The sequence below is a fragment of the Candidatus Syntrophosphaera thermopropionivorans genome (assembly GCF_004353895.1).
Lineage (GTDB): Bacteria > Cloacimonadota > Cloacimonadia > Cloacimonadales > Cloacimonadaceae > Syntrophosphaera > Syntrophosphaera thermopropionivorans.
Genome location: NZ_SMOG01000007.1, coordinates 1 through 57671, shown reverse-complemented (window position 1 = coordinate 57671; position 57671 = coordinate 1). Strand labels below are relative to the sequence as shown.

56 protein-coding genes, 1 tRNA gene and 1 riboswitch (1 of these 58 running past the window's edge) are annotated in these 57671 nt (G+C 37.0%); of the genes, 27 read left to right on the top strand and 30 right to left on the bottom strand.

What is annotated here, in order from left to right; genetic code table 11:
* The 10 genes from E0946_RS03665 to E0946_RS03620 all read left to right on the top strand — a co-directional run.
* Positions 1-1304, top strand: partial view of a S8 family serine peptidase gene (locus tag E0946_RS03665; protein ID WP_165942073.1) — the 3' end only. 1978 nt of this gene lie to the left of the window's left edge; 1304 of the gene's 3282 nt are visible here — the last part of the coding sequence; its start codon lies off the left edge, out of view; the stop codon is at positions 1302-1304.
* A 192-nt stretch (positions 1305-1496) separates the two neighbouring features.
* Entirely contained in the window at positions 1497-1790 is a 294-nt protein-coding gene (locus E0946_RS03660; protein ID WP_165942072.1) for a radical SAM family protein, read from the top strand.
* Between the two features lie 424 nt (positions 1791-2214).
* Positions 2215-3780 carry a choice-of-anchor Q domain-containing protein gene (locus E0946_RS03655; RefSeq protein ID WP_133201113.1) on the top strand — a complete coding sequence of 522 codons (1566 nt, stop codon included), beginning with the start codon at positions 2215-2217 and terminating at the stop codon, positions 3778-3780.
* Between the two features lie 301 nt (positions 3781-4081).
* The gene (locus E0946_RS03650; protein WP_133201112.1) at positions 4082-4849 is read left to right on the top strand and encodes an NAD+ synthase; all 768 of its coding nucleotides are present in this window, start codon (positions 4082-4084) and stop codon (positions 4847-4849) included.
* A 3-nt stretch (positions 4850-4852) separates the two neighbouring features.
* Positions 4853-6034 (top strand): tetratricopeptide repeat protein, encoded by a 1182-nt coding sequence (locus E0946_RS03645; RefSeq protein WP_133201111.1) that lies wholly within the window; start codon positions 4853-4855, stop codon positions 6032-6034.
* Complete coding sequence (gene ribD / locus E0946_RS03640) at positions 5994-7124, top strand: bifunctional diaminohydroxyphosphoribosylaminopyrimidine deaminase/5-amino-6-(5-phosphoribosylamino)uracil reductase RibD (RefSeq protein ID WP_133201110.1); 1131 nt, start codon at positions 5994-5996, stop codon at positions 7122-7124. Before E0946_RS03645 ends, ribD begins: the two co-directional genes overlap by 41 nt.
* A gap of 70 nt (positions 7125-7194) precedes the next feature.
* Positions 7195-7590 carry a cupin domain-containing protein gene (locus tag E0946_RS03635; RefSeq protein WP_133201109.1) on the top strand — a complete coding sequence of 132 codons (396 nt, stop codon included), beginning with the start codon at positions 7195-7197 and terminating at the stop codon, positions 7588-7590.
* Positions 7591-7598: 8 nt separating this feature from the next.
* Entirely contained in the window at positions 7599-8660 is a 1062-nt protein-coding gene (locus E0946_RS03630; RefSeq protein WP_133201108.1) for a M42 family metallopeptidase, read from the top strand.
* A gap of 30 nt (positions 8661-8690) precedes the next feature.
* The gene (locus E0946_RS03625; protein WP_133201107.1) at positions 8691-8888 is read left to right on the top strand and encodes a hypothetical protein; all 198 of its coding nucleotides are present in this window, start codon (positions 8691-8693) and stop codon (positions 8886-8888) included.
* A 1-nt stretch (position 8889) separates the two neighbouring features.
* Positions 8890-9684 carry a ZIP family metal transporter gene (locus E0946_RS03620; protein ID WP_133201106.1) on the top strand — a complete coding sequence of 265 codons (795 nt, stop codon included), beginning with the start codon at positions 8890-8892 and terminating at the stop codon, positions 9682-9684.
* Between the two features lie 12 nt (positions 9685-9696).
* Here E0946_RS03620 and E0946_RS03615 read toward each other — a convergent pair whose 3' ends face one another.
* The 6 genes from E0946_RS03615 to E0946_RS03590 all read right to left on the bottom strand — a co-directional run bounded on the left by E0946_RS03615 (position 9697) and on the right by E0946_RS03590 (position 16176).
* Positions 9697-10614 (bottom strand): GSU2086 family protein, encoded by a 918-nt coding sequence (locus E0946_RS03615; RefSeq protein WP_133201105.1) that lies wholly within the window; start codon positions 10612-10614, stop codon positions 9697-9699.
* A complete protein-coding gene (locus E0946_RS03610) occupies positions 10601-11167 on the bottom strand; it encodes an epoxyqueuosine reductase QueH (RefSeq protein ID WP_133201104.1) in 567 nt (188 codons plus the stop codon). The genes E0946_RS03615 and E0946_RS03610 overlap by 14 nt, the downstream gene beginning before the upstream one ends.
* A 23-nt stretch (positions 11168-11190) precedes the next feature.
* On the bottom strand, positions 11191-12336 hold the full coding sequence (locus E0946_RS03605) for an acyl-CoA dehydrogenase family protein (RefSeq protein WP_133201103.1): 1146 nt from the start codon (positions 12334-12336) through the stop codon (positions 11191-11193).
* 78 nt (positions 12337-12414) lie between these two features.
* Positions 12415-13656 (bottom strand): T9SS type A sorting domain-containing protein, encoded by a 1242-nt coding sequence (locus tag E0946_RS03600; protein ID WP_133201102.1) that lies wholly within the window; start codon positions 13654-13656, stop codon positions 12415-12417.
* Positions 13657-13726: 70 nt separating this feature from the next.
* Positions 13727-13906: riboswitch (cobalamin riboswitch) on the bottom strand.
* Between the two features lie 72 nt (positions 13907-13978).
* Positions 13979-14737: a DNA repair protein RecO gene (gene recO / locus E0946_RS03595; protein WP_165942071.1), complete on the bottom strand. Its 759-nt coding sequence runs from the start codon at positions 14735-14737 to the stop codon at positions 13979-13981.
* A complete protein-coding gene (locus tag E0946_RS03590; protein ID WP_165942070.1) occupies positions 14734-16176 on the bottom strand; it encodes an NFACT RNA binding domain-containing protein in 1443 nt (480 codons plus the stop codon). Before E0946_RS03590 ends, recO begins: the two co-directional genes overlap by 4 nt.
* Before the next feature lie 70 nt (positions 16177-16246).
* Between E0946_RS03590 and E0946_RS03585 the strand changes: the two genes are divergently transcribed.
* A complete protein-coding gene (locus tag E0946_RS03585) occupies positions 16247-17122 on the top strand; it encodes a Cbp1 family collagen-binding glycoprotein adhesin (RefSeq protein ID WP_133201099.1) in 876 nt (291 codons plus the stop codon).
* A gap of 52 nt (positions 17123-17174) precedes the next feature.
* Here the strand turns inward: E0946_RS03585 and E0946_RS07390 are convergent, their stop codons facing one another.
* From E0946_RS07390 to ribH, 17 genes are all read right to left on the bottom strand, one after another.
* Positions 17175-18101, bottom strand: a complete 927-nt coding sequence (locus E0946_RS07390) for an ECF transporter S component (RefSeq protein WP_243713741.1) — start codon at positions 18099-18101, stop codon at positions 17175-17177.
* A gap of 157 nt (positions 18102-18258) precedes the next feature.
* On the bottom strand, positions 18259-18774 hold the full coding sequence (locus E0946_RS03575; protein ID WP_133201098.1) for a hypothetical protein: 516 nt from the start codon (positions 18772-18774) through the stop codon (positions 18259-18261).
* Positions 18761-19129 carry a hypothetical protein gene (locus E0946_RS03570; RefSeq protein WP_133201097.1) on the bottom strand — a complete coding sequence of 123 codons (369 nt, stop codon included), beginning with the start codon at positions 19127-19129 and terminating at the stop codon, positions 18761-18763. Before E0946_RS03570 ends, E0946_RS03575 begins: the two co-directional genes overlap by 14 nt.
* 7 nt (positions 19130-19136) lie before the next feature.
* Positions 19137-19226 (bottom strand) — tRNA-Ser (locus E0946_RS03565).
* A complete protein-coding gene (gene tadA / locus E0946_RS03560) occupies positions 19227-19691 on the bottom strand; it encodes a tRNA adenosine(34) deaminase TadA (RefSeq protein ID WP_133201096.1) in 465 nt (154 codons plus the stop codon). It lies immediately after the preceding tRNA gene.
* Positions 19692-19695: 4 nt separating this feature from the next.
* Positions 19696-21489, bottom strand: coding sequence for a hypothetical protein (locus E0946_RS03555; protein WP_133201095.1), 1794 nt, complete (start codon positions 21487-21489; stop codon positions 19696-19698).
* Positions 21452-22225, bottom strand: coding sequence for a 16S rRNA (adenine(1518)-N(6)/adenine(1519)-N(6))-dimethyltransferase RsmA (gene rsmA, locus E0946_RS03550; protein WP_133201094.1), 774 nt, complete (start codon positions 22223-22225; stop codon positions 21452-21454). Before rsmA ends, E0946_RS03555 begins: the two co-directional genes overlap by 38 nt.
* 65 nt (positions 22226-22290) lie before the next feature.
* Positions 22291-22467, bottom strand: a complete 177-nt coding sequence (locus E0946_RS07230; protein ID WP_165942069.1) for a hypothetical protein — start codon at positions 22465-22467, stop codon at positions 22291-22293.
* Positions 22468-22618: 151 nt separating this feature from the next.
* Entirely contained in the window at positions 22619-23068 is a 450-nt protein-coding gene (locus E0946_RS03545) for a pyridoxamine 5'-phosphate oxidase family protein (protein ID WP_133201093.1), read from the bottom strand.
* A 9-nt stretch (positions 23069-23077) separates the two neighbouring features.
* The gene (locus E0946_RS03540) at positions 23078-23932 is read right to left on the bottom strand and encodes a peptidylprolyl isomerase (protein ID WP_133201092.1); all 855 of its coding nucleotides are present in this window, start codon (positions 23930-23932) and stop codon (positions 23078-23080) included.
* Complete coding sequence (locus E0946_RS03535; RefSeq protein WP_133201091.1) at positions 23929-24669, bottom strand: UDP-2,3-diacylglucosamine diphosphatase; 741 nt, start codon at positions 24667-24669, stop codon at positions 23929-23931. Before E0946_RS03535 ends, E0946_RS03540 begins: the two co-directional genes overlap by 4 nt.
* A gap of 1 nt (position 24670) precedes the next feature.
* Positions 24671-25342, bottom strand: a complete 672-nt coding sequence (locus E0946_RS03530) for a DUF4159 domain-containing protein (protein ID WP_133201090.1) — start codon at positions 25340-25342, stop codon at positions 24671-24673.
* A complete protein-coding gene (locus E0946_RS03525; RefSeq protein ID WP_133201089.1) occupies positions 25342-26718 on the bottom strand; it encodes a PQQ-binding-like beta-propeller repeat protein in 1377 nt (458 codons plus the stop codon). Before E0946_RS03525 ends, E0946_RS03530 begins: the two co-directional genes overlap by 1 nt.
* A 1-nt stretch (position 26719) precedes the next feature.
* Positions 26720-27802 carry a radical SAM protein gene (locus tag E0946_RS03520; RefSeq protein WP_243713740.1) on the bottom strand — a complete coding sequence of 361 codons (1083 nt, stop codon included), beginning with the start codon at positions 27800-27802 and terminating at the stop codon, positions 26720-26722.
* 16 nt (positions 27803-27818) lie between these two features.
* Complete coding sequence (locus E0946_RS03515) at positions 27819-28718, bottom strand: glycosyltransferase family 2 protein (RefSeq protein WP_133201088.1); 900 nt, start codon at positions 28716-28718, stop codon at positions 27819-27821.
* A gap of 5 nt (positions 28719-28723) precedes the next feature.
* On the bottom strand, positions 28724-29194 hold the full coding sequence (gene nusB / locus E0946_RS03510) for a transcription antitermination factor NusB (RefSeq protein WP_133201087.1): 471 nt from the start codon (positions 29192-29194) through the stop codon (positions 28724-28726).
* The gene (gene ribH, locus E0946_RS03505; protein WP_133201086.1) at positions 29178-29657 is read right to left on the bottom strand and encodes a 6,7-dimethyl-8-ribityllumazine synthase; all 480 of its coding nucleotides are present in this window, start codon (positions 29655-29657) and stop codon (positions 29178-29180) included. The genes nusB and ribH overlap by 17 nt, the downstream gene beginning before the upstream one ends.
* Positions 29658-30096: 439 nt before the next feature.
* Between ribH and E0946_RS03500 the strand changes: the two genes are divergently transcribed.
* The 15 genes from E0946_RS03500 (at position 30097) to E0946_RS03430 (ending at position 49124) form a co-directional block, all read left to right on the top strand.
* Positions 30097-30570 (top strand): PTS sugar transporter subunit IIA, encoded by a 474-nt coding sequence (locus tag E0946_RS03500; RefSeq protein ID WP_133201085.1) that lies wholly within the window; start codon positions 30097-30099, stop codon positions 30568-30570.
* A complete protein-coding gene (locus E0946_RS03495) occupies positions 30521-31483 on the top strand; it encodes a PorV/PorQ family protein (RefSeq protein WP_165942068.1) in 963 nt (320 codons plus the stop codon). Before E0946_RS03500 ends, E0946_RS03495 begins: the two co-directional genes overlap by 50 nt.
* Positions 31484-31514: 31 nt before the next feature.
* Positions 31515-33614 (top strand): glycine--tRNA ligase subunit beta, encoded by a 2100-nt coding sequence (gene glyS / locus E0946_RS03490; protein ID WP_133201083.1) that lies wholly within the window; start codon positions 31515-31517, stop codon positions 33612-33614.
* Positions 33615-33676: 62 nt separating this feature from the next.
* Positions 33677-34879: a pyridoxal phosphate-dependent aminotransferase gene (locus E0946_RS03485; RefSeq protein ID WP_133201082.1), complete on the top strand. Its 1203-nt coding sequence runs from the start codon at positions 33677-33679 to the stop codon at positions 34877-34879.
* Positions 34880-34900: 21 nt separating this feature from the next.
* Positions 34901-35125, top strand: coding sequence for a hypothetical protein (locus E0946_RS03480; protein WP_133201081.1), 225 nt, complete (start codon positions 34901-34903; stop codon positions 35123-35125).
* Entirely contained in the window at positions 35122-36012 is an 891-nt protein-coding gene (locus E0946_RS03475) for a PfkB family carbohydrate kinase (protein ID WP_133201080.1), read from the top strand. Before E0946_RS03480 ends, E0946_RS03475 begins: the two co-directional genes overlap by 4 nt.
* 6 nt (positions 36013-36018) lie before the next feature.
* Entirely contained in the window at positions 36019-37053 is a 1035-nt protein-coding gene (purM, locus tag E0946_RS03470; protein WP_133201079.1) for a phosphoribosylformylglycinamidine cyclo-ligase, read from the top strand.
* A 215-nt stretch (positions 37054-37268) separates the two neighbouring features.
* Positions 37269-40319 (top strand): TonB-dependent receptor, encoded by a 3051-nt coding sequence (locus E0946_RS03465; RefSeq protein WP_133201078.1) that lies wholly within the window; start codon positions 37269-37271, stop codon positions 40317-40319.
* 27 nt (positions 40320-40346) lie between these two features.
* The gene (locus E0946_RS03460; RefSeq protein WP_243713739.1) at positions 40347-41165 is read left to right on the top strand and encodes a MotA/TolQ/ExbB proton channel family protein; all 819 of its coding nucleotides are present in this window, start codon (positions 40347-40349) and stop codon (positions 41163-41165) included.
* 12 nt (positions 41166-41177) lie between these two features.
* Positions 41178-41651: an ExbD/TolR family protein gene (locus tag E0946_RS03455; protein WP_133201077.1), complete on the top strand. Its 474-nt coding sequence runs from the start codon at positions 41178-41180 to the stop codon at positions 41649-41651.
* 9 nt (positions 41652-41660) lie between these two features.
* Positions 41661-42086: an ExbD/TolR family protein gene (locus E0946_RS03450; RefSeq protein ID WP_133201076.1), complete on the top strand. Its 426-nt coding sequence runs from the start codon at positions 41661-41663 to the stop codon at positions 42084-42086.
* 12 nt (positions 42087-42098) lie between these two features.
* The gene (locus tag E0946_RS03445; RefSeq protein WP_133201075.1) at positions 42099-42752 is read left to right on the top strand and encodes an energy transducer TonB; all 654 of its coding nucleotides are present in this window, start codon (positions 42099-42101) and stop codon (positions 42750-42752) included.
* A 20-nt stretch (positions 42753-42772) separates the two neighbouring features.
* Positions 42773-45838, top strand: a complete 3066-nt coding sequence (locus tag E0946_RS03440) for a hypothetical protein (RefSeq protein ID WP_133201074.1) — start codon at positions 42773-42775, stop codon at positions 45836-45838.
* Positions 45839-45847: 9 nt separating this feature from the next.
* Positions 45848-46921 (top strand): PorV/PorQ family protein, encoded by a 1074-nt coding sequence (locus E0946_RS03435; RefSeq protein ID WP_133201118.1) that lies wholly within the window; start codon positions 45848-45850, stop codon positions 46919-46921.
* 28 nt (positions 46922-46949) lie between these two features.
* Positions 46950-49124, top strand: a complete 2175-nt coding sequence (locus E0946_RS03430) for a T9SS type A sorting domain-containing protein (RefSeq protein ID WP_133201073.1) — start codon at positions 46950-46952, stop codon at positions 49122-49124.
* Between the two features lie 316 nt (positions 49125-49440).
* On the opposite strand, the gene E0946_RS03425 is transcribed toward E0946_RS03430, so the two are convergent.
* The 4 genes from E0946_RS03425 to E0946_RS03415 form a co-directional block, all read right to left on the bottom strand.
* A complete protein-coding gene (locus E0946_RS03425; RefSeq protein WP_133201072.1) occupies positions 49441-50361 on the bottom strand; it encodes a FecCD family ABC transporter permease in 921 nt (306 codons plus the stop codon).
* Complete coding sequence (locus tag E0946_RS03420; RefSeq protein ID WP_243713738.1) at positions 50358-51215, bottom strand: ABC transporter substrate-binding protein; 858 nt, start codon at positions 51213-51215, stop codon at positions 50358-50360. The genes E0946_RS03425 and E0946_RS03420 overlap by 4 nt, the downstream gene beginning before the upstream one ends.
* Before the next feature lie 466 nt (positions 51216-51681).
* Positions 51682-51858 carry a hypothetical protein gene (locus E0946_RS07225; protein WP_165942067.1) on the bottom strand — a complete coding sequence of 59 codons (177 nt, stop codon included), beginning with the start codon at positions 51856-51858 and terminating at the stop codon, positions 51682-51684.
* A 64-nt stretch (positions 51859-51922) separates the two neighbouring features.
* On the bottom strand, positions 51923-52375 hold the full coding sequence (locus E0946_RS03415; RefSeq protein WP_133201071.1) for a hypothetical protein: 453 nt from the start codon (positions 52373-52375) through the stop codon (positions 51923-51925).
* Positions 52376-52854: 479 nt separating this feature from the next.
* Here E0946_RS03415 and E0946_RS03410 point away from each other — a divergent pair, with 479 nt between their 5' ends.
* The gene (locus E0946_RS03410; RefSeq protein WP_133201070.1) at positions 52855-53496 is read left to right on the top strand and encodes a hypothetical protein; all 642 of its coding nucleotides are present in this window, start codon (positions 52855-52857) and stop codon (positions 53494-53496) included.
* A gap of 1606 nt (positions 53497-55102) precedes the next feature.
* Here E0946_RS03410 and E0946_RS03405 read toward each other — a convergent pair.
* The 3 genes from E0946_RS03405 to E0946_RS03400 all read right to left on the bottom strand — a co-directional run.
* Positions 55103-55459 (bottom strand): hypothetical protein, encoded by a 357-nt coding sequence (locus tag E0946_RS03405; protein WP_133201069.1) that lies wholly within the window; start codon positions 55457-55459, stop codon positions 55103-55105.
* A 197-nt stretch (positions 55460-55656) separates the two neighbouring features.
* The gene (locus E0946_RS07325) at positions 55657-55827 is read right to left on the bottom strand and encodes a hypothetical protein (protein WP_207930819.1); all 171 of its coding nucleotides are present in this window, start codon (positions 55825-55827) and stop codon (positions 55657-55659) included.
* Positions 55821-57671: BT4734/BF3469 family protein (locus tag E0946_RS03400; protein ID WP_133201068.1), on the bottom strand; the 1851-nt coding region annotated here is incomplete at its 5' end. The genes E0946_RS03400 and E0946_RS07325, both read right to left, overlap by 7 nt.

Below are 57671 nucleotides of genomic sequence, written 5' to 3'. Positions count from 1 at the left end.
TGGCAATGGGAGATGTGAATTATGATGGTGCTTTAGAATTTGCAGCCTGTTTGCAAAATAATGACATCGTGCTTTTCAATCAGCACGGAACCATTCTCTGGTCGGTTCCCTCAGGTGGAATTCTTCGTAATGGACCTGTTATCGCTTCCCTTGCTATGGATGATTCTCAGCAAATAATTGCTCTCACCCAGACTGGAAATATTGTTGTTCTCAATCCGGATGGCACTGCTTATCCTAATTTCCCAGTTTCAGCGCAGGGTATTTGTCTTGGAATTCCTGCTATTGGTGATTTAAATGGAGATGGACATCATGAAATAATTGTCGCAACTATGACTGGCAATTTAAATGCAATCAATAGCACTAATGCTCAAAATATACCCGGCTTCCCGGTTTCTATGCAAGGAGGTTCTCAAAATCCTATAACCATCGCTAATCTGGATGATGATAATTATCCTGAAATCATAGTTACAACTACCGCTACTGGTAATGTTCTGGCTTATAATCACGATGGAACCTTGCTTTTCCAAAAAAATTTAGGGGGACAAATCAAGACTGGTGCTGTGGTAGCTGATGTGGATAATAACGGAACAAAAGAAATAATTGTGATTACTGCCTCAGGCAATATTAATGTAATCACTCCTTCTGGAGCAGATTATCCCAATACACCTCTTTCTATCAATCAATCTGTAGAATGCACTCCCGTTGTAGCTCGGTTTGATGGTGATAACTATGCTGGAATTATTTTTGGAGATTCCGATGGCTATTTGCATAGCGTTAGAGTTGATGGCACTGAATCTCCTAATTTCCCTATTCCGATTGGTGGTAATATAAAAGTATCTGCTGCTTTGACTGATATAGATAGAGATGGAGATATTGATATCGTGATTCCAAACGATGAATCTATCTATGTAATAGATGTGAAGCGTCCCGCTCAATCTTATGAATGGTATTGCTATCTGGGAACCTGGAATCGCAGTGGAAATATTTATCAAGCCACTCCTAATAATGATTATACTGTTCCTCAATTAGTTACTACTTTGTATGGCAATTATCCTAATCCATTTAATCCTGAAACCACAATTAGATTTGAATTAGCTACCCCTGGTCTGGTGACTCTGGATATCTACAATCAAAAAGGACAACTGGTTAAAAATCTTGTAAATACTGAATACCCTGCAGGTTTTCATCAGATTGCCTGGAATGGGACAGACCAGAAGGGTTCACCTGTCAGCAGTGGTATCTATTACTATCATATGCGTTCTGGAAAATTCTCAGCCACACGCAAAATGATATTGATGAAGTAAAAAAATAAATTTTAAAAATAATAATGGAGTCTTCATTTTAATTACATTATAAAAAGGCTTCGGTAAATTTCATAGAGTAGAAATCAAATATAGATTATAGAAAATAAAAAAGAATACGAATTTAACAAGTTTCAGGATTTCGCCTGGAGGGCTTCGTATTCTTATTATTATATATATTTTAAAGTTTATGCCTTGAAAAAGGGCATCCCATTAAAGAAACTAATTCAATTAAAATATCCATTTAAATTACCTGATCTACCAAAACCACCTATACTTTCTGTGAATTTTACCGATGCCTGTGATTTACAATGTGTCTACTGTAATAACCCTCTTTTCCCCTATCCAAGAACTATGATGAGTGATGAAGTATTCAATTGCCTTTTAAAGAATTTAAAAAAAGCTAAAATAAATAGAGTACGCATAGGTGGTGGTGAACTTACTTTACATCCTAAGTGCGCTCTAATGCTAAAACAACTTTCTGGTTAGTAAAGGGAAAAGGTATCTCAAACCCGTAGATAATAAATAAGAACAGAAGAAAACTTATAAAGAATAAGATTAAAGTCTATATAATTGGTAGTTATTGTGACAGATAGAGCGAGTGCAACCTTTATGAAAACCTATATAGAAAACATAATCATTAGCGATAAGGAAGATGTCAGGAGATATCGTATAAGAATGGTTCAAGATGCGCTAAAGTATGGGATAAAGCCTTGTACCCTAACCTATTAAACCTCAGTTAAGAAAGTTCGTAAATAGATGAAGCGATACCAGGAGAATAAGGAGGCTGGTTTGTCAGATTTTCTGGGGATACTTTTTGCCTTTACCACACACTCAAACTATAAAATTTAATTGACAAAAATATAATTATCTTTTTAAAGGATTGCAATATTTTGGAAAAAGGAACAAAAATATGCGGTGTCTGTGCAGTGTTTTGTTGATACTTTTTTCTTGTTTTTTATCTGCAGCTACAGTTATTTCGGGAGGGAATGTCAGTGGTGTATGGAGTGTTGCAGGTTCACCTTATCTGATTAATGGCAATATAATCATTCCTGAGGGAGAAAGTTTAACACTTAATCCCGGAGTAGAATTACAATTTCAGGGATATTATACTTTAAAAATCCAGGGTAGATTACAGGCTATAGGCACTTTCTCAGATAGTATTAAATTCAGCACCACATCAAATACACAAAAGTGGCGTGGAATTCTTATGCAAGACATAGCTTCCAGCAATGATTCTACTATATTTCGTTATTGTTCTTTAAGCAGGGGAGATGCGAGGCAGGATAGTCAGGACAAAAATGGAGGCATAATCCGGGTTTTGAATAGTTCCAGATTACTTATAGAAAATTGCTGTTTCAGTTATGCCACAGCTGATAGTGGTGGTGCTTTATATGCCAAGAATAGTAGTTTTAAAGTAAAAAATTGTTTTTTCTATAATTGTTCAGCCAATTATGATGGAGGAGCTATTTTTACTTCTTTGCCAGATTTGAACCATCAGACTTCTCTCTATATAGAACATTGCACCTTTAAATCTAACAGTGCAGGAAAAATGGGAGGCGGTATAACTCTTTGTGGAGGAAGTCATTATATCATTTGCAGTAAATTTTCCAATAATTATGCTCAAAATGGCGGAGGTGGAATTGCTCTTAAAAATAATTGTCATTATCTTTGCTTAAATAATCTTATTGTCAATAATGGAACTTCTCATCAAGGTGGTGGATTTTTTGCTTCATCTTATGCTTCTGGGAATTCTATTATAAATAATACCATCTGTAATAATTCTGCTACCATAAATTATCCCAATGGAGGTCCTGGAGGTTTGTATATTAGAGGCTATGCAGATTGCTATAATAATATTATCTGGGGAAACAGCAGTTCTCAGGGACAAATTGGCATTAGAACCGACGGACCCAGTCAATTCTTTGACTATAATGATATTGAAAATGGTCTGGCAGCTTTTAATATTAGTTGGGAAAATGAACCCTGGCAAGACAGTCAATACGGTAATCACAATATAACTGGAAATCCACAATTTATTCAACCAACCATTGATAACAGCCTGAATCTGGATGGTTTAGCTGCAGATTGGCGATTACATCAGAATTCACCCTGTAGGAATAGTGGCAATCCATCTACAGATATTTCGCTTTATCTTTTTGACCTTGCGGGAAACCCTCGTATTATGGAAAATTATATTGATATTGGAGCTTATGAATACAGAAATATGAGCATTCCCCAGGTGCCGCAGAATGTTAGAATTATAAAGAACTCTGATTTATTATATCTAAACTGGGACCCTGTTAATCAAGCTTTGGATGGAACTCCGATTTATAATATCTCCTATAATATTTATTATTCATTGAACCCCAGTGGAATATGGGAATATCTTGGCTCTTCTAACAATCCTTTTTTTATCTTAGATTCAGAAAACAATTCTCAAGCTTTTTTTAAAGTCTGCGCAGTCGGTAATCCCTGAATATTTTTTGGTGCAGAGGAGGACATTTGTACACCATTATTGATTATTAGTTCCTTAGCTTGTTCTTATCCCATAAATAACCAGTTTATATAGAGCTTATGTCCGATTTCGGACATGAGCTGGACATCAGTTGGACATAAATTATATATAATAGAGTGGGAATGAGCTATGCCTAAAGCAGATTATTTATTCTGACGCAATTACCTATATCTTTATCTTGCCTTTTAGTCCTATGGATTTATCCTTGACTGAAATTAAAGGAGAAATTTTTAGAATAAAACAAATAAGATAGGGAGAAAGAATGCGGAATCTTGATTTGTATAAAGAAAAAGAAAGGATAATTGAATTTATTCGTAGCTATTTATCAAATGCAGAAAGAGATAGATTAGTGGTAGGATTATCTGGAGGAGTAGATTCTGCTGTAAGTACTGCTCTGGCGGTTGAAGCTATTGGTGCCCAAAATGTTACGGCTTTAATAATGCCCTATGAGACCAGCAATGCCGAATCTGTAGCTGATGCCAGAGATTTAGCAAAACAGCTCGGAATAAATTATCAGATTATTGATATAACTGCTATAACTAAAGCCTACTTTGAAACCTATGCTCCGGAAGCTGACCATATGCGGATTGGCAACTGGCTCGCTCGTATCAGAATGTGTGTTCTTTATGATTTTAGCGCCAAATTGAAGGCATTAGTTTTAGGGACAAGTAATAGAACAGAACTTATGATAGGCTATTTTACTCAATTTGGTGATTCTGCTTGTGCTTTTGAACCTATCGGTCATCTTTACAAAACAGAGGTCTGGAAACTGGCAAAGATTCTAAATATTCCCGAAAAAATAATAAATAAGACTCCTACGGCAGACCTTTGGCCCGGTCAATCTGATGAACAAGAAATAGGGATATCTTACCCCGTTCTGGATGAGATAGTTTATGAATTGACAGAACTTCATTTAAGTATTTCTGCCACAGAGAATCTTTCCTATCCCGTGGAACTTTATCAAAAAGTGGAAAGAATGATTCAATATTCTGCTTTCAAACGTCGTCTGCCACCTATTTTAGAGTCATAAAAAATGCTACTTAGTAAAGAACGCTGTTTTCGTTGTCGCTCTGAAATGGCAGTGCGTAAATGTCCTCGCTATAAGGATAAGCTGATTGGCTGGAAATGTTGTATGAATCTCAGGATAGATTTACATTGTCCTTCCTCCTGTCCTTATGCTGCTCAATTTGATGAATCGCACACCAGTCCCTTTCCTGCTTTCCGTTCTGATTCCAATACAGAGTTTGTGCAGACCACTAAAAAATTTTTAGATTACTGGTGCTATAAAAGTCTTCCAGAACTGGATGGTTTAAGTCCAGCCGAATTTACCCGGCAAGATAGTGAAAAGATGTTGAAATGGCTGGAGCAATACAAGTATCCGGCAAATTTTCCTCTTGCTTATTTAATGCAGAAGTTGAATATTCCTTATGAAGAAATAGCGGAACCGGAATCTCCTGAAACGGTAACCTTTGCCTTTTTTGATGCTGTTATTACACAGGAATGGGAGAAATTGCGCTCATTTACTATAAACGATGTGGATTTTGACCAATTCGCTGAACGTTACACAGCAATTATTTCTTCTATCCCGGAATTGAAGAAAACTAAATCCTATTCTATTCTTTATGCTGGAGCTGCTGATGATGGAATTAGTGCTATGGTAGTTCTTGAATTAAATAATAAAATTATTTGGGCAGTGCTACTTACCTCTGCAACAGGAAGATGGAAGATACGACAAAACTTTAATGGCGGTCCTCATCTGTTTTATGAACAAAATCAACTATTTCAGAATCTAGCGGATGCCCTTGCCAATGGAAGAGCGGAAGAAGCTTGGAATCTCTTAACGGCAAATATGCCAAAATTTCCTGACTGTGCTGACCTTTATTATTATCGTGCACTTTGCTGGCAACTGGCAAAGCAATATAACAAAGCTAAAGAGGATTTCTGGAATGCACTTGCTCTGGATAATCACTTTTTTGCTGCCGGATTTGCTCTCTCAACTTTGTATCTACATAATTCCGAATTAGAACCAGCACGAGACCTGCTAAATTTTCTCCATCAAGAACAACCTGATGAACTTAATGCCTGGAATAATCTTGCTGCCTGTGAAGCTGGCTTAGGAAATCTGGAGTTAGCAAAAAATATGTGGCAAGCAATCCTGCAAATTGCCCCAAACTATGAACCAGCCAAGAAAAACCTTGAAAAATATTCCAACTGACCCCGCTAATTTTATGAAAGAGGCTATCCGACTTGCTGAAAATGCAAGAGGAACCTGCTCTCCTAATCCTTTCGTGGGTGCCGTAATAGTTAAAAATGGGAAAATTATTGCTGGAGGCTGGACACAAAAATATGGTCAAGACCATGCAGAAATTCAAGCATTAAAAAAAGCTGGTAAATCTGCTCGGGATGCTGATTTGTATGTTACCTTAGAACCCTGTGCTCATTATGGGAAAACACCTCCTTGCACTGATGCTATAATAAAATCTGGAATTAAAAGAGTTTTTATTGGTATTCAAGACCCCAATCCTCTGGTTAATGGTAAGGGAAGGCAAAAGCTTCTGGAGGCTGGAATTGAGGTAACTTCAGGAATTATGCAGGAAGAAATAAACCGACAACTGGAATATTATCTTTGCAGAATTCAGAAAGGAAGACCCTTCATTCTTTGGAAAGCTGCCCTTTCTCTGGATGGTAAATATGCTGCCCAGGATGGTTCTTCTCGCTGGATTACAGGGGAATCTTCTCGCAAAATGGTGCATAAATTAAGGGAAGAAGCGGATGTTATTTTAACTGGTATAGGGACGGTATTAAAGGATGACCCAATGTTAAATGTTCGTTTGCCCAAGCCTATTAAACAGCCCCTACGAGCCATTCTGGATCCCTATTTGGAGATTCCGCTCAATTCTCAGATAGTTCATTTCCTGCCAGAATATAAAACTGCCATATTTTGTGCGAGAGGGAAAGAAAATTCACCGCATGCAGAAGCTCTTTTAAGTCTTGGAGCAAACCTATACCCTGTCACGGCTAAAGGGAGAACTCTCTGCCTTAAAGAGGTTTTAGGGATTCTTCATCAACAGGGATTCTATCTGGTTCTACTGGAATGTGGAAGTCAGTTAGCTTCCTCCTTTTTTTCTGAACGCTTAGTAGATAAAAGCTATATATTTTATGCTCCTAAAATATTGGGAGGTAATAAAGCAATATTAAGGGAATTAGATTTGCCCGATCTCAATTCTGCTATCCATTTGAAAGATATTACACTAAAAAAAACAGGTGAGGATTGGCTCGTTATTGGCTACCCAGTTTATTCATAGCTTTTCTTTTTTATCCGTTTATCATATTGTTAAAAAGATGACTAATTATAATCTAATAATGGAGGAATAAATGAAGATTATCCATTTTGATCAGGTGCCTCTGGAACCTGTAAATGCTGAAGGTGCCAAAGGAGCAGAAATTCGTTGGCTTATAGCGCAAAAAGATGGAGCTCCCAATTTTGCTATGCGTATGTTTGAAATTGAGCCTGGTGGGCACACCCCTTATCATTCTCATGATTGGGAACATGAAGTTTATGTGCTCAGTGGAACTGGTGCTTTGAAAACTGATAGAGGTGAATTACCTTTTGCTGAAGGTGATGCTATCTATGTAGACCCGGGAATGATACATACTTTTAAAAATACCGGAAAAGATGTTCTGAAATTCTTGTGTGTTATTCCACATGAACATCCCGTTCAGAAAAAAGTCATCAATCCCTTTGCGGAAGAAACAGCTAATAATTGTTAGGAGAAAAAATGTTATCTGAAGAGAATAAGCAGTTCTTCCAGAATCTTGTATCTGCACCAAGTCCCTCCGGTTTTGAAGGACCAGCTCAGAAAGTGGTAATGGACTTTCTAATTCCTTATGCGGATGAAATAAATAAAGACCGTAATGGCAATGTGATAGCTTTAAAGAAGGGAAGTGGAAAACTAAAAGTTATGGTAGTGGGACATTCAGATGAAATTGGGTTCATAGTTAACCATATTGATGAGCAAGGTTATGTCTATGTTCGCACTCTCGGTGGTTTTGATGTCAATCTGCTTCCTGGTTTGAGAGTAGATATTTATCATCAAGGCAAACCGGTAAGAGGCATTATAGGCAAAAAACCTATACATATGCAACGCGGAACGGAAGAACCTCCTAAACTGAAGTTAGAAGACCTCTGGATTGATATCGGAGCGCTTTCTAAAGAAGAAGCGGAAAATAAAGTGGCTATAGGAGATATTATTACTTATCATAGCGAATTTGAAATGCTTTCTGATGACCTGGTAGTCTCCAAAGCTACGGATAATAAATGCGGAGTTTATGTTGCTGCGGCAGTAATGAAAGAACTAAAAGATAAAAATCTTAAGGTAAATTACTATGCCGTTTCCAGTGTGGGTGAAGAGACCACTATGCGAGGTGCAAGAACCAGTGCTTGGCAAATTGAACCTGATATTGCCATAGCGGTAGATGTGACTTTTACTTCGGATATTCCGGGAGCAGATAAACGTATCTTTGGAGATGTCTCTTTAAGTAAGGGTCCTGCTATAACTCTCGGTGCAGCAATGCATCCTGCTATTAATGATAAACTAATTGCTCTGGCTAAAGAACTCAATATTCCTTATCAACTTGAAATTGCTCCAGGACGAACAGGAACGGATGCAGATGTCATTCAAGACCTGAAATCTGGCACTGCTATGGCGGTTATCGGTATTCCCAATCGCTATATGCATTCTCCTAATGAGGTGATATCTTTTAAAGATTTGGATGCTGCTGTTCAACTGATTGCTGCTTTTATAACTTCACTGGAGGATGATTTTGACTTCTCCAGATGAAGATATAGATTAATTTAAAAGGTATAAGCTATGAAAGCAATATACACATACGATGATGAGCATCTGGGGAAAAGCTATATCGTTATTCCCAAGATACGAGAAATATCCAAGGTGTTAGGAAGTGTAGTAATAACTTTTGACAATGGAGATAAAAGAACTTTAGCAGTAGATGACCCTAATGCTGCTATCCAGCAAATGCTTGAAGCAATAGAGAATTTCTATTCCTGATATGAATCTGGAAAGTCTCAATCCTATCCTTCTGGCATTAATAGGAACCATCTTTACCTGGTTAATGACTGCTGCAGGTGCCAGTCTTGTGTTCTTTGTGAAAAGAATCCAGACCTGGTTTATGGATACAATGATGGGTTTTGCGGCAGGAGTAATGATTGCTGCCAGTTTTTGGTCATTATTAAATCCCGCTATGGAGATGACAAAAGGTAATCCTTTTCCTGCCGCAATTGGTTTTTTAGCTGGGGGTCTCTTTCTTTTTGCTGCTGACAAACTGCTACCACATGAGCACTTAAGTGAAGAAACTTGCTCCAGTGAAGGACTTAAAACTCCCTGGGGTGAATCCACTTTATTGTTTCTGGCAGTTACAATGCACAATTTTCCAGAAGGATTGGCTGTCGGTGTTGCCTATGGAGCTGTGGCTTATGGCTTGGAAACTGCTTCCTTAGCTGGTGCAATAGCTTTGACCATAGGAATTGGATTGCAAAACCTTCCAGAAGGTGCTGCAGTGTCTATACCCTTAAGGAAAACAGGACTTTCAGCTGGAAGAAGCTTTTTCTGGGGACAGATTAGTGGGGCAGTGGAACCTATTGGAGGAGTGATAGGAGCAGCATTAGTCTTAATAGCCCAGCCATTTTTGCCCTATGCTCTTTCTTTTGCTGCTGGAGCAATGATTTATGCTGTAGCAGAAGAGGTGATACCACGCTGTCAAAATGGGAAATATGCCCATTTAGCAATGCTTGGATTGATGCTCGGTTTTGTGGTTATGATGATTTTGGATGTGGCTTTAGGCTAACAAAGGAAAAGCTTAACGCAATAGTTCCTGCACCAAAAGAGGTATCATAATTTCATGATGCCCTATAAAGTAATAACCCTTTCCTCCTTTTTCTACAGGACGACGAACTACATTCTCTAACTCTCTATATTGTTGATTCATATCAAACACTGCAGTAGTAAAATCTTGAATTGTACCATAGACATTGCGAGCAACGGTTAATGCTTTAAGGAACACTTCTGGAATTATAACAGCAGAACCCATATTGATGAAGACTCCACCATCATTTAAATTTTTGACTTGTTCGCAGAAAATACGAAAGTCTCTCATACTGCAATCGCCAATAGCCTTACCATCTGCATAGAGTGATTGATGAGTGATGTCCGTTCCCAGAGCTATATGGACAGTAACTGGGATATTATATTTATAAGCTTGAGCTAAAAGAGAAATTTCTGAATTAGGTGCATTTTCCAGAATATCCTTTCCTAAAGCTTCTCCATAACCCAGTTTTTCTTCGCTGGCTCGAATAATAATGCGGTTTATAGCATTTATAGTTTCTTCTGCCATACCAAAAGTGCCATCTGCAAGACCCTTGCTCACATCTTCAGAAGTTTTTCCAAAATAAGCAAGTTCAAAATCATGAATGGTGACGGAACCGTTGACAGCAAAACATTTAGCTATCCCTTCTTCCATCAGTTTTATCAACAGAGGTGCTAATCCACATTTAATAATATGTCCACCTAAACCTATAATAAAAGTTTTATGGGAATCTCGTGCAAGGCGACAACGCTTGATAAATTCTTTGAACTCGGCACCTTTGAGAATGTCTGGCATACTATCCAGTAGATTATCAGAAACCTGAGCAAAGGAAGAAGTGTCTACCTTGCTAAATCTATTCTGGACTGAGGCAAAATGAATCTTAGAAAGGTCTATTTCATTATATCTGCTCATTTTTTCTCTTTAGATAACGGTCCTCTTCACTGAAGATACAACCACAATATTTTTGACGGTAAAGTTCAGCTTCTTTGGAAAGGCGAACTCCTTCTGACCATAAAGTTCTCCAATCTCTATAGAAAAAAGGGATATGTTTCTCTTCTGCTATTTCTTCACCAATTTCTTTTATTAGGTCGTGTTTTTGGTAGATACTATACAAAAGAGTGGTGGAAAAAGCGTCATATCCAAGCTCTAATGCAGTTTGAGCAGTCATTTCTAAGCGAGTGCGAAAACAATATCTACATCTGTCATCAATATCATCTACCACAGCTTTAACAAAATTCCGTAATCCATAATCATCGTGCAAAAGGAGAGGTATATCTTCTTTTTCAGCAAAGGTTTTTAAAGTCTGTAGACGCATTCTGTATTCTGTTACAGGATGCACATTGGGATTATACCAGAAAGAAGTGAAAGATAAGCCTTGCTCTTTAAGCTGATGATATGGGGCTATCAGACAAGGTGCACAACAAGTATGTAATAAAAGATGCTCAGGGAAAGCTATAGGATCCATTCCAGCGTTAAAAATATTAGCATTTAATACTGTTTAAGCAAAGCGGATGCAACAATGCCTCTCTGAATCTGGTTAGTACCTTCATAAATCTGTAAGATTTTTGCGTCTCGCATCATTTTTTCCACTGGATATTCTTTCATATAACCATAACCGCCAAGAACTTGAACCGCATCAGTGGTTACTTTCATTGCCACATCTGAAGCAAAATATTTGCACATTGCTGATTCTTTGCTATAATCTTTAGCACCACTATCAATCAATCTGGCAGTTTGATAGACTAAAGCTCTTGCTGCCTCAATCTCAGTTGCCATATCAGCTAACATAAATTGAATAGCTTGAAATGAGGAGATAGGTTTACCAAATTGTTGTCTTTGTTTGGAATAGGTAATAGCAGTTTCAAAAGCACCTCTGGCAACACCAACAGCTTGAGCTCCGACCATAGGACGAGATTTATCAAAGACCTTCATCGCTATAATAAAACCCATACCTTCTCTTCCGATGAGGTTTTCTGCCGGAACAATACAATCTTCAAAGATGAGTTCACGCGTGGCAGAGGCACGAATTCCCATCTTATTTTCTTTTTTACCAAAGTTGAAACCAGGAGTTCCTTTTTCCACGATAAAACAGGAACAACCACGAGCACCTCTGGTCTTATCAGTCATTGCAAAGACGCAATAGATGTCTGCTTCACCACCATTGGTAATCCATTGTTTAGTTCCATTTAGAATGTAGTGGTCTCCTTCTTTCCGAGCAGTGGTTTCTATTGCTCCGGCATCAGAACCGGCATTAGCTTCTGTAAGAGCGAAAGCAGCAAGCTTTTCTCCTGCCGCTATCTGAGTTAGGTATTTTTGTTTTTGCTCCTCTGAACCAGCAATCAAAATGGGATACATACCCAAACCGGTAGCTCCAAAAGCAAGAGAAATGCCCATATCAACGGCACAAAGTTCTTCCGTAACAATGGCTAAATCCATAACTTTTCCACTTATTCCGCCATATTCTTCTCCTACCAGGATGGCAAAAAGGTCACTTTGACGCATCACTTCAACTATATCCCAGGGGAAGATTCCTTCCTCATCATATTTTTGTGAGACGGGTTTCATCTTTTCATTAGCTATTCTTCGTGCTATTTCTTGCATCTCTAATTGTTCTTCGGTTAGAAAATAATTCATCTGAGAACTCCTATCTATTTTTTAGATTAATCTAATTTCTATTTAAAAAGCCTAAAGTCAAGGAAAATCTGAACTCTATTAATTCTTAATTATTAATTTGCCGGAATCCTTCTTTGTTCCCTGAATAATTCTATAAAGATAAATCCCCGGAGTAAGTTCATTTGGAATAATGATTGGAGAAGTCTCTCTTATTTGTGTCTGAAAGGCTATCTGTCCCCTTATATTATAAAGAAACAGCTGACTGGAATCTGCTATTTTATCTGAAAAATGTAACTCTTTTCCAAAAGAATAGGGATTAGGATAAATCTTTAACTGGGGGACTATATTACATTCATCTTCTAAAGACGATACTGAAGGTGCGACCATAATGTCAGTGGAGGAAATTCCTGCAGAAAAGGTGTTTAATAAGTTAAAATCATAATCATAGACCGTAATAATAGAGTTGGAAGTCCAGTTTTGATTTAACAAAGCTATTATTTCTTGATTACCAGCCACCATAAAAGCGTTATAATTTAATGGATTATGGGCACTATGATAGATTTCAAAGGTACTGGCATTATAACTATAGAGTGCATTACTCATTCCTTCTCCCACATAAGCTATACCAAGGTTGTTTATCCAGATATTTCCAGGGTGTCCACCTATATCAAGTCTTTGCACCAGAGAAAAGTCTTCCAGACTAATAATGTCTATCTTTCCTGAGATGTTACTCCAGTTTCCTGTGCAAGCTATGTGTAAATAGTTTCCATAGATGCAGGCAAACTGAGGATTAGTCCAGACGGGAATAGTTTCTATCACCGAAAAGGAATTGAGATCTATTACGGATATAGAACTATCTGAATAATTAAATTGATAACCTCCAGTGTTGCAAACATAAAGTCTTGAACCATCGGAACAAAGTCCTTCCGGTGCAATTCCTACATTTAGAGAAGAGACTACATTATTTGTTAATAGGCTGACTTTGTATAGTTTATTGGTAAATAAACCAGTCACATAAAGATAATCTCCCACCTTGAGCACATCATAAGGATTGCTGGAAGCTTGTATCGGAAGAAAATAAAGACTGTTGCCCGTAGAGCGTGAAATAACCTGAATAGCGTTATCTCCAGAACATACCACATAGATATTGTTATCATCCATATCCATAAGGTTAGGAGTTAGACCTAACTGAGCAAAGGTATTATTAACTGTTCCGGTCTCAGTATCTATGCGAGAAAGAGTGCGTGAGACAGAATTGACTACAAATAATTCTATTGCATACAAGGAGATAGAAAATAGGCAGATAAATACTGCCAGAAGAGTGATTTTTAGTTGTTTCATTGGTTCACCTTATTCTTAATATATTGAATAGGGATGAACTACTTTGTCATTCTGTTAATGCAACCGTATAACAGAAATGTTATTAGTGGCAGGTTTCCTGGCTTGCAGCGGCTATAAAGAATCAGCCTTCCCATTTTTTAAAACAGTGACTAATTCAGCCTTTGAGCTGCTTACAGTGGCGGTTTCCACTCTCGCTTTTCACGAGATTCCCTTTTACCTATCAAGTAGCACCATCTATTCTATTTTCCAGTTTTCCTTAGAACCTTTTTATGTCAATAAGTATGATTTATGGATTTGCGTGGTTTGAGAATAAGCGATTAGCTCATTGAAAAAACTGACTTAAGACTTCCAGACTGTGAAGTTTTAGGGGTTTTCGGAAGTGGTTTTGATAATGGTCAGAAAAAAGATGGTTTAGCTGTTCCACCGTTTGACTATCTGGATGAAGCTTATCCAGGTAATCACCAATTACAGGAAGTAGATGTAGAATTTGAGCTGCTGAAGAAGTTAATAGCTCATAATATTCAGGATAATTTGCTTCTTTTAAACATTCAGCACATATTAATCTACCCGTGTCTTTTTCCCAAGCTACTATTTGCAGCTTTTTCTTATTACAAACAGCACATAAATCCAGAGGAAAAGCTATCCCCAACATCCTAAATATTCTTAATAAAAAACGCCACCAGAGTAAGATAGAATTATCACTTCTGATTTTCAAATAGTCCATATAGCTTTGTAATACATCATAGTAAGCGGGGTTTTCTTCTGAGGAAATAATTATCTGCGTATAAAGTTCTGCAGCACATTCAGCCGCAGTCCAGGCTGGTATATTATCAAATAGATTAAATTCTTTAAGGAGAGTAAATTCACTTAATAGATACAAACCCGATTCTTGAGGCTCATAAAGGGTAAAATCGTAGGTGTAAAGAGAATTGAGAAGATTATTTTCTGGTTTTTTTCGGATTCCCTTAGCCAGAATAGATACCAATCCACGATATTTGAGAAATACTCTAAGAATGAGGCTACTTTCACGGAATTGAGTAGTTTTGAACAGCACACCCTGATCTTTAATCTTACCTTTCACAGATTTAATTCCTTTTTTGCTGTTCTTAAATCCATAGGTTGCACAAATGCAGTTTTATGATTGGTATAAGTAACAAAACCAGGTTTGCTCTTATGAGGTTTTCGCACATAACGCACCTGAGTATAATCAACTGGAACATTCTGAGAAAAACGAGCTTTACTATACCAAGCTGCAAGAGAACAACAAATCTGAATCAATTCTTCTTGAGGATTGGTTTTCTGTAGACACCTTAAAAGGATATGCGAACCATGATAAAGACGAGAATGAAACCACCAATCGTGAGGTCTGGCTAATTGAGTGGTAATAAAATCATTCTCGATGGCTTTTCTTCCTATCACAATTTCAAAACGGTCATCAATCCTGAGACAAAGCAGCTTTTCTACCATTTCCAGTTTACGAGATAATTGGGGCAACTTTTCCTTTTGAGGTAATTCATCCAGCTCACCTCTTTTAGCTTTCTGGACAATGTTTTCCAGCTGCTTAATCTTTTTCTCAGTTTCGGCGATGTTATATTCTATAACTTCCTTTCCTCTCTTTGCTTTTTTGTACTTTTTAAGATAGTATTGCATATTTTCCTGAGGTGTTTTATCGGGCAAAAGTTCAATTTCAATAGTAGAAAGCTCAGGGTCAAAATAATTTATTGCTTTCAGGACATTCTGACCTCTCTGAATATTAGACAGATTAACTTTTATGATTTCAGCACAGATTCTCCAGTAATCGCTTTTTTCTGCCTGTTCCAGTTCTTTTCTTTGTTTATGAAGCTTTTGTTGAGCTTTTTTTACTTCTCTTTCCCAGTAGTCAACAATAGCTTTTCTATGCTCCAGTTCTTCCTTAACTGAAAGAACATAGATAAAGTGGTTTTTTAAGTATTCATTTATGGTATCGCACTGAATTGTTTCTCCAGTCTGTAAGGTTTGTAAGATTAAGGGAAAAGAAATATCTCTATGATAAGGTTTAAAGGCGGTTTTGGGTGGTTGATAGGGTATTTTAGGAAGAATCTGTCTTTGAGGATTATCCGCATAGGAATATTTTTTTAAGGCATCTACGATGATTAACTCCTGGTTTTGCTCTGCTAAAATTATATTTGGTTTAGGAGGGATAAATTCTGCTATTAGGACATAAGTTTTTTTCTGTTGGAATATATCAATTTGGGTAAAAATAAAACGCATAATGCGGTCATACTCGTCTAAACTAACTTTTGTTAAGACAGAATGTATTAATTGGTCCCAGATAGGAGTTTCATCACCGATAGAAAAAGGCTTTGAAGCAAAAAAAGGATAGGCATCATAATTAGAGATAACTAAGTAGAGGTCAGTATTATCTTTGAAGTGAATGCGTAATGCTTTCTCGTTGTAAAAGACACATTCTACAATCTTTTTCTCAACTGAAAATTCCTTCGTCCAATCAAAAAGAATAATATAATCCATATATTTTTTCACTTTGTCCTTGACAATTAAATTAATAATAATAATTTGTAATATAATAATTGAATCCATTAAGGAGTCAAGGATGAATAAGACAACTTGGATCATAATAGTTGTAGTGCTGGCAATACTTGCCATAATATTTGGTGTAATGTGGAATAACGCATCCGTTAAAGCCAAAAAGCTTGCTCAAGCGCAGGAAGAGCTGCAAAAATCAATTTTAGAAAAAGAGGAACCCGTAACTGCAGAAGAGTTACAAAATAGCATTGATGCCTTGGGTAAAGAATTAGGATTAATTGGTGCTGGAACGGAATTTCCTGTAGGTACACCAGAGGAACTTAAGGCTCGCAATCTTAACACCTTAAATACTGCCCGGGCCAAGATTGCCGAATATAAGAAACAGATAGCAGACTTGGAATCTAAAATTGCTGCTAATAAAAAAACTATGGCGAGTATGCAAAGTACGGTGGATAGACTTAAGAAGTCTCTTGCTGAAAAAGAAAGAATTGTTGCAGAATTAGAAGGCAGAGTTTCTGCACTCAATAGTACACTTGATTCCGAACGCAAAGCAGCTCAAGAGGAAATCGCCAAAAGAGAGAATATGCTGAAAGAAAAAGAGAGTGAGCTGAATAAGGTGAACATTGATAACAATACCCTCTACTATGCTATAGGGACTCGTAAGCAACTTCTTGATAGTGGAATCATTACTCGTAAAGGTGGCATTCTTGGTATCGGCAAAGTGTCCACACTTAAGGATGTAAATTTAACCAAGTTCAGTCAATTCAATCTTCTGGAAACTCAGGAAATAACCTTCCCAGTTACCAAAAAAGGATATTCTGTGCTTTCTAACCATGTGGCAGCTTCTTATGAAGTGAGACAGGAAGGAGACCAATATGTGCTTACAATCACTGACCCAGAACTATTCAGAAAACAGAAGGTTTTAGTGATTGAACTGAAGTAATTATAAAAATAGTACAAGTCTTAAGCCATCCTTTAGAGGATGGCTTTTTTCTTTATAAATTCAGATATTTAGCTGCTTCAAAAAGAGCTCTGCCACCTACAAATCCAACCAATGCCTGAACTATATTAACTGGTAAATCAGCCAGTGCTACGGCTTTACCCAGTTGAGGAAGAAACCATTCTCCAATAAAATAACCAACAATTATAACTATTGCCCCAATTAAGGGAAATATTATCTGCAAGAATCCAGATTTCTGATGAGCCAAACCACAAATGAACCCTTCTAAACCTTTAACGATTAAAGTTATAGGAGCAAAAAGTGGGAAAAGCAAAAGGTCAGCTATAGCAGAACCTATACCCCCTGCAATAGCTCCAGCTTTTTTTCCAGCATAAAGCCCTATAAACACAATCATTACATCTCCGAAATTGAAAAAACCTCCGCCTGGTACGGGAATAGGTATAATCATTGTGGCGACTGTTACCATCACCAGAAATCCAAGAGTCAAATACCACTGATTGGGATTATACTTCTTAACTTGATGACAGTGAATGATGCGATTATCAATATATTGACCCTTATGACTTGCTTCCGTGATTAAAGAAAGCATTAGTGCAAGAACAGACGAAAGCCGCGCCTTAAATCTATGGGAAAAAGGGAGCTTTTCATATTGCTCAGAAGGGATGAGACTTTGATGAAAGGTAATTTCTTGATAGGAATTGATAGCTGTATTAGATAGCACCTTTCCCAGGATAACATACTTCATCGTACCAATTTTTAAAGGTAAGTGCAAAAGGTCATTGAAACCTACGATGGAGAAAAAAAGTTGAAATGCCAGGACTGAATTTACAAAAAGCAAAATCCTTAAACTTCCGAACTCCAACCAGAATTGAAAAGAACCTGGCTCTCCTTCTGGAGTGTGTAACCTAAAGAGCCCGAATAAACTGTACACTATGATTAGGGAAACCAGAAAAGGCAGCATTAATCTCAATCCTGCAATCCAACGTTTTCGACCCTTGCTTAATAGTAACAAAACAGATAACAGGAAAACAAATGCTAACTGGACTACAAGATTTTCCATAAAGAAAAATAGGACTATAACCAGACAGGCTACAAGCTGAAGGAATGCGAATATAAGTTTAATTGAAGGGGACATATATTTTTGAAAAAGATGGAGATACGGGAATAAATTCCAGTGTTTTTGTTGCCGGTAAAAGCTCTGAATGTGCAGAATAAATCAGACAGTAATCAGGTATATACTGTTTGATAAACTCATATATCTTCAATTCATAAGGTGATTCATCCATAACTATAAAACAAGGACGAGGTTCCTGACTATAATTGAAAAGAAGATTATTCAGCAGATAATCAACCGTATCCATCTCATTATGAATCTCTTTTCTTGGAGGCATAATGCTGGCATAAGCCTTAACTGCTTGAATCTGGAAATGCATTTGTTGCTCAAAATAAAGAAGAAAGATATCCTTTTGATTACGAAGAGAAGGGATAAGTAACCTTTCAATAAAAGAACTTTTACCACTTCCGTTAGCACCATGAAGATAATATAGTGCCACAGAACTAAAGGTTAAATCTGAGGTTAGCTCCAGAGAAAAATCATCCCAGACAGGATAAGTCCCAGATTCAAGTCTGATCACCAATTTCCTCCTGTCTAATCTCTTTTTCTCTGGAATACACTTCCAGCAAATCTTCTATCTTTTGCCTATTTCTTTCATCAAGAGAACGCCAGAGGTCAATAAAAAGGATTTTTTTAGCAGGAGAATAAAGTGCCAATAGGCACATTAATAAGACTTTCTGTCCTCCAGAAAGAGTGCCTATCTCATCTTCTGGTCCTAAATGCTTTCCTGTTATGTTTCCAAATTCCTGAGTCAGTTCTTTCCATTTCTCAGTTGAGATATTATATAACAGCAATTCTTCTCTCAGTAATCCTTCACTGATAAGTGGTGAACGAGCATTGCAGATTAAATATTCATTAAAATACTTTTGCAGCATAGGATTATGGCGGAGAGTCAGGGATTTGAACCCTGGGTATCCGAAAGGATACAACGGTTTTCGAGACCGTCCCGATCAACCACTCCGGCAACTCTCCTTATATATTTCTTTTATTTTGAAAAAAATCTTTTAATAGGGCAGAACAATCTTCTTCAAGTATTCCACGAATAACTTTAGGATGATGATTAAAGCTTTTATCTGCCAGAACATTGTAAACAGAACCTACTGCTCCTGCCTTGGGATCGTAAGCACCATAAACTAAGGTCCCTAATCTGCTTAATATCATCATTCCAGCACACATAACACAGGGTTCAAGCACAACATATAGCGTATAATCATATAAATACTTGATTTCAGAAGATAGTATCCTGTCAATTATCATTTTCTCTGCATGGGCTAAAGGATTGCAATATTGGCGAGTTCGGTTATGTTCTTTAAGGACAAGTTTATTATCTTTAATTAGCACTGCACCTACAGGAATTTCATCTTCCTTCAGAGCCTGTCTTGCTTCCTCCAGAGCTACTTTCATCCAATTAATGTGGATATTGTCTTCGTCTTTCATAATGTTAGAAAGCTGCGTTGATGCTAATGGAAGTGCGCCAATCCAGATTTTGAAGGTCCTTACCAACAGGATTGATGGTAAATTCCAGAAGAGAAGAGCCTGGTAATTTCCAGACTAGTCCAGCTTGAAAATCATACTCTTGCCAAGTTCCCCAGGAATATTGGGGTTGAAGATAATAGTAAAAATCATAGATATCATGCTTGAGCGTTAAACCGAGAGTATAACGATTATTTCTAAAATTGATAACATACACAGACCGGTCATAATCAGCATATTCATTCTGTTCAAAACCAAAGTTTATAGAGGTCTGAAACGCATTTTGATGATGATGCCTATAAGGAATAAGCAACCAGCGTTGATCATTGGAACGGGCAATAAAGGGATAATTATCATAGACCAGCTTGTAATCTCCTTTCAATTGACGATAGAGGCCTTTTTCAGAAGGACTAAACACATAATCAGTATAATCAGCACGGATAACATAGTTCTGGTCAAAAAGCAGACAATCTCCAATCAAAATAGCACATTCAGGATTATATATATAACTGGTGGTTTGCTTATTATTTCCTGAAAGAATGCTGTTCACATAGACATCATCAGTTAGATTCCAGTAAAAGCGATTACTGAGTTTCAATCTATCTTTCCAGTAATGGACATTAATAAGAGAGCAACGGATATTACGCAAGTCATTATCCCACTTATGCTGGTCTTTGGGGAAACTTGCTCTTTGCAAATCTACTGAAATTCCTGCGGAAAGGGTGTCTCCTTGTATATATTCCCAATTCAAAACGGTAGTTAGGAAACGATTTTCATTTTGACGGGAATTTTGGGAAAGATTATAATCTTTTGTCAGATAGCTATGATTGAAAATAGTAGTCCATCCCACTTGATTCCAGGGTAATAGCTGTAATAATAGAGAAGCTTGATTACCTGTCTCTTTATTATTTCTGACCGTATTAATATCCAGATTTGTATTCCTTTTAGTAAATACATCCTGAAAAGTAATTTTTGCCTCATCTGCCGGAACATATTCTAAATATCCAGTATATTGAAAGGATTGTCGTTTTTGGCGATCATAAAGGTCATAATAACCTCTTTCACCATTTTCTGCTTGGGGAAGTAGCACAAAGAGGTCATCCGTTCTCTGGTTATAGGATAAATTATTATTAAAGCTAAATTGTTCTGACAGATAATTTAGATAGGCAGATAAGCCACCAATTTGATAATATTCCCAATCCAGTTTTTTCCTTTCTATATTAGCACCAAAACCAGTGGTTAACTGCCAGAATTCAGCTCCACCACTTACTTTGCCAGAGATAAGATAGCCGTCGCTATTTAGTTTATTTCCCAATACATAGCGGTCTTTTTCTGAACGCAGATAACCTGCAGCTCCAACTGATATGAGTAAACTATCATCTGGAACAAGATCAAGGGAATATCCAAGCATTCCTGTCTGACTATTGTAAGGCTGGAGATTATCATCTAAATCGCTGGAATCATAAAAGTATTCATACCCAGAAAGGATAGAATGTCTTAAAAGATGTTCGCCTGAGGATAAATTGAGATTCAAAACAGAATGCCGATTATGCTGCGAAAAGTTCATCCTTTCTTCCTGAATATCAAGAGCATTTATAAACATTAACCAGGAAGGTGACGGATTCAATTGATAATAGAGATTATTTTCATAACTTTGCACAGTCTGGCTGGTAAAAAAGTAAAGGTCAAGGTTTTGATTCTGTGCACCGAGACTAATAAAAAGGCTAAAGATAACGACTAAGAGTGATAAATTCAGCTTCACTGAGGGTTTCACCTCTACGATTTAAATCAATGCCAGTTTCTTCTTGAATCTGAGCCAAATGGTCTCGGTCAGTTAAATGCAGAAGATTATTACGTAAGGTTTTTCTCCGGTGTGCAAAGGCGGTTTCCAGCACCGTTAAATATTTGTCCAGATCAGGTATCTCTGCAGGTTTGGCACTTGGTCTCAAAGAAACTACCGCGGAATTGACTTTAGGGATAGGTTCAAAGTATTCTCGTGGTACTTTGATAAGGATAGAAGAATCAAATATTCTCTGCAAACGAAGAGTCATCAAACCGTAAGCTTTAGTTCCAGGAATAGCACAAATTCTTTCAGCAACTTCTTCTTGAAGCATTAAAGTGATAGAACTAAAGTAGGAATGATATTCTTCCAGCTTTTCTAAAAGGGGTGAAGTGATATTATAAGGAATATTAGCTACTAATTTAACGGGAGTAGATTCCTTTTTTAGCTCCAATTCCCAATCTATTTGTAAAACATCTACCATCTTGAGTTCAATTTTATCACCAAACTCATTTTTAAGCAAGGGTTCTAATCTATCATCCAGTTCAAAAGCGGTAAGTTTGCATCCTTTTGCCAATAAAGCTTGAGTTAATATTCCTTTACCTGGACCTATTTCCCAGACTCTATCCTCAGAACTAATCTCAGCCAATTTTACCATTTCTTCAGCTATAGCAGGTTCTTTCAGGAAATGCTGACCCAGCGCTTTAGTAGGTCTCAAGTTATTGTCCCTTACGGAAAATTAATCTGTCTCTAAAGACAGTCTGAAGAAAGTTAGATATTTATTCAGGCACTAAGTTTTTGTGCTGCAGATTGTTTGCAGTTTTTGCAGACTTTATGAGTTTGTTCTCCAACCTTAACTTCGTAAAGCAATTTAACCCCAGTACGATGACATACTGGACATTCTCCTCTTCCATGATTAGGTAGGTTTTTAAGACCTTTTCCACGATGATTTTTTGCCATTCTCTAAGCTCCTTATTATTTTATGATTTTTTATTACTAATTATAAACAATAATTATAAGTATGGTTATTGCGTCAATTCTAATCTATAAGAAAAGGGGGTATTACCTACCCCCTTCTTTTCTGAAGCGATTCATCTATTAATGAGATAATTTATCCGCTATATCTTTTTAAATTACAAGTCTGGCTATAACGTTCCCCAGGACGAAGATATTCTGCAGTTTCAGGCATAAATTCTATCAATGTATAATCAGGGTCATCATAACCACGAAAATATTCATCAAAGAAAAAACACTGTTCTGCCGCTTCTGCTTTCAGAGCTGGATTTTTTACAATATGAGCCACGCCCGTTAAACGAATATAGCCTGTATTACCTGATTCATGCAAAGGAACACACACCTCAACCCATTTATTATTTGCTATCTGATTAACTTTAGCATCTCCAGTGAAGGTAACAAAGAAAAAGCGGTCATCAAAAACAAACATAACCATAGGCCTAACATGAGGTTGCCTTTTATCTACTGTCGCCAGATACACATACTGGTTCTGTCTAATCCAGGAAAGTATCTCTTGTTGTAAGGCAGATTCTGAGGTGCGTGACATAGCTCAATTTCAGGGAATTATTATCTTATTAATAAAAGCTTGATTACCTTCTAAGGGATTATCATTGCTATCCCGGGGAAGGTTTTCTATCTTGTGAACAACATCCATACCATTTACTACTTTACCAAAGACAGTATGCCTCCCATTTAACCAAGGAGTGCCATCTTTCTTAGTCACAATAAAGAACTGAGAACCATTAGTATTAGGTCCAGCATTTGCCATACAGATATAAGAATAGAGGACCGGAGACTTCAAAACCTGTTTATGAATTGGAGTACTAATTCCCGTCATCGTTTGATACCATTCTATAGTTTTACCATACATAGGTTCTGGACTTTGTGTTTCAACTACTTCCTGGGCAATATCCATTAGCTCTTTTTTCGGATTTTCTTCTCTCTGCATATAAGGCACAATCAAATGGTCCCAGACCAACATTGCTGTGTCTTCATCATTGTCCATTCCTTTAATTTCCTCACCTATAATATAGCATTCATCTTCAAATTGATAACCGGGACCTCCCATTCCATCATTAGAACGGTCCTTATCTTTAGTATTGGGATCGCCACCTTGAATCATAAAATCAGGAATTACACGATGAAAATAAGTGCCATCATAAAAACCTTCCTTGCTCAATTTAACAAAGTTATCCACTGTTTTAGGTGCCATATCTGGCCAGAGTTCCAGCTCAATATTGCCATAATTGGTCTCTATAATAGCGGTTATTTTTTTGGCGGTAAGGTCTTTTTGCCCTCCTAACGCATCCGATTCTGAGGATTCAGTTTTGCTGGCATTACAATTTACCAGGACTAAACTAAAAGCCAGAACCAACATAATCATAGCACTGATACCAGGAAATTGTTTCATTTTCCTATCTCCTTTATTTTATATTGCCTAATTTCAACCATCCCATCTATGATTTCCACATAGGTGTGATGACGAGTCCAATCACCTGTATTTATGTATTTACCATTTTCTATCTCTTGTATCTCAGGTTGATGACTATGTCCCATACACACATAATCATATTTTTCTTTAGTAATAATATACTTTGCATATTTTTTCAAACCAACAGTTTTTTTAGGTTGCATAAAATTTTTCATTCTGCTGGAACGAGTTAATCTCGCTGCCATAGCCAGAGAAAAATCTGGATGAAACCAGGAAAATATTTTCTTTATTCCGCCAAATCTAATTAAACGACGGAATAACTTATAGCGGACATCATATTCAGGATGTAAATCTCCATGGGTAAAGAGTATTTTCTTCCCATCGGCAATAAGGTTGTAGTTTTCGTCATAGATGGGTATAGGCAGATATTTCTGAAAAAAATCGTTAAACCAGAAATCATGATTACCACTAATCATTACTAATTGACAGCCTTCATCTTGAATGGCAGCGAGACGATGTAATAAGGGAAAGTATTGTTTTATAATGGTATATTTCCAATCAAACCAGAGGTCAAAAATATCACCGTTCAGCACCAGCATATCATAATTTCGCCTTGCTTCAGTTAAAAAAGAGAGCACCAGTTCTGCATTTTCTTTATCTCTTTCATCAAGCATTTGATAGGGATAGTGCATATCGGAAACAACGCAGATTCGCATTTTAGCCTCTACAGAAAAGATAATAGATGATATTACAACCAAATTTTAAGGCTGTTTCTCGCACTTCTTCCGGGTCATTATGAGTGTAAGGATCTGCCCAGCCATCGCTAATATTAGTTTCATAAGTATACAGACACATTAACCTTCCATTATCATCAAAGATGCCAAAAGCTTGAGGAGGTTTACCATCGTGTTCGTGAATCTTGGGTAAGCCAGAGCTGAAGTCATAGAAACAGGTAAAAAGAGGGAATCTGCTATCCAGTTCAACCAGCTCATACTCTGGAAATACTCTCTTTATTTCTCTTCTAAAAGCGGTATCCATTCCATAATCATCATCAGCATAGAGAAAACCACCTCTTAGCATCCAGTTTCTTAAGTTTTGCACTTCTTGCTCGGACCAGCGAATATTTCCGTGACCAGTCATATAAACAAAGGGATAATCATATAATTTAGGGTCACTGGCTTTAACCACACTCTGTTCTATAGGAAAATTGGTATTTAAAACTGAATTTACATATCTGGCAAGATTAGGCAGGACTTCCGGGTCATTATACCAATCTCCACCTCCATCATATTGTAGACGGGCAAAACCTATTTGAGAAGCATTGCCTATAACAGCAGATAGCAGGGCAAAAAGTGAAAGAATAATGAGAATAAGTGTATATTTTTTCATTAATTCACTACATTTAATTTGATACAGACCAATTTATTTCCCACAATCGCATAGAAACAGTTATTATAATCATCATAATCGGATAAATAGAGCAATTTTTCTTTAAGCAGAAGCTCACTCATAACCAAACCTTGTTGACTATCCAGCACACTGATACCCCTTTCTAAAGGAACCACAGTTATACTACGGTCTATTCTTCTATCCTTTTTCGGAGTTATAACGATAAGATCAAGGTGGGGACTACTTTCCACATTAGCAGCTAAAGTTAATGTCCATTTAAGATTCCCTTTCTCATCTATGGCAATCATCTTATTGTTGGATAGATAGAGTTCCAATCCGAAAGGAGTGGGATGGATTGAAAGTATGGAATCCTCTAAAGCTTTTTGCCAGAGCGGGGAGCGAGTCTTTAATTGATAGACATAGAGGTTATTGGCAGATACCAGATAAAGCTTCTGCTGGTCAAAAGCAGGGGGTGCGGTTATTTCATAGGGCAGTTCAGCATTCCAATCGGGTTGTAATTCAATACTACGGGCTGGAGCATTTACCACTTTCCCCAAATTTTCCAGAATAACCGTGCTGGCTTTTATCTGAGTAGTTTCTACTTCTTTTTCCGTGCGATGCAACATTACATCAATTATCCTATTACCGAATATCATATAAATAATAGCTAAAACGGTCCCCAAAAGAAGCAAGAGCGTAGTTATTTCCAATCGGGTTAATTTTCTTTTAGGCGGTTTATGTAAAAGCGGTGTGTTTTTAAGTATGAGCCACATAGCACCAGGACTTGCACTATGAGTTTCAATTAGCGGGATAATACTTTGCACATCGGTCTTTTCATTGAAAATCTGGCTGGCAATATTGCCGGGTAACACGATAAAGTTTTCATTTTCAGGGATATGACATTTATAAGTTTTGACTTTGATATCACCTTCAGACCAGCCCAGAAGATTGAGCTCATTTAAAGATTGGATATGATAATTTTTCCAGTTCTTTCCTATGGTCTCAAGTTTTTTACCTTTCGTTAGAGCACAAAATACTCTCCCAAATTGAACGAAATACAAATCGCAGTCAAAAAGGACAGCAAAGAAGAGTGAAATCCCTTTTTCCCGTAAGTCTGTTTTAAGGAATCTACCGTGTAGCTTCCAATGTAGTTCAGAAAAGAAATGCTGCATCCAATTTTCTACTTCCAGTTTGCTTATATCCAGCACATTAGCATTGAGTATTTCCAGTTTTATTTCTGCTTGAATTTCTTCCAGAACCACATTATTTTCTTGATGAGTAGTGCAGAGAAACCAGCCATAGCGTCCATCTTTGGAAGCGCGGTATTCACACATACTCTGAGGATAAGAATCAAATTTACTTTGTATAGTCAGCATATTAACTCCACCATTTAATAAAACTACGCCAGAAAACGCGGAATAAAGTTGGTATATTCATCAACATATTGGTATAGGCAGCATTAGCAAGAGGACAGTAGCATTCCTTTTTATGGATAGACCTGCGTTCAAGTTCTGCTTCTGGACTGAACCAAATTTCCCGAAAATTGTAATTATGTTTCCTGAGATTACCGAGAGATTTGGCTTTAATACAACAAGTCCAGATTTCACCATCAGGAGATATCTGCGCTGAAGCAACTCCAGAATAACAAGGAATAACTTGCTTTTTATCCCTCAAAATCTTTTTCACCAGATTATAATACTCAATCCTAAAAGCCATCGTGATTTTTGCCATACCCTTATATTTCTCATTCTTTATCCGGTGAATAAGATAATCAATTGCGGATTTATAGGCAACCAATGAGGGAGTTATATCCGAGCCAATAGTGTCCAGTTCAACTCTCTCTTCTGCTATTTCCGTTATATAAGAATCAGGATTCAATTGCATCAGTCCACTGGCAATAGCAGGAAAATTATCCACATTAAACTTTGATATAACAGTATGGATACCCACCTGCAAATTAGGAAGATTCAAAGCCTTTAATTTATGAAAAGTTGCCACTGCTTTCTGATAATTACCTGGCACATTACGTATAGCATCGTGCTGTTCTTCCAACCCATCAATAGAGATATTTACCACCAGTTGTGCTTTAGGGCAAGCTTTAGCGATAGCCGCAACTTTATCTACTATCACATTGGTCAAGATACCATTAGTGGGAATATTCATTATATGAGGACGAGAAATATTGTAAATCGTGGTAACTACCTCTACAATATCACTCCGTAAGAAAGGTTCACCTCCACTGAAAGTTATCCAGTAAGGAGCTTTACCAATTTTCTGAAAGGTCTTTTTATATTCTTCAACGGTAAAGTTTTTGGCTTTCTTTTTCCAGATATTACAGGTGCTACAGCGAGAATTGCAGGTATAGAGCAAGCTAACGGTATAATTGATAGGCAGGACACGAGGAAAACCAAGATGCTTCATCAGCCAGCAGCCTATCATTTGAAACATTAATTTTATCATTATTATAAAATCTACCTCAATGGTGAAGATTTTTTGTGGAACGAGCGATGTCCCAGGTAAAAGGATTTTTCTTTTTCACATAAAAATCAAAACTACCGAGTAAGCGACAAAAAGCTTCCAGTGCCATCACAGCTATGACTTTAAAAGCAGTGGAAGGATATTCTCTTATTTCTTTTAGGACAACTTTGACAAGAGTTCCCATATCCTGCGAGGAAACCTCATAGTTTTGTTTCTTTTTTAGCCAGAGATGACCATTCTGAATGCGTCTTCTTTGTTTTATGAAATCTTTGAGATTGAGTGGACCTTTATTTTTGATAATTGCATCCGGGATATATTTTAGTTTATATCCCTGGGATTGAACTATAGCTTCTATGCTGGCTTCATCTACAGCTGAATCTGAAGGAATAGAATCCATCACTTTACGGAAGGCAATCATTTCCCCTAACTTAGGCGAAATTAGCGCCATCCGATGGTGCAATCTCCAGAGTAAGTGGACGGCAAATCCCATAAAACTTTTATCGTCATTTACGGGAATCGGTCTGCCACCTGTTGCTCCAATAGTTAGGTCTTCAAAGGTAGAAACCAGTTTTTCTATAGTGGTGGGAGCAGGAATAACATCTCCAGAAATTACCACCAAAATATCAGATTTTGCCTCTTTTATAAATAGATTGATAGCACTGGATTTACCTTCTCTTTTTGCCTGACGAATCAACCGAACCTGAGGATGGGTCTCTGCAAATTGAGTAACCAATTCATCCGTGCCATCCGTGCTACCACTGGAAACTACAATTATTTCTTCAATTTCTACTTTCTCCAGTTTCTGATTGACCAGTGCCTCAAGTAAAGGTATTATATTTTCTGCTTCATTATAAGCAAAAACACCTAAGGAGCATTTAATTTTACTATTGCTATCCATAAAACTTAGAGTTTGCTGCCCTCTATTTTCTCTCTTTCCTGTAAATCTTTATTTACTGCATCCAAAACACCATTTAAGAATTTTCCTGTCGCTCTATCACAAAATCTTTTTGCTATTTCCAGAGCTTCATTTATGATGACCGGAGGAGGTGTATCAGTATACATCAATTCATATACAGCAATATAAAGAATGCTCCTATCCATCGTGGACATTCTTGAAATCGTCCAGTTTTCACTGTGCTTTTCTATCTCTTTTTCAATATCTTTCTGATGTATGATATAGTTCATAACCAAATCATTAGCAAAAGCAAAAACCTCAGAATAATTCGCTAAACCATCCACTTCGGCTAATTCTTCTAAAATTTCGGGATATACATTTAACATTTCGTGTTCTATGTATTCAGGATTAAATTCCCGAAAAGATAGCGCATAAAGAGTCTGAGCAGCAAGTTCTCGAGCTTTACGTCTCTGTCCCAATTTTCAATTCCGAAAGCAGATTGAGCATTTCCAATGCCGCACTGGCAGCATAATAGCCTTTATTACCTGACTTTGCTCCAGCTCTTTCCAGAGCTTGTTCCAGAGTGTCAGTAGTCAAAACACCAAAGATTACAGGCTTATCTTGCTTTAAAGCCAGCTGGGCAATTCCCTTACTGACTTCTGAAGCAATGTATTCAAAATGAGGAGTAGAACCACGAATCACGGCACCTAAACAGATTACGGCATCTATATCCCGGCGTTGAACTGCCACTTTTGCCACCTGAGGTATTTCAAATGCCCCAGGTACCCAAATAATATCAATATCCTCTTCTTTTACATTATGCCTAAGAAGAAAATCTATTGCTCCATCAACCAATTTTTGACTCACTATTTCATTAAAACGACTGACCACCAGAGCAAACCGATACTCTCTGGAAATCAGATTTCCCTGTATAACTTTCATATGATAACCTCCTGTGAGTAAGCTAATTATTTATTATTAACCATTTTATTACTTTAGCTTATTCTTTCAAGTAAAATCTTTAACCTCTGATTTTAGCTATCCGTCATATATATATTTCTTATTGGTAATATTTTCATTGATTTTCACCCTACTCCCTCCTGGCTCTCTCCTGCCTCTTTTATGCTTAAAGAGCTAAGAGAGAGGTAAGTGCGAGACAAGAGATTATATATATCTTATTATGCAGTAAGATAGGACTATTAAATGTCTATTTAAACTAAGGATAAGTGGCTTTTTTCGCTTAGTTACGTAAATAAATGTTGATAGGATTAATTATTACTTCGGCATAGATGTAATAAGGTTTCATCTATCAAAAGATAGAAATTGATTGACGGAATATGAGTTTGAAAAAATAAGAGATAAATCTGTAAATGGGGAGACAATGAACAGACTAATAGAGCCTGAATTAGTAAAGATAGTCAATAGTTTTGATTCAAAAAACGATTGTTTAGCTTATATGGTTGGTTTATTAGCAGAAAGTGGATGCTTGAATAAACCAGACAGATTTTTGGCAGCAGTTAAAGGACGCGAAGAGATTATGAGTACAGGTATAGGAAGAGGCGTTGCCATTCCTCATGCTCGTGATTTGACGGTTACTGCTCTGAAGATGGCTGTTTGTGTTATACATGAGCCCTTAGATTTTATGAGTGTGGATAACTTACCTGTCCAATTAGTCTTTATGATAGCTGTTCCCCAGGATTTGAACAAGGAGTATATGAAAATATTACGCGTCTTAGCTGAATATTTACGTGATGACAATAATCGTACTACCTTAATCAACGCCAGAGATGAAAAGGAATTATATAATGAAGTGCAACACATTGAAGAAACTATGGTTAATGCTCTTACTATTTAGTTTGAGTTTCATCCCTGTTTTTGCCGTAAACGAAGAAGCAGGAACTACAGGTTTTGCCAATTTAAAGAATGTGTACTCGGCTCGTGCTATTGCTCTGGGTCAATCTTTGACTGGACAGGTACGCAATCCCGACGGTCTATATTTCAATCCTGCGGCTATTTTAAATATAGAAGGTAAGGAATTGGGTACTACTTACACTAATTCCTTTATAGACACTCAGGGAGGACAAATCCAGTATCTCTTGCCAAAAAACAAATTTACTGCTTGGGGATTTGCTATTAAATATATGAATATGGGTTCTATGGAGCGCACTGAAGTTGACAACAATGGAGATTTAATATCTACAGGTGAGACTTTTGGTGCTTATGATATAATAGGAAGTGTTTCTCTGGCAAAATATATCACCGATGCTGTAGATTTAGGTGGCACTCTAAAAGTGATTTATGACCAGATAGATGATAAATCTGCCTCTGCGGTTATGGTGGATTTAGGGATGATACACCATCCGGCTAATCCTAATGTGAAGGTGGGAATTAGCTTGCGTAATATAGGATTTCAGACCTCTTACTATTCTGCAACAGATTATAAAGAGAAGCTACCTTTCACTTTTGCTGCAGGAATCACCTATCAGTTTATCCCCACTTTACTGGGTTGTTTGGAAATAGATAAGGTTACAGGAGAAAATATATTAGCTAAATTAGGTCTGGAATATGAGCTCAATCCGGCACTTGCTCTTCGAGCTGGATTCCGTAGTAATGCTTCGGAAGGTTATAATGGCGGTAATTTAGCATTTCTTTCTGGATTTTCCTTAGGAGCAGGATGGAATTGGAAAAATTGTCGTCTGGATTATGGTGTTACTTCCTATGGTGATTTAGGTTTAATAAATCAGCTCAGCTTGAGCTATGAATTTTAATTATCCAATTTAGTGACTAATACCATATCTTATGTCTGACTTCCTTCTGGAACTTGGATTTGAGGAAATACCACCCTCTCAGTTACAACCTGTGGTGGAATATATCCAGAATTCTTTCCTCAATCTAATGAAAAGCACCGCACTGAGTTATTCTGCTTTAAAAGTTAGCTCTACACCTCGTCGTTTCTTCCTCTTAGCTTCATCCGTTCAAGAGAAACAGGAAGACCTTCAGGTAAAAAAAATCGGACCAGCGAAAAGAGTTGCCTTTGATGAAAAAGGTAATCTGACCCCTGCCGCTCTCGGCTTTCTCAAGAAAAACCATTCCAAAGCAGAGGATTTATATATTGAGACTACAGATAAAGGTGAATTTATCGCTTTGAATTATGTTCAAACGGGAAAGGCTACTCCTGATATTTTAAAAGACTGGATTTATGAGCTTATCCCCCACCTTCCTTTTACTAAAACTATGATTTGGAATGAATCCAAAATGGCTCTGGCACGTCCTCTTCGCTGGCTATGTATTCTCTGGAATGAAGAAATTATCACGCTGGAAATTGCTGGAGTAATAAGTGGTAATATCACCTTTGGTAATAGGTATCTTGGTTTAAATAGACCTGTAAAAATAGATTCTCCTGCAGTATATCTTTCAACCCTGCAAGAAAATGCCGTTCTGGCAGAAAGAGCATATAGAAAGGAAAAAATAATTGAACAATTGGATGGTCTCCCTCTGGAAAATGGACTTCAAATCATTCCTGATAAACAATTAATTGAAACTGTTACTGACCTGGTGGAATATCCGACTGCAGTATCGGCAAGTTTTCAGGAAAAGTACCTATTTCTGCCGGATAAAATTATTACCTCCACTATCAGTCAAAATCAGAAATGCTTTTCGGTTCAGACTAAAGATGGAAAACTAAGCAATAAATTTATCTTTATCTCCAATGGCAATCCAGATTTCTCCGAGGTTATTCGTAAGGGAAATGAAAAGGTGGTGGATGCAAGATTGGCTGATGCACTCTGGTATTTTCAGGAAGATACTAAACAACCTCTGGAAGCTTTTGTTCCTCAATTAAAAGAAGTGATATTCCAATCCCGTCTGGGAACAATGGCAGATAAGACTCAAAGAATAGAGAAAATAACTGAATATATCTGTCTTCTTTTACATCTTGACACGCAACAAAAAGAGCTTGCTCTTCGTACAGCTTTGCTTTGTAAGGCTGACCTGGTAACTAATATGCTTGGAGAAAAAGAATTCACAAAACTTCAAGGTTATATCGGAAAACAATATGCTTTAGCTGGGGGTGAACCTTATGAAGTTGCTGAAGGAATTTATGAACACTATATGCCACGAGGTCCAAATGATTCTCTGCCTCAAACCCTTTCTGGGGCAATAGTAGCAGTAGCAGATAAAATGGATAGTGTTTGTGGAATAATTGGAATAGGCTTGATACCAACAGGTTCTGCTGACCCTTTTGCAATCAGAAGAGCTGCCAATGGAGTGGTCCAGATTATAGCAGACCGTGAATGGCATTTCAATCTTTTTAGCTTAATCCATTATACCTTAGAATTATTAAAAAACTATACTCAGCTCACTGCCACTGCTGAGCAAGATGTGCAAGATTTCTTCCATCAAAGAGTGGAATGGCTATTAAAACAATTAAAACTGGATTATGATGTAATAGATAGCTTAGAACATCTGGCTCTGAACGATATTCCCGATTTAATACAGCGTGCTAAAGCTCTGCAAGCATATCGTGCTGAAGAAGATTTTATCCGATTGGTTATTGGATTTAAACGTGTCTCTAATATCATTAATGGAGAAAAAGAATTTGTGCCTTTAAAAGAAGACCTCTTTCAACAGGAAGAAGAAAAGATTCTATATTCCGAATTGCTAAAACTGCGTGATAAAATTGACCTTTGCTTAAGAGAATCAGATTATAAAGGTGCTATCCGATTACTTATAGACTATGGAGTCTTCATTGATAATTTCTTTGATGCCGTGTTAGTCAATTGCGATGCACCAGAACTTAGAGCTAACCGTTATGCCTTATTAAAAGAGATAAAGAATGAATTTCTCCGTATTGCTGATATATCTCGTCTGGTGGTAGAAACAAATAAAAATGAGAATTAAGATAAACTTATCTGGAAAGTATCTAAGAGATTTTTTAATAAATAAATATAGAGGTAAATAAAATGTCCATCAAGATTTCCAACCGCTTAAAATTGGTACAGCCTTCACCTACACTAACTATTTCTAATAAAGCCAATGAAATGATTGCTCAAGGAATTGATGTGGTTAATTTTGGAGTGGGAGAACCGGATTTTAATACTCCGGAATATATCAAAAGAGCGGCTATTGATGCTATTGAAGCCAATTTTACCCGCTATACTGCCAATGCTGGAATTCCAGAATTACGCCGTGCTATTTGTAATAAGCTTTTGCGGGATAATCATCTTAAATATGAGCCCAAACAGATTCTGGTTTCTCCAGGAGCTAAAGCTGCTATTCTGAATGTCTTGATTGCTGTATGCGATGTTCAGGACCAGGTCTTAATGCCTGCTCCCTACTGGGTTAGTTATCCTTATCAAGCAATACTGGCAAATGCCGAACCCGTAATCATTCCTACTTCTGAGGAAAATAATTATAAACTTACTGCTCTGGCATTGGAAGAAGCAATAAAGACTCATCCCTGCTCTAAAGTTCTTTTACTAAATAGCCCCAATAATCCAACCGGTGCTGTCTATACTAAAAAAGAATTAGAAGAAATAGCTGAAATTTGTCTGAAATATAAGATTCTGGTCATTTCAGATGAAATCTATGAACGATTAGTTTACGATGACACTGAACATATATCTATAGCCTCTATCAGTCCAGAAATGCAAGAACAGACAATAGTAATCAATGGAGTTTCCAAAGCCTATGCTATGACTGGTTGGCGCTTAGGTTATGCCGCTGGTCCTTCTAATATAATTGCAGCTGCAGGAAGAGTTCAGGAACATGCCACTTCTTGTGTCAATTCAATTACACAAAAAGCCTGCGTGGTAGCTTTGACCGAAGAAGATGATTCCATAGAAAATATGCGCAAGGAATTTGAAAAGAGACGTAATTTTCTCTTTACTGAACTCAATAAATTACCGCATATTAATTGTTTCAAGCCTCAAGGTGCTTTTTATATAATGCCTAATATTGGATGGTATCTTGAACATAATAAACAGTATATAAATGATTGCGACCAATTTTGTGAAATCCTGTTGGAAAAGCATTATGTAGCTCTGGTATCTGGAACATCTTTTGGACTTGACACCAATGTGCGTTTTTCTTATGCGAATAGTATGGAAAATTTGGAAAAGGGAGTGAAAAGATTTGGAGCTTTTCTGGAAGAATTGAAACCTTAATACCTTAATAAAGGAACAACGATGTTAAAAAATGAAGAAAAACCTCATTTTGATTGGCGTACTCCTCGTAAGAAGAATTATGATTGGAAACGCTTAATCATTATGGTAGTTCTTCTGGTGGTAATTTTGATAGCCATAGACCGTTTGAATAAGATAAGCAAAGTTACTGAACAACCTGCTGCAGAATTTATAGAATCCGATACCCTCAATTCTGGAATTAATCCTCTGCCCCACCCATCAAAATGAGTCTGGTTGTAGTCGGTTCCATTGCTTTAGATAGCATAGAGACGCCTAAGGGAAAAATAGAAAATTCCCTCGGAGGTTCAGCAATATATGCCTCTCTTGCTGCTTCCTATTTTGGTCCAGCTTATGTAGTTGGAGTAGTGGGAGAAGATTTTCCCGAAGAAGCAATTCGTTTGCTGAAAGAACATAATATTAATCTTGAAGGGTTAGAAACTAAAATGGGCAAAACTTTCCGCTGGAAAGGAGTTTATAACAACTGGAATCAAGCTGAGACTTTGAAAACCGAATTAAATGTTTTTGCCGATTTCTCTCCTTCACTTCCCGATTCCTATAGAAAATGTAATAGCCTTCTTTTAGCTAATATACATCCAGAATTGCAAGGGAAAGTTCTAAAACAAATGAAAAGTTACCGTTGGGTCGCTTGTGATACAATGAATTACTGGATTAACCTTTGTCCAGAAGAGCTTACGAAGGTTATCCATAAAGTAGATATCCTTTTCATCAACGAAGATGAAATTAGGCAATACACCGGTATTGATAATATCTTTAAAGCTGCCCGAATGATACTGAAATCTAAAGTTCAAGTGGTAGTGGTAAAAAGAGGTGAATATGGTAGTGTGGCAATTTTGCCTGATGACCTTTTCTTTTCACCTGCTTATCCACTGGAAGAGATTTTTGATCCAACAGGAGCAGGAGATAGCTTTGCTGGAGCTTTTATGAGTTATCTGGCTTCTCAAAGCTCGTTGGATAAAAATACCATCCATTCCGCTATTCGCTATGGAACAGTGCTGGCAGCTAAATGCGTCTCTGATTTTGGTGTGCGTGGCTTGATTCATCAGGATTTTTCCGATTTACAAAAGATGGTTGATCAACTGGAAAGTTGGACTTAAGATATTATGAATAAAAATAAACTTGATTATCGTAGTTCTGGAGTTGATATCAAAGCAGGAGAAAAAGCAGTAGAGGCAATCCGCGAAATGGTTAAGGGCACCTATAATCCTAATGTATTAAGCGAATTAGGTAGCTTTGGGGGATTATATAGATTTGATAGTTCTTCTTATACTGAACCAATACTCGTTTCCAGCACTGATGGTGTAGGAACCAAAATACGTATTGCTATAGAGGCACAAAAATGGGATACAGTTGGACAAGATTTAGTAAATCATTGTGTTAATGATATTCTTGTTCAGGGAGCGGAACCTCTATTCTTTCTTGATTATATCGGCTTAGGGAAAATGAATCCTGATAAAGTGCGCATTATTATCTCTGGAATGGTTAAAGCTTGTAAAGAAAATGGCTGTGCTCTGATTGGAGGAGAAATGGCAGAAATGCCAGGATTCTATCAGGAAGAAGATTTTGACTTAGTGGGCACTATTGTAGGAGTGGTTGACCGTCCTCGTTTGCTCCCCAGAAATATTCAAAAAAATGATTTGATAATTGGTATACCAAGCTCAGGATTACACACCAATGGCTATTCCCTGGTGCGAAAAATAATCTTTGAAAAGTTAAGACTTAATATTGATAGTTATATCCCTGAGCTCAATTCTACCGTGGAAGAAGCCTTACTTTACATACATAAAAGTTATCTTCCCCTACTTCGTCCTTTCTTATCTATACCTTATCTTCATGGTCTTGCTCATATTACTGGTGGTGGCATCCCTGGTAATCTAAAAAGAATTATTCCTGATGGATTGACTGCTTATCTAAACTATGAAAGCAAGAATATGCCTCCTTTGTTTCACTGGCTGCAAGACTCTGGAAATCTTAGTTGGGAAGATATGCTGGAAACTTTTAATCTGGGAATTGGTATGATAGCAGTGGTAGAAGATAAATACAGTGATGAATTTATAACTGCTACTGCTTCCAAAGTTTTAGGCTATATAGATGAAAGTGCAGATAAGAAAGAAAAAGTAATAGTCAGTTATAAATAAAAATTACTATGTTTTTAATGTATGATAAATAAAGAAAATAATGCATTGAATATAGCTTTAGTTATTATAGAATTTAGTAAATGAGGTTATGAACATTGAAAAAATTCTTGACGATTTTAGCTTATAACCAAAATAGATATTTACACTTCAAATATAAAAATGAAGTTGCGTTTTTTACATAGACAATAATGGTTTATAAAAAGGGAGGTTCATCGATGCGAAAACCTGCATTGATCCTGCTGATTTTACTGATTGGCTGTATAAGTTTATTAAATGCAGCCACGACTGGACGTTTAGCAGTCCGAGTTCGTGACAATAATAATAAACCTTTAGAATTTGTTAATATCGTTGTTATGCGAGGCAATCAACGTATAACAGGAGGACAGACCGATTCTAAGGGTGTGGCAATAATTATTAATATTCCCCCTGGTGTATATACGGTTAAACTTTCCCTGATTGGTTATGACCCCATCACTTATACCGATGTACGAATTGAAGTTGATGAGACCACTAATATCAATGCTATTATGAAAAAATCAGGGGTTAAATTAGCACCAGTAGTTGTAACTGCAAACCCTGATGTAGTTGGTAAAAGTCAGATAGGTTCGGTCCGAAAAATAGAAATGGAAAGAATGAGTGAAGTTGCAGCAGCTGATCTTACTGATATAGTCTCACTTCAGGCTGGAGTCTCCAATATCGGTGGTGAATTACATATTCGTGGTGGAAGATCCAATGAAATAAATTTCACCGTGGACGGTATGTCTGTATCCGATCCAGTTGATGGAGGAAGTGCTTTACAGGTTGATACAGATGCTATTGCCGATATGAAGGTGATGACAGGAGGATTCCCTGCTGAATATGGAAATGCTCAATCCGGAGTTATAAATATAGTTACCAAAGACGGAGACCCATTCTATTCAGGAAAAGTTGAATATAATACTGACCATCTCATTGGTGAAGGAAGAAACTCCGATGTAACAAAGTTTGCTCTCGGAGGTCCAGTTTGGCCTCTTGGTGGACAGGATTTAAGAGAAAGATTCACCTTTTATTTGAATGGAGGAGGAGAATGGTTAGATGGGAGATTGAAAGATTATTATATTGCTGATCCTATGAAAGATTTTACCTTTAATGGAATCCCCATCCTGGAATATGAGTATCCACCTTCTAACCCTTATGCTGACCGAAAAGATTTCTTAGGTATAGATCTGGGAAATAGAAATTATAATTCATATAATATAAATTTGAAATCTAAATATGTGTTTAATCCTGCACAAAAAGTTACCTTTGCCGTTCGTGGTGATCGTTCTTTGAACTATCCTTTTTCTTACGCTTGGCGTTATGCTTTAGACCACTTTGCGTATGACGAAACTATTCAGAGACAGTATATTGCAACATATGACCATGTCTTCAATTCGGCAATGAATCTGTCCGTTAAAGCCAGTTATTATCAAAAAGATAGTAATTCGGGCCCTCGTGGAATTCAGCGCAATAATTACATTTATATGTATAATAATTTAGATCCCAATAATCCAGGACCGGACTATGTGGATAATGTATTGATGGGTATTGAAGGATGGGATACTGTTGACCATGATAATGATGGTGTTTATAGCCCAGATTATAATGGCGATGGAATCAGTGATGCCGATTACCTTCCTGCTGCCTTCTGGGCTTATCGTATAGCAGGTTTAGAAGATCCACGCTCTATTCCAGGCTTTTTACCACCAGGAACTATCTATCAATATTTTGTGGATGATGTCACAACTATTCTCAGTGGTAGAGCTGATTTTGAGTGGCAATTAAATGAAACTCATTTGGCTAAAACAGGATTGGAATTAATAAAACATAATATTAAAAAGAACCAGTTACAGAACTTTCTTAATATCTATCAAGATCGTTATCAAGCCAGTCTAAAACGGGTTTATGATATGGCAAATCTTCAATGGACTCCCCCTTCGGACGCTCCTGGTGATACCACTTATTATGGGATTGTACCAGAATTGTATGCCATATATGTGTCTGAAGATAATGTTTTAATTCCTATCTATAACCCTAATGATTATTATAAAGCAGCTCGTGAAGCTTCTGGTAAAAGAGATGGTTATCAAGCTTTCCCCTGGCAAGCAGCTTATTATATCCAGGATAAAATGGAATGGGAAGGAATGATTGTTAATGCTGGTCTGCGTTTTGACCTCTGGTATTTAGGTTCTAAATACAAAGTCTTGCAGGATGATGGTTCTTATCGTACGGTTGAATTTGATCCCGATGAAAGATTACAAGTTATGGTATCTCCCAGATTAGGTGTCTCTCATCCTATAACTGATAGAGATGTGATGCGTTTTGCATACAATTATCAGAATCAGCTTCCCCAGATGCAATATATATTTACTTCTAAAACTCCATCTGATGCCTATATTTCTGACCAGATAATAACCGTTGGTAACACTAAATTGGAACCCCAGATTACTGTTACCTATGAAGTAGGTTTATCCCACCAGCTTTCTGATGATTATGTGGTTGATATGACTGCCTATTATAAGAATATATATAATTATGTTAGCACTATTAAGGAATATGACCCTAATGAACCTCAAGTTTATTGGTATAAATATATATCTGAGGACTATGGCTCTGCTCGGGGTATTGACATACAGCTGGAAAAACTTATGTCTAACTTTACTAACTGGTCTATCGCCTATTCTTTAGCCTGGGCACAGGGTAATAATTCTACCACCGTAATCCAAGATGAAGCCACTAATCTTAGAGAATTCCCTCTGGATTGGGATATACGCCATAATATTGGCATCAATTTTACCTTTAGAATTGGTCGGGGAGAAGAATTCTTTATTCCCTTCACTAATTATATTTTACCTTTAGACGATTTCACCGCCAATTTTAATTGGACGTTTGCCTCTGGTGCACCTTACACACCTCAATCATTAATAGGTGATAAGCTGCTGGATACGAATAGCGCTCGCAAAGACCCCACTCATCAGCTGAATATGAGATTGACAAAAGGATTTATGCTTTCTAATAAGATGAATATTAGGGTCTTTTTAGATGTGGAAAATCTTCTCAAAACCAAAAATGTGCTTACTGTCTATCCCAAAACTGGTTTATGGTATGATGATGGAGCAGACCTGGCAGATAGCAATACTGGTTATGTCTATCCAGAAGTTAAATTCGTTCATGATTTATATACACGCAACCCCGGATTTGTTAATGATTTCCGAGGTGTAACACTTGGTATCTCATTCAACTTTTAGTAATATCCATGGAGGAAATATAATAAAATGAGAAACAGAATATCAAAAATACTACCACTTCTGCTTCTAATGAGTGTCTTACTCATTTCTTTAGCCTATGCCCAAGATAATGCGACTGCTACAGCTCCAGATACAGCCGTTACTACAACGACAACCACAGAACAGACATCTCCAACTGAAACTGAGGCGGTTCAAAAGTCATCCGGTCTAAGATCGGTAGCTGAATTTCTGTTTGGACGTGCTTTAGTGCAGGAATTCTTGAATGGTGGTTGGGCTATGTGGCCCATTCTTGCCGTATTTATTTATGGAATTGCCTATTCTATCTGGAAATTTATCTCTTTGATGTATGCTAAAATCAATCTGAATGATTTCTTAAATCAAATTGTCCCTCTAATTAAAGAAAAGAAAATCAAGGAAGCAATTGAAACTGCAAAAAAGACTCGTGGACCAGTTGCAGCGGTTGTTTTTGCCGGTTTAGAAAAAGCCGAACAAGGTATTGAAGCTGTAGAAAAAAATATGGAAAATGCCGCTATGATTGAAATGTCTTATCTGGAAAAGGGATTTGTGGAAATGACTTCTACAATTGCAATCTGTCCTATGTTAGGATTCTTGGGAACAGTTGATGGTATGATTATTGCTTTTGACGCTATATCTAAAGCCAGAGCAGTAGATGCTACTATTGTTGCAGATGGTATTAAAGTAGCTTTGATTACCACAAAGTGGGGTTTAATTTCTGCTATTCCTGTGCAGCTATTATATAATATATTCACCACTATGGTGGATGGTATTGTGGTAGATATGCAAAGAGCTTCAGAAAAGGTTACAGAAGCCCTAATTGAAGCCTAAATCGAGGTTACAATGAACGTAACTCGGAAGATAAGACCACGCGCCAGTATTCCTACGACATCAACGGGAGACATTTCTTTCCTACTTATAGTCTTCTTTATGTCCACCACCAAATTTGATGTTAAAGAAGGCGTTAAGGTCCAACTAAATAAAGCTGTCCCGGAAGAACAAGTTAGAACCACTGAGATAAAACTTACTGAAGCAGAAATGACCAGATTGGAAATTCTACCTGATGGAAGAATAAAAGTTAATAATGAAGAGCCCAGAGTTTTCACTGATGAGGAGTTGGTTAACTTGATTCAAAGTAAGATTGAGATGCGAGAAAGACTTAATCAGCAAAGTAGTGACCCCGAAGTGAGAAAAACAAAGATGCTCTTTCTGGTAAAAACAGATAGCGAAGCCAAATATAGCGATATGGTTAGAGTGGTAGACCATCTCGTTAGCTTTAGAGATAGGGCAATGATTTCAATTTCCACCCAATTATAGGAGTATATTATGGCTAAAATACAAAAGACAAAAAGACCTACTGCATCTATCCCAACAACTTCTACGGGTGATATATCTTTCTTGCTCCTACTCTTCTTTATGGTTTCTACTGTTTTTGTCCAGGAACGCGTTTTTTGGGTTCCCCGTGAAAGATTACCCTTCGCTACTGAAAACATAGAACGCATAGCCCGAAATGAAACTGCTACCATCTATATTACCCTCAAGGGACAAATTCTTATTGATGACTTCCCTTATTCAGTTGAAGATGAATCTATAGTTGAGACTATGCGAACAAAAGCACGTGAGATTCCCACCCTTCAGGTCTGTTTCCGAGCTGATAAAGACTGTCGTTATCAATCTATCCGTGATGTTATGATTCGCCTTCAAGACGCAGATACCCGTAATGTGGTATTTGAAGTCCAAAGGAAGTTATAGGAAGGGGGAATTATGGAAAACAATAAAATTTTCGATTGGAAAGACTACTGCGATGCTCAATTCAGCAAAGCTGTTGCCTTAGCTATAGCGATTATGCTATTGATTTATCTCGTTGCCCCAAAAACTGAGACTCAAACCAAAAAAGAAATCATTTCACAAGTAGAAATCGCTGAAGCACCACCTGACACCAGACAAAAAGAAGAAACTCAAACCGAAACAGAAATTGATATTGATATCCCCGTTATCAGTGAAGAACTTGCCACAGAAGATACACCTGAATTAGCTGAAAAGAGAGCCTTAGCTTTGCAACAGTTTGGAAATCTACAGAGCACCACCAGTTCCACAATTCAACAATCAGGTGAAGAGCGACCCTTTGATTTTGTCCCCTGGGATGATCCTCCTGTCCCTATAGGAAGTATAAGACCGGTTTATCCTGAATTTGCAAGAAGAGCGGGAATTCAGGGTACTGTTATTCTTGAAGTTGATGTTTATAAAGATGGAACTGTGGGAAACATTAGAGTTGTCCGTTCCGTTCAACCCGGTCCTGGAGGTTTAGATGAAGCCGCTATAGAAGCTGTTCGTAAAGTCCGTTTTCAACCGGGAAAAAGTAGCGGAAATCCTGTAGATACGACCGTTATAGTCCCAATTGAATTCAAATTGAATTAATCCACATAGGAGCTTAAAAAATGAAGTTTAATAAATTTATCTTTTGTTTGCTGCTTGCCTTATTATTCATTGGAATTGCTCAAGCAGCAATGGTAGACAAACCTTCTGGAGCTAAGAAACTTGACATAGATCACTATCATAATGTCGGTAATATGTGGTTGAGAGTAAGTAACTATGGCTTCTTTGGTTCCGGTGATGATGCTGTCCCGCAATATCCTTCTCTGGAATACCCTGGAGGTCAAGGAATAGATTATCTTTATCAGGGCGCTCTTTGGTTCGGTGCAAAAAAATACCGAAGAGATAGTGCTGGTAGAAAACTTTACTGGCGTGCTCTCAATCCAAGCGCCGATAGCTCTCAGACTGTTCCTTATGGATCTCCTGATTGGCAACCCTGGATGAAACCTGTAATGGACACCCTGGTTTCTGTTGGTTTTGATGGTGATTGGGACATATATGAGTTCTTACCTGCTTATAATCCTTTGGTTTCTGCAAACACTAATCCGGAAGTCACAGCTATGTTTGGTATATACAACGGATTAGATCGTATGATTACCTCAAGTACTCGCACCCAAAAAAGAGGAGTAGATGATGATGGTGATGGATGTATAGATGAGGATTTTGTTGGTTATACTTTCCCTTTGCGAAGAGCAGATGAGTTACCAATTCAATTCCAACCCTTTGGTGGTCAGTTTATAGCAGACACTAATAATTATAATATAATCAATACTGGCAATAATATGGAGATTTGGTTCCCTTTAGGTTTTATGGACCTTTCCGATACATCATTTAGAAGTTATTGTTTCTCTATGCCCTATGATGATGATAATGACGGACAAATTGATGAAGATGGTGCTCCTGTCTCAGAACAAGATTTTATAGGATATTACTATGATTATTGCCCCTTTGGAACCCCAGGTGACCGTGATTATGGAGGTTCACGTGGTTCAAGTAAGCATTTTCCACTTAATGTGCGGGTAAGACAGATGTCCTACCAATGGAGTTATGAATACATCAAAAACCTGGTGTATGTGGAATTTGACATAACCAATATGAATACTGTTTATATGGATACTCTTTTTGATTGTGCAATGGGAATTTATATGGATTGTGATTGCGGTCCTCAGGTCTGGGGTCGTGAAAAGGCTGAAGATGATGTTTCAGGTTATGTTAAAGGTTCTGGTTATGAATTTGCTTACACTCGTGATGCTGATGGAGATGGTGGTCTAACCACTGGATATGTTGGTGCACGAGTCTGCACTCCAGACCCAGAACAACTTCAATTCCATTGCTGGTATTGGAAAGTGGGAAATGGTCCAAAAGATACTGATCCTCTTAATTTAAATTATGCACCTAAAAAAACAGCTAATGAAAAATACTGGTTACTGACGGGTAGAAACCCTGATGAAACGAAATTTGACCCTCTGCGCCCTGAACAAATAGACCAGATGGAGTTTGAAGAAACAGTTCCTAAAGATACACGTTTTCTATTTGCCTTCTATGGTGATCAGAATGGTGTTACTGCTCCAACAGAGAATTCCTGGAATCTTGCTCCTGGAAGAACTATGAAAATTGTTGTAGCGGTTTTCCCTGGTGATAACTTGGAAGATTTAAAGAGCACTGCAACCTTCGCAAAAATGATCTATGGACAAGCTCAAACTTTAAATACTGTCGTATTACCCGATACTTTCCCACATTATTCTCCTCCAGAACCTCCAGATATTCCAAAACTATTTGCCGAAATGACTAACGATGGGAGTCGTATTGAACTTTATTGGGATAACAGAAGTGAGTTTTCTTATGATGTTATGACTGTAAGTAGTTCAGTAATCGGTTGGCAAGATCCCAATAGCCCATTTTTAATTCCTGGAATTGATAGTGACCCCAATTCTGTTGATTGGTCTAATTTCCCTGATGAATTCAAACCTAACCCAAATAATTATAATATGAATGCACGAGTGAATCCTTTCACTGGTTACAGGCTAAGGCACGATTTTCAAGGTTATACTACCTGGGGACGAAGCGGTAGTGGTTCTCAAGAAGATTGGGTAATGCAAGAACGCTGGGATAAAATTGATACCCCACAAGACCTGCTGGATTATAATGTGAATATTGGTACTGAATATTATATTAATTATGGTGGATATCTGGGCATTGATAAAGGTCTTCCCAATAAGAACCAATGGACTGGTGATATTACCAAATTCTACAGATATGATGAGACCTATCAATTCGTACCCTATGAAAATGGTGATGATTTTTATGGCTGGCCTATTTATAACCCTGATGTAGAATGGAGTCTTGAATTACAACAACAGGCTGCACAAATTGAAGTGGATTATGCAGATCTACCTCCTTCAATAGTTAAAAATCTTAAGGCAAGATTATTTAAGCACCCCGAAATTCGGGATGATATCTTTGATGCTATTTATGACCCTAAAATGATTCCCTTACCTGGTTTTGGCGGTCAAGTTTATATACCTACTAATCCTAATGATCAAAGCCAGTGGGAGAAATTGACCGAATTAAAAAAGCAACGTCTTGCCCGTAGATACTATCATTCCGCTATTTTATATCCACCCAAAGGAATTGAATATTATATAGCAGTTACCACTTTTGACCGTGGTATTCCTCTCAATCACATTAGTTCTCTTGAATCTGGACGTGATAAAGATGCCAATATGAAAGTGTTTTTCCCTGGCACCGTAGCAAAATCTGATATGAATAACATCTATGTTGTTCCAAATCCCTACATTGGAAAGAGTAAATTTGACGGAAGAAGAGAAAAGGATGAAAAAGGTGATAAAAGTCGCCGTATCTGGTTCGTCAATCTTCCGGAAAGATGCAAAATAAAAATATATACCCTTGCGGGAGACTTAGTTGATGAAATAGACCATGATGGTTCTTATCAAGCAGATATTCTTACTGTATCTAAAGCTACAACTCACGGTCTAACTGCCAGCGGTATGCATGATTGGGACTTACTCTCCAAACATAACCAGATTATTGCACCTGGGGTTTATCTCTATTCCGTAGAAAATAAAGCTGACAATAAGATAAAAGTCGGCAAATTCGTGATAATCAAATAAGGAGGAATGGTGAAAAAGAATTTAATATTCCTGATTGCATTGAGTCTTATCTTAATTCCTACCCTGATTTCTGCTAAACCATTCGGAAAAGTAGGAACAGTAGCCTTACAATTCCTCAAATTGGGTGTTGACGCACGTGCGATTGGTATGGGTGAAGCTTATACTGCTGTAACAGACGATATTTCTTCCGTCTATTGGAATCCAGCTGGATTAGCTCCTGCTTATCAAAATCAAGCTTTCGTCTCTCATACCAATTGGGTCGCTGATATTATGCATGAATTTGCCGCTTGCTCATTTACCAATGGCGTTTCCACTGTCGCTGCTTATGGATCTGTCTTGCATATGGATGATATGGATATCACCGATGAAGAAACATTCGGTCCCACTGGTGAAAAATTTACCAATAGTAGTATGGCTTTCGGGGTAGATTATGCTCAACAGTTTACTAATAAGTTCTCTGCTGGAGTAGGAGTTAAATACTTACGGGAAAACCTGTATGAGTTCTCCGTCAATAGCTTCTCGGTTGATGTTGGCTCTATGTATAACACAGGATGGAGAAATATTAAAATAGGTATGGCTCTGCGTAATTTCGGACCGGATATCCATTATTATGTTGATGATGATGAAGATGGTGCCACTGATGAGGACCCTTTTGATCTCTTTGATAATGATGGCGATGGGGCTATTGATGAAGATGGTCCCGAACTGGATTCTAAGATACCTATGTGCTTCTCTTTGGGTGTTAGCGGTGATATTATGCGCACCTGGAATGAAAAAATCCCCACCGATGAAAGAACTATTTATAATTCCTTAAATCATTGGATTGTTTCTATTCAATTAGACAATGTTATTGACCGTATGGAGACATGGAATATCGGCACTGAATATAAATACGGTAACCTATTTTTGCGTGCCGGTTATCAAATTAATTATGATGCAAATGGCTTCTCTGCCGGGGTCGGTTATCAAATACCAACCAATTTCGCTATAATTAATGTGGATTATGCCTATACTGATATGGGCGATTTAGCAGAAAGTTTCCTGAAAAGTGCTCATAGACTTTCTATTAAATTTAAATTCTAATTAAACCTAATAAAATATGGAGGAAAAAATGAAAAAGACAGTAGTGATTATATTCACACTTTGCTTGCTAATGTCCTTGGCTTTTGCTGATGACATGGAAATTCCAACTATTATGAAACCAATAACTAACTTCCAATATGTTGCTAAGACAGCTCCCCAGCACCGGGATGCTCCTTCCTATACTTTTTCTAAATTACCAACTCCTATAATCACCAATTACTATGATTATATGATTGGAAGTTACAATGGATTACCCCTAAAAGTAATCCCTCAATCAGCTGGCGGTGGCTATTTTATGACCTATCATGGACGTCGTCAAGCCGGAGGTACTCGTCGGGCTTTTTACACTTATATTGATGCCCAAGGGAACATTCAGACTAACAACGAAATCACTAACTTACAAAATAATGAAGGATATCCAACAATTGAAGTTGATAAACTTCAAGGAAAGCCTATGTATGCCTGGCATGCTAACAAAGATTCAGATTCTGAATTAGAGGTAGAATTCGCTTCTGATGCATTCCTGGATGGTATTACTGGCCTTTTTAATTATGATATTATTATTAATAACCCCATTACTATCACTGCTCCTAATGGCACAACCACTACAGATAATGAATTCATCTGGCCCAATGCTCAAATCGGACCTTCTCCTATCGCAGGAAAACAAAGAATTTATGTAGTAGCAAGAAATTCGGTCACTCATAATACTGCTAATGCCCCTTCAGAAAATCCTTATATTGCTTATGCGGATTTTGAACCAGATGACATTGTAAATGCTATTCCTTTGGTTTGGCACTATACCAGTATTCCTGAAATGAATCAATGGAATGTGGATGTTGAGTGGCGTCGTCCTTTCCATGCAATTACAGCTGATAATGCAGGAAATCTTTATTATGCGGGTTATCATTTTGCAACCGAATCTGATGCAACAACAAATATAGATGAACCGGATTTGGATGTCTTTATCTGCCCAAATTATGGTGAAGGAACCTGGAGAAGAGTCAGTTCTTATAGCCATTTGGATATGTGGAATCCCAACTCTTCTCCTACTGACACAACCGGTTATTTTGAGTCACCCGATAGCGGTCTTCCTTTTGGTGATAATGGTGAACTGTATTTTGGAATCGCTTCTGGTAATTCAGGGCATATAAATGCTACTATGGATAATTTGGGAAGAATCCATGTATTTGGTGTCTGGTCCTTACAAAATATTGATGGATATTATTATCCCGAAATGGAATTTGTTAAGGAATTTATCTTCGATCCAGCTACTGAAGAATTCTCAATAAGAGAAGTATATCCTCAAAAAGACCCTGAGGATAATTTTAATACTGGTTTTTGTCCCTGGGATTACCAGCCACCTTTTGGAGAAGTAGATGAGTATGTTCTAACTTCCTCAGGTTATGCTATTTCCGTCGCAACTGGTTGGCCTTTCCCTCACTGGGATGATTCCGCTCATAGTGATGCTATGGAATTCCATTATAATAATTGCAAAATCACCAGCGCCAATGAGCAAGGTATGATGGCTGCAGTTTGGCAGGATAGCAGACGTGCTCGTGATTATAATTATATTGGCGACACCTCAATGGCTGCCTATGCTAATACTCCCGAAATCTGGATTTCCATTTCCCCTGATAATGGAAACTCCTGGAGCGATCCTATCATTATTAACAATGTTGATACTCCCGAATTTGCTGGAATTAAACCTATGTGGGTTTATCCTGCCGACCAAATTCAATATGTAGGTACTGTTGACGGTCACAAAATTGGCAAACTGGGAATTATGTTCTATAATGACTACACCTGGGGTGCTAATGTTATTGATCCTCCCTATCACCAAAATCCTGATGGCGGACAGGTTATGTTTATGGAATTGCTCATCACTGCACCTGTTGCTAATGATGACCTTACTGTTCCAAATGTGACTTATATGTTGCACCAGAATTATCCTAACCCCTTCAATCCACAAACCACTATCAGTTTTGATATGCCCAAAGCTGGATTTGCTAATCTCTCCATTTATAATGTGAAGGGTCAGCTGGTTAAAAATCTGGTGAATGATAATCTTGATTTTGGAAGACATAGCGTCGTCTGGAATGGAACTGACAACAATGGCAAGCCTGTTACCAGTGGATTATATCTCTATCGCTTGACCACTAATGGTGTAACTGAAACAAAGAAAATGATGCTGATGAAATAATCCATTATCAACATACATAAAGTATTATAACTAATCCGGGTGTTTTGTTTCACCCGGATTTTTTATTATCTTTGCTCTATACTATGACTGACTTTCTAACAAGAGTAGTTCAATCAAAAAAAAGCTTAAATAACATTCCTTATTGAGAAAAGGCTAAAACTAACCAAAGCTATATGCCTCCTCGTTTAAATTAAAGCTTAAAAGGATGGGATGGCTATAATTATAAATAGATATGGTTGCTCTATTCTCTAAGAAAAAGTTATCTATAAGAGTTAATTAGATTATCAAAGTATTGAAGAAAAAGAGAAGATAGATTCTACTTTTTCAATAACAGCCAGATAAAAAAAGGACATCCCAGGGCAGAAGTGATAACTCCTACAGGCAATTCAATAACTGTTATATTCTTAGCTATAAGGTCGCAGCACAATAAAAATATTCCTCCCGTTATCAAGGAATAAAGGAATATCTTCCTCTGTCCTGAAGGAATAAAAAACCTCACTATATGGGGAATGATTAATCCTACAAAACCTATTATACCAGCGTAAGAAACGGTGATACCTACTAATACAGAAGTTAGTAAAAAGAGTTCTTTACGCACTTTCTGCACATCAATTCCTACACTTCCAGCATAGATATCTCCTCCACTCATAATATCCAGTGCCGTAGAACGAAAATAAAGTCTACCTAAAATAACCATTGATATCACGAGTAAAAAGAGAAAGAAATGCCATTCACTCTGGGTAAATATATGCCCCAAATTTCCCATTAATGTCCCCAGAATAATCATTGTATCTTTCTGAAAGAGATACATAATTAAAGATATACCAGCAGAAAAAAACATCCCTACAATCACTCCTGCAATAAGTAGACGACTACGGTCAAAACTCCCTTTTTTCTGTGCCAGACGCCAAACAATTATTAAAGTTAAAGCTGCACCTATAAATCCCCCTACAGGCATTAATAGTGTCAGACCAAGCACTCCGAATAATATCGCTCCAAAAGCTGAACCCGATGATATTCCTAATATATAAGGTTCCGCTAATGGATTAACCAGCATTAATTGATAGACAGAACCTATACCGGCAAGAGTCATTCCTGTGAATATCGTTAGAATCATACGAGGAAGTCTTACTTGTATCACTATCTCTTTACTAACATTACCTATAAAAAGATAGAGTGCGGCTATCGCTATAAATATAAGAATGAGTGAGATTATTAACCAGTGTTCCTTTTTCATTTTATAGTCTGCTCAGAAAATATCTCATACAAAAGCCATAAACCCTGAACTGTCCTTGGTGTAGCTTGCTGAATTAAATCAGGGTCTATATCTTTTTCAAAATAAATCCTTTGGTTCTTTACTGCAGGAATATTACTCCATCCCTTGCGTGAACATATACCCTCCAGCGTATCCTGAGAATAGCAAATAATAATTTCTGGCTTGGCTAATATCACATCTTCTGGATCTACACGAGCATAATCCCGTTCTAATCGGGGAAATATATTATCACCACCTGCAGATTCTATAACATCACCCACAAAAGATTCATCCGAAACACTCATTAAAGGATTGCGATAGATTTCCACATAAACTCTCGGATGGTGAATATTTGCTGCTCTACTTCTTACTTCTTCAATAGCTGTAGCTACACTATCTGCTAAACTCTGAGCTTCTTTTTCTTTACCTATTAAATCACCTATTTGTTTGATAATAACCGGTAAATCATCTAATTTTTTAGGATAAATCTGATGAACTTTTATCCCTATTTTTTGCAATTCCTGGGCAATAGCATCCTGCTCCAAAGCGGAAGTAAATACCAGGTCTGGTTTTAGAGCTATAACTTTCTCTTTATTAATTGCTCCAAAATTACCTACAACCGGCACCCTTAATAGCTCCTCAGGATAATCGCATTCCAGAGTTCTACCTACTAACAGGTCTGTAGCTCCTAAAGATGCTATGATTTCTGCCACTTCTGGTGATAACACTACAATTTTTTGCCCATTGCGCACTTGCTCTTGTTTGTTACAAGAAACCAATATCATCATAAGTAAGAACATCAAACAAACGCATACATCATATTTTCTTAACTTCATTATCATCTACCATAAAAGTAAATTTGTGCTTAAGCTCTTTATCAACACAGAATAAGACAAAGAGCCTCTGTTATTTATCCTGCTTATCAAGAATAAAACATTCTTATCTTCTGCGCTTCCATCACTGAATCTGTCAATATTTTTTCCTGCTTTTTCGCATTTCTTCCCTGTTCCAGCAAAGCAAATTACCAATCAGGAATATATTCCTACTTACATAATGCTAAGGATTTAAGTCTTTTAGATAAGGCTATAACACTCATTTAGAGGAAGCCTTACGCTCTTATATGGTCTGAAACTTTAAGCCTCTTATATAGATAACAGGGGAAGAAGATTGATTTTAACATTCAATAATAGCGTCGTATTATTATTAAAGAAAATAGTTGTGCCATCCTGGAAGTATTAGAATGGCACAACCTTTGATTGATTAGTTTAGGGTGGCAGGTAAACAAATCTGGCTTTATCTGCTTTAGTTATTCACATCAAGATTTAAGCCGAGCTTATTAATCAGCAATTCCAGTAGAAGCAGTATCACCATCTCAAAGAAGGCCTGTTCCTGTTGTTCATTGAGAATGGGGAGATTCAGAGCTTTATTTACCTTTTTTGCCAGTTCTTCTGCTATGTTGTGGAGCATATTTTCATTCATCTTACCCTCCGATTTCTTAAGATTGAAGGGGACAAGTTTCCCTGTCCCCTATTTGCCCTCCGATTTAGAATGCGGCAGTCATAGTATTATAACCAGTTACTGGTTTCAAATACCCATTCTGCACACAATTCTTGACAGTACTCACAGCTATTCCAGTGACCGCAAAGTCCTCAGAAGTTAAGCTCTTGAGGTCTATATCAGTATGTTCAGCTGCCCATTGATACATCACTTGTATCCATAATGCATAAGCATTAGGAGCCCATTGATTAGCGGGAACATTTTCCGTTTCATTCAACTTAGCATACATTGCCAGCTGTTCCTTGAATGCACTGGAACCACTAGCCCAGAGTTCCGCTAAGTTCTTGCCTACAGAACCTATCTCATTATTATGAGCAGTTATACGAGGATAAACAAATTGCCTGGCTATGCATAGTTTACCTTTCTTGTAACTGCTGAAGACCAGTTCATCCAGTTTCCCGCTGTAGGTGCGGATTCCGTATTTGAATTTTACTTTCATTTTGCCCTCCCTGACAAAATATATATTAGAAGGACCTGTTTATTTTTTTTCGTCCCTCCATATATATAGGGATGACATTTTTCTATTTTCTTTAAATTCTTAACGACTTTTTTTACAATATATTAAATCTAAAGACTTAAATCTTGACTAATTCGGTAGTTGGATTATAAGGCATTGAAATTTATATGGATAATGATAAAAAAAGTGCAGGGTTTTGACCCTGTGGAGAGTATATATTATATAGGGGGAAAAAATTTATCTTCTATTTTATTAGGGTATATATGAACAAATCTATTAAAATTAACCATCTGAAAGGAAAGTCTTCAGATAATGCCGTTAAGGCGAAAAGAATATAGGAGAAAATATGTTAAACCTAACTCTACAAATAGGTATTCACCGTCCCTTCTATCTATTTAAGAAGAGGAGGACATTTAAATCATTTAACCCTCAGAAACACAAATATTTATGGGAGGTGAACTATGGTTCATCCACAATGTAACTCATCTGTCTCTCACAGAAAAATCTCTCCTGAATATGAAAATATTGAAGACTTCTTAGATGCTCAGGAAGCTTTTTTCAAAGAAATAAGAGAAAGACTAAGACCCTATTCTCGTTCTCGTGGGTATAAAATCATTATTTATCTTTGGGACAACCCAGACCATGAAATAAGCATAGAAGAATTGGGTATGTTAATTCCTCATAATCACAGTCAAAAGGATTCGTATACCTCCACTCAAGATGACTCTAAGGAGCAAAAATATTCCACTTATCAGGGTGTAGGTGGTTGGGTAGAAATGGTTGATTATGAATATATTAGAGAACTTAAAAGGGAACAAAGGAGACTAAGGGAAAAAGTAAAACTGCTAAGACAAAGTGGAGAAGAAGAGAAAGCGAATAAGCTCCAAGAAGAATACGACTTTATCCGTAAGTTCTATACTGAAGTAACCCTCAATGGTAAGCCTCGCTATTTTATGAATTACACTAAAAGAGAGTACCAGCGTCTCATTCAAATGATTAATCGTCTACTAGCTAAGATAAAGAAGAACGACCCTATACTTTCTGCATATCTTAAGAAACACCTCAAGATTGGATTTAAATGTATGTGGAAAACTGATGTATAAGAGAAACTGTAGAGGTGGTGAGTATGGTGGTGAGATGTCCTCATCTCGTAATGGTGGTGAGACGTCCCCGTCTCGTTAAATGGTGGTGAGATGTCCTCATCTCGCCAAGCCGATAGGCTTTTATTTATATTTTTTTAAGAAAGCTTCTGCGAAGCTTCATAAACGAGGACGTTTATGACCCCTTGTAATAGGACGTTTATGACCCCGTGTAAGAGGACGTTTATGACCTCGATATGGGGTGTGAGATGTCCTCATCTCACAAAGCCGTAAGGCTTTTTCTTCTTTAGTGGTTATACAGACAAAGAATATAAATCTTAGCTTTTTAATACATTATTAATAGCAAGCTCCTTCGGAGCTTCATAAACGAGGACGTTTATGACCCCTTGTAAGAGGATGGTTATGACTCCCAAAAAGAAAGCTCCTTCGGAGCTTGAAAGGAGGGGGACCTCCTTCCACCATCTTTTATGAGGAGGACCTCCTTCCACCATCTTTTATGAAAAGGACCTCCTTCCACCATTTTCCTTCCACTATAATAAATTCGTAAAAAAAATAATAAATTCGCAGTCTGTTTTGGACATAATATATAGTTATAAGCTTATTATATAAGTAGTTAGAGAAATTATGCTATACCCTTATACCCCCCAGCTATCTTATAGTATTTGGGATGTTATCATAACTAAAAGTTGTTATACTAATTTAGGTATATTATCTTTATTATCTACTACTACTTAGATATAAACTACAACTTTCTTAAATATAAACTACAACTTTAGATATCAAATATAACCTAAACCTTTTAGTATAATAATATAATCTAATTATTAGATATAATATATACCCCAAACTTTAGGTATTCTCTCTAACCTAAACCTTTAGGTATAATATATATACTTAAAACTTTAAGAATATGATTGTTATATATAACCTAAAGCTTTAGGTATATTATAATGAACTAAAACATTTAGTTTTGTTATATTTAACCCAAAGTGTGTATATATACTACTACCTTTAGGTTTAACTAACTAAAATATAAGTAATTAGTGAGTCTATCTTAGCTCTCCCTTAGCTCTTTCTTAGTTAAAATGATAAGTGATAGATAAGGGGGGTATAAGGGTGAGGCATAAATGTTATAACTTTATATGATTGAAGTAGATAAGTACAATATGTGTCCAAAACAGACTGAGAATTTATTAAATTTTATGCGAATTTATTAAAGAAGCAGGAGAATTATAAGTGATTATTGTAGGCATACCACTTCGGTAAAGTGGGAATTTATTAAGCAAGGAAATAAGGAAGTCCTAAGACTAAAATTAACAAAACCTTAAATCTTATCTAAACTGGAAGAAAATATTAAGGAATGAAAAAGGGGGAGTCCGAAGACTCCCCCCTTATGTTTATCTATCACTTTAACTTAAAGTAGGTGGGGGGGTTATTTGAATTTCTAACTATTTCTTCTTCTTGTTCTATAAGGTCTAACTCCAGTAAGTAATGGATATACTTTTCCATTTTTTCTTTAGATAGGTGATTATTAAATGCCTTAGAGATATTGGTTTTATTGAGTCTATGTTCTGGAGAAGAGTCAAGGCATTTGATTAATTTTTGCATATTATAAAGAGTATATATTATCATCCCAGGACGATATAATTAATATACTATTTTTACGATAATAATCGCACATATATTCAGCTTGAAGAACAGTCTCTTTATCAATAGGATTTTCTTCAAACCACTCTTCCAGGTCTTTAGCCTCTCTCATATCTTCCCACCTTTTCACGGCGTAAATCATAATAGAGAATCTATAAAGGTAATCAGTATAGAGACGAGTATTAAATTCCCCTTCTCTCCCCTCTTTTTGCTGCAGCTGATTATATTTGATGCTATATTCTCCATTGATATATGATTCTGCTTCAGCATTATACCTCAGTTCATAAGAACCTGGTAGAGATACAAAAAAGGAGGTCATATCATTATACTTACGTATGTCATCAAATGAAACTTGGGTACGCTTATATATGACATCATTGTAAGAATAGTAATTAACTGGTACATAACATGATATGAATCTCTGGAAGAAACCGCAACCTCTATCAATGATATGTTTAGAAGCATCATCAAAGCTATCATTGGTTATAGCGCCAATAATAGATAGAGCAGTATCTTTTATAAAGACACTATAATCCAGAGTGCTATTACCATTAAATATCCATTAAACAGGTCGGTTATATCGTCCACCATAGGCTTATTATAATCCTGTTTGAAGTTCTGGAACAAACTACCCATTTCTGAAAATACTAATAGCAGATTAGGTTTGTTTTTTAGTTCTTTCAGCAAAGCTGGATCGGTAATTTGTTTCTAATCAAATCATAATTTTCTTCTTTTAGTATATATCTAGCCAGGTTCATACAGGTGCTTTTATGGGTTCTTGAAGAAGGACCTATTAATATGGCATAAATGTTACAATAGTGTTTTATTCCGAATGCTTTAATATACATATGATTACCAATAGACACTGCGAGATAGGGTAACATTGCAGTAAGAATAACCCCATCAGGAGCATTTGTAATTTTATTTACAGTCTCAATATATTCCTGAAACATAGGTGGTAACTTAGATTTATCCAGAGGTACCATCAAGACAATATTATTTTGCTGGCTTTTCGGAACTTTCCATCCATATTCTTGGGCTATATAGAAGAGAGTACCTATATGGATTTGGCTATAAGTATTTTTGGCTATCTTTTCCCAGATTTTTTCTAATTCCCTATCTGTATCCTGATAATTGGGATTATCGGCAAAGGAAAGCCAGAGGGTTTTACCCTCATCCAGCTTTCCTATGTCTTTATAATAGTTATAGATAGCAATACCGCAACGAAGCCAGTCCCTATATTTAATTTTCCTCTGTGATAAATGTTCTACTGCAGAAATAGAATTATTGATGGTCTCCTCTTGAGAATACTGATTGCATTTTTGCTCATGAGAAGATTCGCTCTTCTCTTCCGTTTGCAGCATAATTAAGATAGTATCTTCTACATTGAGAAAATGTTCTTCTCCTAAATCCCCTATATCTGGATCATAACTAATGAAACAGGCTTGAGACCACCCCGAAGGGTCATCTGGCTCTGTTCCGATTAGATCACGAATATTTAATGCACAATATTTCCATAATGTCATATAAGTATCTTTGTCAGTAACAGGACGGTTAAAAGGAATAATAACCTTTATCCCATTATAAGGAGAACGAAAGATATAACGAGCACACGGAAGAGCCTCAAGCTCTTTCTTACCCTCCTCAATATCCGCAACATCATCAATATCTATAATCAGACCGTTCATCTGACGGACATTACCATCAGATCTACGGTCTTGGATTATACCATAGATGAAATAGGGTAGTTTTGTCTTGAGAGCTTTACGCTCCTCTACATTGGCAGTATTTCTGATAGTTTCAATCTTAGCTTTATACTGATCACTTTTAATGACATTAATTATTTCATCCAGAGTTCTATATTCTAATAACTCTGGGTTTTTAACATCCTTACCCATAGTAACCTGGGTTATGTTTTTTCTATGAGAAACAGATGAGTTTCTCACATGGTCTTTTAATTTAGTCATTTTTAACTCCATAATATTATTGTTAAGTTCTACAGCCTTCTCTAAGGACATCATAGTATCCTCGGCGAAAAGAGGGTTTAAAGAAATTTCAGGATAATTATTATCCTGAGTGTTAGCAATGCTTTCATCACTAAGAGAAAGCTGGGGTTCCTGATTAACAGGAAGAGATTTGTTAGTTGTGTTTGTCATGATATTATTTCCTTTAATATTATTTGTATTGTTAGAGGTTTGAATTGCTTCTTCGGTAGAAAGAAGATTATCTTCTGTTTGAAGCGTGGCTACATCATTAATTCTATGTTCCGTGACTGTGTCTTCGGAAGCTGTGTAACATTGGGACCCCTGAATTTCAGGGACGATTGATTGAAATGATTGTTTCATCTTTACTCCTGTGTAATTAATTGATTCTTTTGAATTGGTAATTGATTTGGTCATAATGTTTGTTCCTTTAATATTATTTGTATTGTTAGAGGTTTGAATTGCTTCTTCGGCAGAAAGAAGATTATCTTCTGTTTGAAGCGTGATTACATCATTAATTCTATGTTCCGTGACTGTGTCTTCGGAAGC

What these genes read in the sequence shown, in the direction of transcription:
- E0946_RS03495 (WP_165942068.1), top strand. Translation starts at nt 30,521, where the DNA reads ATGAAGTGCAACACATTGAAGAAACTATGGTTAATGCTCTTACTATTT.
- E0946_RS03525 (WP_133201089.1), bottom strand. Translation starts at nt 26,718, where the DNA reads ATGCTGACTATACAAAGTAAATTTGATTCTTATCCTCAGAGTATGTGT.
- E0946_RS03465 (WP_133201078.1), top strand. Translation starts at nt 37,269, where the DNA reads ATGCGAAAACCTGCATTGATCCTGCTGATTTTACTGATTGGCTGTATA.
- E0946_RS07225 (WP_165942067.1), bottom strand. Translation starts at nt 51,858, where the DNA reads ATGAATGAAAATATGCTCCACAACATAGCAGAAGAACTGGCAAAAAAG.
- E0946_RS03600 (WP_133201102.1), bottom strand. Translation starts at nt 13,656, where the DNA reads ATGAAACAACTAAAAATCACTCTTCTGGCAGTATTTATCTGCCTATTT.
- E0946_RS03545 (WP_133201093.1), bottom strand. Translation starts at nt 23,068, where the DNA reads ATGTCACGCACCTCAGAATCTGCCTTACAACAAGAGATACTTTCCTGG.
- E0946_RS03540 (WP_133201092.1), bottom strand. Translation starts at nt 23,932, where the DNA reads ATGAAACAATTTCCTGGTATCAGTGCTATGATTATGTTGGTTCTGGCT.
- E0946_RS03615 (WP_133201105.1), bottom strand. Translation starts at nt 10,614, where the DNA reads ATGAGCAGATATAATGAAATAGACCTTTCTAAGATTCATTTTGCCTCA.
- E0946_RS03530 (WP_133201090.1), bottom strand. Translation starts at nt 25,342, where the DNA reads ATGAAAAAATATACACTTATTCTCATTATTCTTTCACTTTTTGCCCTG.
- E0946_RS03635 (WP_133201109.1), top strand. Translation starts at nt 7,195, where the DNA reads ATGAAGATTATCCATTTTGATCAGGTGCCTCTGGAACCTGTAAATGCT.
- E0946_RS03415 (WP_133201071.1), bottom strand. Translation starts at nt 52,375, where the DNA reads ATGAAAGTAAAATTCAAATACGGAATCCGCACCTACAGCGGGAAACTG.
- E0946_RS03455 (WP_133201077.1), top strand. Translation starts at nt 41,178, where the DNA reads ATGAACGTAACTCGGAAGATAAGACCACGCGCCAGTATTCCTACGACA.
- E0946_RS03515 (WP_133201088.1), bottom strand. Translation starts at nt 28,718, where the DNA reads ATGGATAGCAATAGTAAAATTAAATGCTCCTTAGGTGTTTTTGCTTAT.
- E0946_RS03450 (WP_133201076.1), top strand. Translation starts at nt 41,661, where the DNA reads ATGGCTAAAATACAAAAGACAAAAAGACCTACTGCATCTATCCCAACA.
- E0946_RS03610 (WP_133201104.1), bottom strand. Translation starts at nt 11,167, where the DNA reads ATGGATCCTATAGCTTTCCCTGAGCATCTTTTATTACATACTTGTTGT.
- glyS (WP_133201083.1), top strand. Translation starts at nt 31,515, where the DNA reads ATGTCTGACTTCCTTCTGGAACTTGGATTTGAGGAAATACCACCCTCT.
- E0946_RS03535 (WP_133201091.1), bottom strand. Translation starts at nt 24,669, where the DNA reads ATGCGAATCTGCGTTGTTTCCGATATGCACTATCCCTATCAAATGCTT.
- E0946_RS03605 (WP_133201103.1), bottom strand. Translation starts at nt 12,336, where the DNA reads ATGAATTATTTTCTAACCGAAGAACAATTAGAGATGCAAGAAATAGCA.
- E0946_RS03460 (WP_243713739.1), top strand. Translation starts at nt 40,347, where the DNA reads ATGAGAAACAGAATATCAAAAATACTACCACTTCTGCTTCTAATGAGT.
- E0946_RS03585 (WP_133201099.1), top strand. Translation starts at nt 16,247, where the DNA reads ATGAATAAGACAACTTGGATCATAATAGTTGTAGTGCTGGCAATACTT.
- E0946_RS03475 (WP_133201080.1), top strand. Translation starts at nt 35,122, where the DNA reads ATGAGTCTGGTTGTAGTCGGTTCCATTGCTTTAGATAGCATAGAGACG.
- E0946_RS03650 (WP_133201112.1), top strand. Translation starts at nt 4,082, where the DNA reads ATGCGGAATCTTGATTTGTATAAAGAAAAAGAAAGGATAATTGAATTT.
- ribH (WP_133201086.1), bottom strand. Translation starts at nt 29,657, where the DNA reads ATGAAAGTTATACAGGGAAATCTGATTTCCAGAGAGTATCGGTTTGCT.
- E0946_RS03430 (WP_133201073.1), top strand. Translation starts at nt 46,950, where the DNA reads ATGAAAAAGACAGTAGTGATTATATTCACACTTTGCTTGCTAATGTCC.
- tadA (WP_133201096.1), bottom strand. Translation starts at nt 19,691, where the DNA reads ATGAAAGACGAAGACAATATCCACATTAATTGGATGAAAGTAGCTCTG.
- E0946_RS03445 (WP_133201075.1), top strand. Translation starts at nt 42,099, where the DNA reads ATGGAAAACAATAAAATTTTCGATTGGAAAGACTACTGCGATGCTCAA.
- E0946_RS03405 (WP_133201069.1), bottom strand. Translation starts at nt 55,459, where the DNA reads ATGACCTCCTTTTTTGTATCTCTACCAGGTTCTTATGAACTGAGGTAT.
- E0946_RS07230 (WP_165942069.1), bottom strand. Translation starts at nt 22,467, where the DNA reads ATGGCAAAAAATCATCGTGGAAAAGGTCTTAAAAACCTACCTAATCAT.
- E0946_RS03520 (WP_243713740.1), bottom strand. Translation starts at nt 27,802, where the DNA reads ATGATAAAATTAATGTTTCAAATGATAGGCTGCTGGCTGATGAAGCAT.
- E0946_RS03645 (WP_133201111.1), top strand. Translation starts at nt 4,853, where the DNA reads ATGCTACTTAGTAAAGAACGCTGTTTTCGTTGTCGCTCTGAAATGGCA.
- ribD (WP_133201110.1), top strand. Translation starts at nt 5,994, where the DNA reads ATGAACCAGCCAAGAAAAACCTTGAAAAATATTCCAACTGACCCCGCT.
- E0946_RS03425 (WP_133201072.1), bottom strand. Translation starts at nt 50,361, where the DNA reads ATGAAAAAGGAACACTGGTTAATAATCTCACTCATTCTTATATTTATA.
- E0946_RS03630 (WP_133201108.1), top strand. Translation starts at nt 7,599, where the DNA reads ATGTTATCTGAAGAGAATAAGCAGTTCTTCCAGAATCTTGTATCTGCA.
- E0946_RS03620 (WP_133201106.1), top strand. Translation starts at nt 8,890, where the DNA reads ATGAATCTGGAAAGTCTCAATCCTATCCTTCTGGCATTAATAGGAACC.
- E0946_RS03480 (WP_133201081.1), top strand. Translation starts at nt 34,901, where the DNA reads ATGTTAAAAAATGAAGAAAAACCTCATTTTGATTGGCGTACTCCTCGT.
- E0946_RS03570 (WP_133201097.1), bottom strand. Translation starts at nt 19,129, where the DNA reads ATGCTGCAAAAGTATTTTAATGAATATTTAATCTGCAATGCTCGTTCA.
- E0946_RS03485 (WP_133201082.1), top strand. Translation starts at nt 33,677, where the DNA reads ATGTCCATCAAGATTTCCAACCGCTTAAAATTGGTACAGCCTTCACCT.
- E0946_RS03500 (WP_133201085.1), top strand. Translation starts at nt 30,097, where the DNA reads ATGAACAGACTAATAGAGCCTGAATTAGTAAAGATAGTCAATAGTTTT.
- E0946_RS03410 (WP_133201070.1), top strand. Translation starts at nt 52,855, where the DNA reads ATGGTTCATCCACAATGTAACTCATCTGTCTCTCACAGAAAAATCTCT.
- E0946_RS07390 (WP_243713741.1), bottom strand. Translation starts at nt 18,101, where the DNA reads ATGCTGCCTTTTCTGGTTTCCCTAATCATAGTGTACAGTTTATTCGGG.
- E0946_RS03440 (WP_133201074.1), top strand. Translation starts at nt 42,773, where the DNA reads ATGAAGTTTAATAAATTTATCTTTTGTTTGCTGCTTGCCTTATTATTC.
- purM (WP_133201079.1), top strand. Translation starts at nt 36,019, where the DNA reads ATGAATAAAAATAAACTTGATTATCGTAGTTCTGGAGTTGATATCAAA.
- E0946_RS03655 (WP_133201113.1), top strand. Translation starts at nt 2,215, where the DNA reads ATGCGGTGTCTGTGCAGTGTTTTGTTGATACTTTTTTCTTGTTTTTTA.
- E0946_RS03625 (WP_133201107.1), top strand. Translation starts at nt 8,691, where the DNA reads ATGAAAGCAATATACACATACGATGATGAGCATCTGGGGAAAAGCTAT.
- E0946_RS03420 (WP_243713738.1), bottom strand. Translation starts at nt 51,215, where the DNA reads ATGAAGTTAAGAAAATATGATGTATGCGTTTGTTTGATGTTCTTACTT.